Genomic DNA, 57,394 nt, shown 5'->3' with positions numbered 1-57,394 from the left:
GCTACCCGGCCGACCCCGTCGAGGCCACGCACGTGCTGCTCGACGCCCTGGTACGCGGCCGAGGACGCCGCATCGGCCTCGGTGCGGCCGACGACCGCTGGTTCACCTTCAGCGCGGGCATGGGCTGGGACGCCGACGTCGTGGCGGGCGTCGACAGGATCAGGGGCAAAGAAGCAGGTCCCGCCCTCTACACCAGGGTCGCGGTACGGTCCTACTTCTGGCCCGCGCACAGCAGGCCGGAGCTCACGCTCCGCGTGGACGACGAGGAACCGGTCACCGTGCGCAGCGCTTTCCTCTCCAACACCGACCCGTGGTCCTATCTCGGGACACGACCGATCCGGCTCAACCCAGGAGCCGCATTCGAGCGAGGCATCGGCGTTTTCGCGCCCCGCAGCCTCGACATCATCAGCGTGCTCGGCTACTTGCGGCGAGCGCTGAGCGCGTCCGGCTGCAAGCCACGGCGCGGGCTCGTGCAGCGAGACAGCGCACACACGGTCAGCGTGACCTCGGAAAAAGCGGTAAACTTGCAAGTTGACGGGGATCTAGTCGGGGAACGGACCAGCGTCGAGTTCCGGAGCGTCGGCGACGCGCTCACCGTGGTCGTGTAAGCGCCGGACATCGCCACACCCGCCCAGCTTGATCAGCACGGGCAAAGTGGCGGCTACCACTCGTCGCTCGATGATGTCCGTTCACCGCAACGCCTCGCCACCGACAAGTGCATTTTCCACCGGAATCCGCAGGTCAGAGGCACACCCTGACGAGGTGAGCTGACTCACCGATCTTGCGAAACCCCTTGCCGAAGCCAGCGGTTCGTGAAAGCATTCACAAGCACCCCAAGAACGACCGCCATTCACGACCATGGCGCGGGCTTCTCCGCGCCGCCATGAAGGAGCACAGAAATGGACTGGCGCCACCGCGCGGCCTGCCGAGACGAGGACCCTGAACTGTTCTTCCCCGTGGGAACTAGTGGTCCTGCGTTGGTGCAGGAAGCCGAGGCGAAGGCCGTGTGCCACCGCTGCACCGTCGCGTCCGACTGCCTGGCCTGGGCTCTGGCCAGCGGCCAGGATGCTGGCGTGTGGGGCGGCATGAGCGAGGACGAACGGCGCGCGCTCAAGCGCCGCCGCGCCCACATCGGCATGCGTACGGCCTGAACCGAAACTATTCGGAAAGCCTCTCGCGAGAAATCAGCGGAGAACCGGTACCGCGTAGGCGGCTACCGGTTTTTCTGCTGTCTAGGGACAATTCCGGCGACCCTTCGAATCGGCGTCACGACCGTCGCGCCAGGGGAATGCGCAGCGCGGCGACGGTGCCGTGTGGCTCCCTGCCGCGCACCGTTAAGGAGCCCCGCAGTTCGGACTCGGCGAGCGTACGCACGATTTGCAGCCCGAGCCCATCGGCCCGTTCGAGGGAAAAGTCAGCGGGTAGCCCCCTGCCGTCGTCCGAGATGGTGACGTCGAGCCAACGCGCGGATCGTGACGCTCCGATCGTGACCATGCCGGGCTGACGCGGGTCGAAGGCGTGCTCCGCGGCGTTCTGCACCAGTTCGGCGAGCACCATCACCAGCGGCGTCGCGATGTCCGCCACGACACTGCCGAAGCTGCCCTCGCGTGCCAACTTGACCGACGATTCCGCCGTGGTCACCTCGCTGAGCATCGGCAGCACCTTGTCGAGGAGCTGGTCCAGATCCACCCGCTCGTCGACCGACATCGACAGCCGTTCGTGCACCAGCGCGATCGAGGCGACCCGGCGTACCGAGTCCTCGAGGGCGTGCCGAGCGTCCTCGCTATGCGTGCGACGCGACTGGAGCCGCAGCAGCGCGGCCACCGTCTGCAGGTTGTTCTTCACCCGGTGGTGGATCTCCCGGATGGTCGCGTCCTTGCTGAGCAGCGCGCGGTCCCTGCGCTTGACCTCGGTGACATCCCTGACCAGCACCAGCGCGCCCGCGGGCACGCCAGCCGGGCGCAGCGGAAGCGCCCGGAACAGCACCACGGCGCCCGGCCGTGACTCCGCCTCGGTGCGGCTACCCGGACGTCCTTCCAGCGCGTCCAGGATGCGGTGGGATACCTCGGTAGCGTCGAACGGGTCCGCGATCAGCGAGCGGGTCAGCGGTGCGAGCCGAGTGCCGATCAGCTCCGACTCGAAACCCATCCGGTGATACGCCGACAGACCGTTCGGGCTGGCGAAGACCACGGTGCCGGACGGGTCGAGCCGGATGAAGCCGTCTCCGACGCGGGGGCTGGTGTGGACGTCGGTGAGCGACTCGGAGTTCGGGAAGGTGCCGTCAACGATCATCTGGCACAGATCAGACGCGCCCGCGAGGTAGGCGATCTCGAGTGAGCTCGGCACCCTCGGCAACGTGAGGTTGGTCTCCCTGCTCAGCACCGCGACGACCTCGTCGCCGAACGAGACCGGGATGGCCTCCCTGCGGATCGGCACGTCGCGGTTCCAGTACGGGTCCTCCTCCCGGAAGATGCGCACCTCGCGGATCGCGCGCACGAGTTGCGGGTAGTCCGCGATGGCCAACGTCGTGCCAACGACGTCTTCGGGATGCGCTGTCGCGCCGGTCGTGGGGCGCGCCTGGGCGACGCACACGAACTCGACGCTTCCCGCCTCGACGTCGTCGACGGCGCTGCTCGGCGCACCCGCTGGGGCCGGTGCGCCGCTCGTGACGCTGCCATGGCCGCCATGGGTGACCGTTCCATACCCGCCGGTGACACCACCCGCGTCGGCGTCGTTGGCGCCGGCGTCGATCGGCACCCACAGCAGGAAATCCGCGAACGAGAGGTCCGCCAGCAACTGCCACTCCGCGACCACGGTCTGCAGGTGGTCGGCCGCGTCGCCGGACAGGCTGGTGTGCTCGGCGAGCAGATCAGCGAGCGTGCTCATGCTCGCATCAAACCATCCCCGCCTCCGTCGTCAGCACAGGTGGGCCGCATGGCAGACTCGGGAGAGCACATGGTGATCAGCGGCGTTACGCCGCCGACCAGCAGCCAACCGGCAAGGAGACAGCTATGTCGAAGCGAGCCCGCAAGCGTCGCGACCGCAAGAAGAAGGGCGCGAACCACGGCAAGAAGCCCAACACGTAACGGGCGTTCGCGCGGGGCCTCCCGCTGCCGATCGCCACCGCCGCCGTCACCCGCGTCGGCGAGCCATGGGCGACACTGGGGGCCGCGGCAGGACGCGAGAGGTCCCGCGCGACGACCACCTCATCAGCGCCGTTCTTCACGTACCTCGGCGGAGAACTCGGACACCGAGTAGCCGGAACGCTCTTCGACGGTCTTGCGGATCGTCGCCTGCAGCCGCTCCTTCAGCTGGTCAGGGGCATGATCACCGCCGCACTTGCGCGCCAGCAGTTGCTTGATCTGCTCCCCGATACCGTATTCCTCGAGGCACGGCGGGCAGTCCTCAAGATGTTGCCGCAGCTCCGCCTCGTGGTCCTCGGTGCACTCCTTGTCCAGCAGCAGGTAGACCTCGGCGAGAACCTGCGTGCAGTCGGGGCCCTCGGATTCCGAGCACTCGCCCGTCATCGTGTCGTCACCTCCTGGCCCTGCCTGGTGAACCCACGATCGGCCGCGACGTCCGACAGCAGCTCACGCAGCTGCGAACGGCCCCGGTGCAGTCGCGACATCACGGTCCCGATCGGCGTCTCCATGATCTCGGCGATCTCTTTGTACGCGAAGCCCTCGACGTCGGCCAGATACACCGCCAGCCGGAAGTCCTCCGGCAGCTGCTGCAGCGCGTTCTTCACGTCCGAGTCGGGCAGCTTGTCCAGTGCCTCGATCTCGGCCGACCGCAGGCCACGCGATGTGTGGTTGGCCGCCTGCGCGAGCTGGTAGTCGGTGATCTCCTCGGTGGGCTGCTGCACCGGCTGCCGTTGCCGCTTCCGGTAGCCGTTGATGTAGGTGTTGGTCAGGATCCGATACATCCAGGCCTTGAGGTTGGTGCCCTGCTTGAACGAGGCGAAAGCACCATAGGCCTTGAGATAGGTCTCCTGCACCAAGTCCTCGGCGTCGGCTGGCTTGCGGGTCATCCGCAACGCGGCCGAGTAGAGTTGGTCGAGTAGCGGCATGGCTTCGCGCTCGAACCGCTCGGCCAACTCGGCCTGCTCGGCGTCGGTGGTCTCTGGCACACCGATCCCTTTCCGTTGCGTTTCGGTCCTCTGCCGCACGATCGGATACGTCGACGACCGTGCCGAGGGTACGCGGGATGCGGCGACCGCGCCCGGTTTCCCACCCAGCTGGATGCTCGGGGCACGGTCACGAACAGCGGTGGTTGCGGTGTAAGTCGGCACGTCGCGTCCAACGCATCCGTCACGCTCGGCATTCCCGGTGTGAGCTAGTCTCACACCTCGTGGCAGGCAAGCAGACCCCGGCGACGACCCTGCTCACCAAGCAGGGCATCGCCCACACCGTGCACGCCTATCAGCATGACCCGAAGGCCGAGTCGTACGGTCTCGAAGCGGTCGACGCGCTAGGGCTGGACGCATCTCGGGTGTTCAAGACGCTGGTCGCGGACGTGGATGGCAAGCTCACCGTCGGTGTTGTGCCGGTAACCGGCCAGCTCAACCTGAAAGCGCTGGCCGCGGCCGTCGGTGGGAAACGGGCCGCGATGGCGGATCCCGCCGCCGCCCAGCGGGCGACGGGGTACGTGCTCGGCGGCATCTCCCCACTCGGCCACCGCAGCCGCCTTCCCGTGGTGATCGACGTCTCCGCGAAGGACGCAGGCACGACAATCTACTGCTCCGCTGGGCGTCGCGGGCTTGAGGTCGAGCTCGCCCCGGAGGACCTGATCGCCGTGACGTCCGCCACAGTGGCCCCCATCGCTGGGTGAGGCCTTGTCAGCCCAGCGGCCGGAGCACCCTGGCCAGCCACTCTGTCACCGCGCGGGTGATCGCGTCGAGGTCGGCGTCGAGCGCATGGGTCCCGCGCACCACCGCGATCTCGTGGTGCTTGCCAGCCTCGGGGCAGCCGAACGGATCGGCGTCGCCCTGGACGACCAGCGTCGGCACGGTCACCGCGTCCAGCTCAGCCTGCCGCGTCTTGTGTGGCGTACGCGGCGGGCGCAGTGGAAACGCCAGGCAGAGCACCGCGACGGCCGAGCCCTCCTCAGCGGTGCGGCAGGCCACCCGCGCACCAGAGGATCGGCCGCCGAACACCATCGGCATCTCGTCGAACCAACGCCGCTCCAGGTCCTCGGCGACGGCGAGCCACGCGGCGTCGAGCTGCTTCGCGGGGGCGGGCGCACGCTTGCCCGCCACCCGGTAGGGCTGCTCGACCAGCGCGACGTGCACCCCGGACGCCTGCGCGGCACGTGTCACCGCGACTAGGTCTTTCGCATCGAACCCACCACCAGCGCCGTGGCCGAGCAGCAGCGCCGCCGAGCCCTCCTCAGCGGAATGCAGCTCGGCGCGCGCGGTCCCGACGGGGGTGTCGATGTCGATGCGTGTCATGGCACTTCGAGTTCGTCCTTGTCGAACAACGCTGGCGCGTCGAGGTCGGTAGCGTCAGTGGCGTCATCGACGCGCTCCAGCAGCTCCGGACCGTTGTTGCGGACATTGTTCACCCTGTCCGACACCGGGCGCAGCTCGAGGCTGTCGACGACGTCCAACGACGGCGGGTGCAGTAGGTCGGTGACATCCTCGACGTCGGGGTCGAGCCAGTGCGACCACTGTTCGCGCGGCAGCAGCAGCGGCATCCGATCGTGAATCTCGGTGAGGTTACCGACGGCATCCGTCGTCAGGACAGAGCAGCTCACCACCGGCGGGGCGCCCTCATCCGCATTGGGGTCGCGCCAGGTCTCCCAGATGCCGGCGAACGCGAGTGACGAGTCGTCCGTCGTTGTCATGAAGAACGGGTGCTTCTCCCCCTTCTTCGGGCCGCGCCGCCACTCGTACCAGCCGTCCGCGGGGATCAGGCAGCGATGCCGCTTCAGCGCGCGCCGAAAGGCGGGCTTGGTCGCGGCGGTCTCCGACCGAGTGTTGATCATCCGGTTGCCGATCGAGGCGTCTTTCGCCCAGAACGGGATCAACCCCCAGCGCATGACGCGCAGTAGCCGTCGCGGCGGCTCCTCCTGCTGGGTCGCGCCGTCGGCGTCCTTCGGGTGCCGAGACACCACCGACATCACCTTGCGGCTCGGCGCCACGTTGTAGTCCGGCCGCGGTTGGTGCTCCCCCGTGTCGTCGGTCGCGTCGAACTCCTTCACCAGCGTGGCAGGATCCTTCGTCGTGGCGTAGCGCCCGCACATCTCGTAGCCCTCCTCATCGCAGTCGCACCCTTATCGTGGCACGATTTGCCCGCGGACGGTGACAAACTGGGCTTTCCATGCGAGGTGAAGGCAGGGGATGCGGTGGTAGCGAAGGACTGGCGCACGCTGGACGAGTCCGACGTCCGGGTACGCCCGGGCAAGGGCTCCCGCCCCCGCAGCAAACGCAGGCCCAAGCACGCCGATGCCGTGACCGCGATGGTCACCTCCGTGGACAGGGGCCGCTGGACCTGCGCCGTCGACGGCGACCCGGCGCGCACCGTCACCGCGATGCGCGCCCGTGAGCTGGGCCGCACGCCGATCGTCGTCGGGGACAGCGTGTCGCTGGTCGGCGACACCAGCGGCAAACCGGACACCCTCGCGAGGATCGTGCGGGTCGCCGAGCGCACCAGCGTACTCCGCCGCACGGCGGACGACACCGATCCGTATGAGCGGGTCGTCGTCGCCAACGCCAAGCAGTTGCTCATCGTCACCGCGCTGGCCGACCCGCCGCCCCGGACCGGCTTCATCGACCGCTGCCTCGTCGCCTGCTACACCGGCGGGTTGCAGCCGGTGCTGTGCCTGACCAAGGCCGATCTCGCCGAGCCAGACGAGATCATCGACCGCTACGCCGACCTCGATTTGCCCACCGTCGTGACCCGCCACGACGCACCGGTCACGGAGCTCGCCGACCGGCTCACCGGGCACGTGACGGCGCTGGTCGGACACTCCGGAGTCGGCAAGTCCACCCTGGTCAACCGGCTTGTCCCCGATGCCGAGCTGCTGACGGGTGAGGTCAGCGCCATCGGCAAGGGCAAGCACACCTCGGTCACCGCGATCGCGCTGCCGTTGCCACAAGGCGGCTGGGTGATCGACACACCAGGCATCCGCTCCTTCGGTCTCGCCCACGTCACCGCGAACGACATCGTCACGTCGTTCGCGGAGTTCGCCGAGGCGGCCGAGCACTGCCCACCCGGTTGCGGCCACCTCGGCCCACCCAGCGACCCCGATTGCGCCCTGGACGCCGTTATCGGCGAGGGCGAGGCGCCAGCGGGCAGGCTGGCCTCGCTGCGGCGCCTGCTCGCCTCCCGCGCTGGCATCGACGCGGGTTAGCGCGATAACGAATCGTCAACGGGCGGCGCGACCATGAAACCTCTTCGGCCCTGCTAACGTCAGTCCCGAGGAGGGAATAGGACAAATCTACTGAGGGAGCTCCATGCGGAAATCACTGATCGCAGCCGGAACCCTCGCGTTCGCGCTTACTTTGGGCGCATGCGGCGAGGAGACGACGTCCGGCCAGGCGTCACCGGGCGAGACGTTCACCGACCCCGTCAGCCTCGTCAGCGCGGCGACGGCGAGCACGGAAGAGAAGAAGTCGGCGCACTTCACCATGGAAATGAACATGGGGATGATGTCGTCCACCGGCGAAGGGCAGGGGATCTTCGACGGTGAGAACACCAAGATGGCCATGACCATGTCCATGGACATGAGCGCCATGGGTCAGGGCAACATGGACATGGAGATGCGACTGCTCGACAACGCCATGTACATGAAGATGCCCAACATGCCCGGCATGGACAGCTCCAAACCGTGGATCAAGATGGACCTCGACCAGGCGTCCGGGGCCAGCGGCATGGACATGAGCAAGGCCATGGAGCAGAACGACCCCACCAAGGCCCTTGAGATGCTCAAGGACTCGGGTGACATCACCTCGACCGAGGAATCCGAGGTCAACGGCGTCCCCGCGACGAAGTACACCATCGACGTCGACGTCGAGAAGCTCATGTCCCAGTACGGCAACGGCATGGACCAGATGCTCGACACGAAGGACATGCAGCTCGACACGCTCCCGGTCGAGGTATGGATCAGCGACGAGCAGCTGCCGCTGAAGTTCACGATGAACATGGGCGAGCTGATGAACAAGGCGATGGAGTCAAGTGGCCAGCCGATGCCGGAGGGCATGAACTTCGACGACGCCCACGTCTCCATGACCTACAGCAAGTGGGGCGAGCCGGTCACCGTCGAGGCACCCCCTGCCTCGGAGGTCACCTCCGGCGGCCCTGGCGGTTTCCCCGGCGGTAACTGACCCGGCGGTCATCGCCTAGGAACGCACGAAGCGGGGCCTGTCACCGGACGGTGGCAGGCCCCGCTCGCTGTCTCAGCCCATGTGCGGGTACGTGTGATCGGTCGGTGCGACGAAGTTCTCCTTGACCGCCCGGGGGCTGGTCCAGCGCAGCAGGTTGAACATCGAGCCTGCCTTGTCGTTGGTGCCGGACGCCCGTGCCCCGCCGAACGGCTGCTGGCCGACGATGGAGCCGGTCGGCTTGTCATTCACGTAGAAGTTGCCCGCCGCGTACCCGAGAGCGCGGTGCGCCTGCTGGATCGCGTCCCTGTCGTCGGCGAACACCGCGCCCGTCAGCGCGTACGGCGCCGAGGAGTCGACAAGCCGCAGCATGTCGGTGTACTCGTCGTCCTCGTAGACGTAGACCGCGCAAATCGGTCCGAAGTACTCCTTCGAGAACACCTCGTGGTTCGGGTCGGAGGCGACGAGGATCGTCGGGTCGACGAAGTAGCCAACCGAGTCGTCGTAACCACCACCGACGAGGACGTCGAGCGCGGGGTCGGCGTCGACGCTGTCCAGCAGCGCCTTGTGCTTGGCGAACGCTCGCGCGTCGATCACGGCTCCGCCGAAGTGCGACAGGTCGCTGACGTCGCCATACGAGATCGTCTTGCTCACGTCCGCGAGCTCGTCACGCACGCCACCTTCCCACAGCGAACGCGGCAGGTAGGCGCGGGACACGGCGGAACACTTCTGCCCCTGGTACTCGAACGCGCCCCGCACGAGCGCGGTGACCAGCGTGTCGGCGCGCGCCGACGGATGAGCGATGACGAAGTCTTTGCCGCCGGTCTCGCCGACGATCCTCGGGTACGACTTGTAGCTGTCCAGGTGCTCGCCGATGGTGCGCCACAGCAGCTTGAACGTCGCCGTTGAGCCGGTGAAGTGCAGCCCGGCGAAGTCGGCGTCGGTCAGCGCGACCTCGCTGACGGCTTTGCCATCGCCGGTCACCATGTTGATCACGCCGGGCGGCAGACCGGCCGCTTCCAGCGCCCGCATGGTGAAGTGCGCGGCGAGCTGCTGGGTGGGCGTCGGCTTCCACACCACCGTATTGCCCATCAGCGCGGGCGCGGTGGGCAGGTTGCCCGCGATGGCGGTGAAGTTGAACGGCGTGATCGCGGTGACGAAGCCTTCCAACGAGCGGTACTCCATGCGGTTCCACGCGCCCGGAACCGAGTTCGGCTGCTCGGCGAGGATCCGACGAGCGTAGTGGACGTTGAACCGCAGGAAGTCGATCAGCTCGCACGCGGCGTCGATCTCCGCCTGCTGGATCGACTTCGACTGCCCGAGCATCGTCGCGGCGTTGATGGTGTCGCGGTACGGGCCCGCGAGCAGATCCGCGGCCCGCAGGAACACGGCCGCGCGCTCGTCGAACGGCAGCTCCCGCCACGCGGGCGCTGCCTCCTTCGCCGCGGTAGCGGCGTCCGCGACGTCACCGGGCGTTGCCTGCGCGCAATTGCCGAGGACGTGGCCGTGCTCGTGGGGTTTGACGACGCGGAACGGCTCGCCACCCGCCATGCGCTGCTCGCCAGCGATGGTCTGAGTCAGCTCGTGGGTGGCCGAGGAGAGTTCGGTCAGGGTGCGTTGCAGTGACTGCCGCTCGGCGCTGCCCGGTGCGTAGGTGTAGACCGGTTCATTGCGCGGCGCGGGCACCGATGTGATCGCGTCCATGATGGTGTTCTCCCGTGGTTCGCCTTGTGGGCGGGTCTGTGTGGGCTGGTCCTATGAGCCCCGTCACCCACCATCCTGGCACGAACCGGGCCACCGTGAGGGCCGTCCGCCGAGAGAAATCCCCGAGGGTGAAGCGTGCTCAGAGCAGCTCGAGCAGGAACGGGAGCTCCTGCGGCGCGTACCAGGCCAGCTCGTGGTCCTCGGCGTCGCCGATGGCGAACTCGGCGTCCAGATCACCCAGGTCAGCGGCGTCGACGGCCTTGGCGGCGGCGAGCACCGCGTCCTCCGCGTCAGCACCGTCGACGTGCACCGACGCGACCGCCGACATCGGGACGGATCCACCGACCCGCACCACCGCGTTGTCCAGATCGGGCCGCTGCTCGACGTCATCGAGGTCGGCGGCGACGACGACTCTGCGCGGTGTCACGCTCTCCTCGCCCTCCAGATCCGCCGCGATCAGCCGCAGCGACGCCCTGGCCGCGTCGAGCTGCGCGACATACTCCAACTCCTCGGTGGATCCGCTGGTGTAGGACTCGCGCAACGCGGGCGTCAGCGCGAACCCGGTGCCGTTGATGGGCAGGAACTCGTCCTTGGCGACCAGTTCGCGCAGCATGCCGATGGTCGCGGGTAGGTAAACCCTCATCGCGTGGTTCCCTTCAGTTCGGCGAGGGATTCGTGCAGCATCGCGGCGAAGACGTCGATGTCCGACACGGCTTTCCTGTCCCCGTTGAGTCCGAAGTAGACGCCCCCATCGTATGACGTCACGCCAATCGCGAGCGCGTGGTTGCGCACCAGCGGCATGATCGGGAACATCTCCACCATCCTGGCGTTGGCGGCGAACATCGGTATTTGCGGGCCAGGCGAGTTGGTGATCATCAGGTTGAAGATCCGGTCCGAGAAGGTGCCCGCGGTGCGCGCACCGAGCGAATGCAACGTCGGCGGGGCGAATCCGCCGACCCGCAGCAACGTTCGCGCCGCCACCGACCTGCCGGATTCGATGTGGCGTGCCATGGCGTGACTGATGTGCTGCAGGCGCATCACCGGATCGGTCTCCCCCACCGGCAGATCGACCAGGTAGGCCGCTACCTCGTTGCCGACGATACCCGCCGATGAGTAGGAGCGGGTGCTCGCGTCGGCCACCGCGAGCGGCACGAGCGCCCGCACCGTGCTGTTCGGTTCGAGCGATGCTTTCCGCGCGAGCAGCCACTCGCGCAGGGCGCCAGTGATCGCGGTGAGCACGATGTCGTTGACCGTGCCGCCGTGGGTGGCCCTGATCTGGCGGTAGTCGTCGAGCGATGTGCGCACGCCCGCGAACACCCTGCCACCGGATACCTCGACGTTGAGTGGGCCAGACGGTGCGGGTTTCAGCGCGGCCCGCATGGCGGACGCCACTCCGCCGACCGCGCCCGCGAGCTTCACGGCGGTCGCCGCGGCATCACCCGCGGCCGCTTTCGCGCTTTCCATCAGCAACGTCGGCTGCTGCACCGTCTCGGCGACGGCGTCGAACATCAGCTCGGTCTTGCTCGGTGTCTTGCCCGGCAGCCATGTCTCCTCTTCGACGGGATCGAGCTCACCCGGCGCGGGGTCGAGGACAAGCTGGCCCAGCTCGATGGTGCCGATGCCGTCGACGACCGCCTGGTGGGTCTTTGTCACCAGGGCGACGCGGTCACCGGCGAGTCCCTCGACGAAGTACGCCTCCCACAGCGGCCTGCCCTGGTCCAACGGCCGGGCGAGCAGCCGCGCGACCAGCTCGAAGAGTTGGGCGTCCGTGCCAGGCGCGGGCAGCGCGGAACGTCGGACGTGGTAGTTCAGATCGAAGTCGACGTCGTCGACCCACACCGGCCGGGCGAGATGGCCCGGTACCCGCATCACTCGTTGCCGGTAGCGCGGCAGGTAGCCGAGGCGGTGGTTGATCAGCTTGCACATCAGCTCGAAGTCGAAGCCAACCTCCGGCCGCTCGAACACCGCGACGCCACCGACGTGCATGGGCGTCGACCTGTCCTCCATGTAGAGCAAGGAAGCGTCAAGTGCGGAGAGGCGGTCCGGCATGCCGTCGATCCTGACACATCGGACCGACACCGTGGGCGCGGATAGGTAGCCGTTGCCTTCTGGTGAGCAAACGTGAGCATGCTCTTCGTTAGGCAGGTGCCGTACCAGCGGGTCTTGTAGCCGAGCATCCGCCTGATCTCCGCCAGCGCCGCGTCGGCCAGGGCACGGTTGAGGCCACGCTTGTAGGCGCCGCCCTTGGCGCGCATCCCGCACGCGTTCAGCGTCTCCACGCAGATGACCTGGTGCTGCTGCGCCAGGGTGGTGGTGGCCTTGTGCAGCACGTCGCGGCGCACGTTCGCGGCGCGGGCGTGGGTCTTGCCGATGCGGGCCTGGGTGCGCCGCCAACGCTTCGACGGCTGACGCTTGGTTCGGGTCTGCTGGTCATAGGGACCGCGCTGGCGGGCAGCCTTGCGCTGCAACGCCCGCAACCTGGACTGCGCGGCCGACAGCGCTTTCGGCGCCGCCACCCGCGCCACCTCGGTGCCGTCCGGGGCCGCGACCACCCGAACCGCGCGAGACGGTCGCGATGTTCCACAACCAGCACCGTTGCACACCCATCCGACAGGATGCGCCGCAACCTCGGCCGCTTCCCGTTCAGTCCAGAACCGACCTCGCGCACCACCTCACCCACGCTGTGGCCGTTGCAGGTGGCCCAGTCGATCAGCCGGGCCACCTGCCGATCCAGATCAGCCCGCTGATCATGCGAGGACACCCACGCATACACAACCGTCCGGCCGGTGCCATCGACTGCAGTCGCATCCACCCAGATCGTGCCCGAGCCCAACCGCCGAGCAGGTACCGGCATCCGATCCTGGCGAAACCACCGATACGCCGTCTGCGGATGCACACCATTCGCCCGCGCCCACACAGCCAACCTCACCCACCCATGCAAACACACATTCGATCACGGTTGCGCACGAAACACCGAACAGATCACAGCCCTGTTCGCGACAACGGCATCGACTAGGCTCGCGGCGTGCACGCAGAGGTCTCTCCCAAGGACCGGTTCCTGACCGTCTACGGACGGAAACCCGTACTCGAAGCGCTCAATGACACCTCACTCGACATCGACAAGGTGGTCATCGCGGACTCGGCGCGAGGCGGTTCGCTCGCCGAGATCAGGAAGGCGGCGCGGGCCCGGTCGATCCCGGTGACCACCGCGAGCGCGCACCGGGTGAAGGTGCTCGCCGGGAATGGCAAGCAGGACCAGGGCGTGCTCGCCGACGTCGTCGCGCCACACATGCGGCCACTGAGCACGGCGCTCGCCGAACACCCGCTGCCGCGACGGCTGTTGCTGCTGGACGGCATCACCACGCAGTCCAACGTCGGGATGATCCTGCGCACCGCGACGGCGGCGGGCATCGAGGGCATCGTGGTGCCGCGCAAGGGCGTCGCGTCGCTTGACCCGATCGTGGTCAAGGCGTCGGCCGGTGTCGCGTTCCGTGCCCCGGTGCTGCGCTGCGGGACCGCTCCGGACGCGGCCGCTGACCTGCTCGAAGCGGGCTATCCGCTCTACGCGCTCGGCGCACAGGCCCCGGCCAGCGTGTTCGACGCCGAACTGCCGGAGCGAGCGGCGTTCGTCCTTGGAGCGGAGACACTCGGCGTCAGCGAACAGGTGCGTGAGCTGGTGACGGAGTGGCTGTCGATACCGCTGCACGGCGGGGTGGAGTCGCTGAACGTCGCCGCGGCCGCGGCGGTGCTCTGTTTCGAGCTGGCCCGGCGCGGTTAGGCGCGGATCAGCGCCTTGCCGAGCATGAGGATGACCTGGTCCCTGGCGTCCTGTTCACCCCGGTATCTGCTTGCCACCGCGACGAGCGAGTCGAAGACGCCGCGCGCTTGCTTGTCTCCGTCGGCCAGCGCCCGCACCAGATAGCGCAGCGTGGTCCCCCGTTCTTCGGCGAGCTCGGCGAACCGGCTGGCCGTCCATTCCTCGGTGTTCGGATCCACCAGCCCGGGCAGGTACGCGAACGCCTCCTCGACGTGCCGGCGCACCCACTGGTTGATTTCGGCGCGAAGGCCAGCTTTTGTACCGAAGTGATGCTGCACGACGCCGGGTGAGACTCCCGCCGCTCTCGCGATGTCGCGGATCGACGTCGCCTCCACCCCGCGATCGGCGAACAATGTCAGCGCGGCTTCCCGGATTCGTGCGTACACGGTCAGATCGCCGCGCCGGGCACCCAGCTCGTCGAACCGGCCGAGCTCGTCGAGTCGGGTGTCTCGTTCAGAATCCGATACAGTCGCATCGTCCACGATACGATCGTATCGTTTCGCGCGCGAGAAACACACCCGGACCCGGCGCCGTCCACCCGGCCCCGGCGCCGTCGACCCGGACCCGGCGCCGTCGCCAGCACCCGCCCACCGCCGCACTCCGCCGCGACCACCCACACGGGTCATTCTCGTCCTGATCAGCCTCGGTCAGCCCTCACTGTGTACTGAAAGGTCGACCACCGAGCCGAAAGGGGGTCTCGCGCGTGCCCCAGCGGAATACCAGCCGCGCCATCGCCATCGTCCGGCCGCTCGCGCCGTATGAGCCCGCGCCATCGCCAACCGCGCCAGCCCCGCCAGCCGGTTCGCCACCGACAGCGCCACGAGACAACGGGAATCAGCTCACGCTGCCGCTATGCGGCGAGCACGCACCCGGAATGCCGGAATCGCACAGGCCAACGCCGAGCGGCGCGCACGAGCGGCCGTGCGACATCGAACTCATCCAACTCGTCACGGCCATCGTCGAGCTCGCGGCGGGCAGACGCCCGCCCCACGCGCTGCGGGACCGCCTCAGCGAGCCGCTACGACAGCGACTCCTCACCGACCCACGACCTGAGCTCGGACGGCATTTCGTGGTCAACCGGGTGCATTGCGGCAGGGACGGCGCGCACGTGTTACACGTCAACGCCACCGTGCACGAGCGAACGCACGCGATCGCGTTCGGGACGAGCAGCTGCCTGACCCCGAGGTACTGGGGCGGCTGGCAGGTCATCGAGTTCTGCCTGCTCGAGCCATCGGTGCGGCGCCGCGCGCCCCGCGCGGCCTGACGGCGCCGCCCGCCCCGAGTCTGGCTGGGCGCGAACCGTGCGAGGCGCTACCTGCGGGCGCCCTTCTTGTTGCGTTTCGCCTCCGCCCGCGCGGCGGCCCTGCGCTCCCTGCGGGAACCGCCACCAGCGCCACCCGAGGCCGCGGGCTTGGCGCCGTCACCGCTGCGCTTGACACCGCCCGTCTCGTCGGGACCGGAGAACGTCAGGCCACCTCGCGCGTCGGCACCCTTGCCGCGCAGCGCGGGGGGCACCGACTCGCCCTGCTGCGCCTCAGGCTGCGGCGGCGCGGGCCTCGCGTGCCTGCCACCACCTCGGCGCTTGCTCTCAGCTGGCACCTCGGCGGCCTGCCCCTCACCGCCCTGAGCGGGCTCCGCCTGCTCGATCTGCAGGTGGAACAGGTGTCCGACGACCTCTTCCTTCAGCGAGTCGAGCATGCCCTGGAACATGTCGAAGCCTTCACGCTGATACTCGATCAGCGGGTCACGCTGGGCGTAGGCACGCAGCGAGATGCCTTCCTTGAGGTAATCCATCTCGTAGAGGTGCTCACGCCACTTGCGGTCGAGCACGCTGAGTACGACCTTGCGCTCCAGCTCACGCATCGCGCCCTCACCGGCGAGGCCGTCGATCTCGGCCTCCCGCCGGTCGTAGGCGGCATCCGCGTCGGCAAGGAGCTCTTTGAGCAGCACTTCCTTGGTGATGTCGCGGTGTCGCTCCTCGAGGTCGTCCCAGCTGAACGAGACCGGGTAGACGTTGCGGAGGTTGGTCCAGAGCTGGTCGTGGTTCCAGTCCTCGGCGTAGCCCTCGCTGGCCGCCTCGTTGACGTAGCCAGTGATCACGTCGCGGAGCATGTGCTTGCTCTGCTCGCGCAGATCCTCGCCTTCGAGGATGCGACGGCGCTCGGAGTAGATAACCGAGCGCTGCTGGTTCATCACCTCGTCGTACTTGAGGACGTTCTTGCGCGACTCCATGTTCAGCTGTTCGACCTGGGTCTGCGCGCTGCGGATGGCCTTGGTGACGAACTTGTGCTCGATCGGCACGTCGTCCGGCAGCCGCATCGACGTCATGACCCGCTCGACGAAAGCGGCGTTGAACCGGCGCATCAGCTCGTCGCCGAGCGAGAGGTAGAACCGCGACTCGCCGGGGTCACCCTGACGACCAGAACGACCCCGCAGCTGGTTGTCGATACGGCGGGACTCGTGCCGCTCGGTGCCGAGCACGTACAGCCCGCCCGCCTCGCGGACCTCGTCGGCCTCGGCCTTGCTCGCCTCGAGCGCCTGCTCGTGCACCCTTGGGTACGCCGCCTCGTACTCCTCCGGCGTCTCAACCGGGTCGAGGCCCTGCTCCCGCAGTATCTGGTCGGCGATGATCTCCGGGTTGCCGCCAAGCACGATGTCGGTACCGCGACCGGCCATGTTCGTCGCGACCGTGACCGCGCCCTTGCGACCGGCACGAGCGATGATCAACGCTTCCTTGTCGTGGTACTTGGCGTTGAGCACCTCGTGCGGCACGTTGCGGCGCAGCAGCAGCTTGGACAGGTACTCCGAGCGCTCGACGCTCGTGGTGCCGACGAGTACCGGTTGACCCTTCGCGTGCCGCTCGGCGATGTCGTCAGCGACCGCCTCGAACTTCGACTCCTCGGACTTGTAGATCAAGTCCGGCTGGTCGATACGAATCATCGGCCGGTTGGTCGGAACGGGCACCACACCCAGCTTGTAGGTCTGGTGGAACTCGGCGGCTTCGGTCTCGGCGGTACCGGTCATGCCAGCGAGCTTGTCGTACTGCCGGAAGTAGTTCTGCAGCGTGATCGTGGCCAGCGTCTGGTTCTCGGCCTTGATCTCGACGCCTTCCTTGGCCTCGATCGCCTGGTGCAGCCCCTCGTTGTAGCGACGTCCGGCGAGCACACGCCCGGTGAACTCGTCGACGATCATGACCTCGCCGCCTCGGACGATGTAGTCCTTGTCCCGCTTGAACAGCTCCTTCACCTTGAGGGCGTTGTTCAGGTACCCGACGAGCGGGGTGTTGGCGACCTCGTAGAGGTTGTCGATGCCGAGCTGGTCCTCGATGAACTCGACGCCTTCCTCGGTGACACCGATGGCCCGCTTGCGCTCGTCCACCTCGTAGTGGACGTCCTTCTTCATCAGCGGCGCTAGGCGAGCGAACTCGGTGTACCAGCGTGAGGACTGGTCGGCGGGGCCGGAAATGATCAGCGGCGTCCGCGCCTCGTCGATCAGGATCGAGTCGACCTCGTCGACGATGGCGTAGTTGTGCTCACGCTGCACGCACTCGTCCAGGCTCCACGCCATGTTGTCGCGCAGGTAATCGAAGCCGAACTCGTTGTTCGTGCCGTAGGTGATGTCGGCGTGGTAGGCGGCCCTGCGCTCGTCCGGCGGCATCTGCGGCAGGATCACGCCGACCTCGATACCGAGGAAGCGATGCACCCTGCCCATCCACTCGGCGTCACGCTTGGCGAGGTAGTCGTTGACCGTGACGACGTGGACGCCCTTGCCCGAGATCGCGTTGAGGTAGCACGGCAGCACCGAAGTCAGCGTCTTGCCCTCACCGGTCTTCATCTCGGCGACCTGACCGAGATGAAGCGCGGCGCCACCCATGATCTGCACGTCGTAGTGCCGCTGGCCAAGTACTCGATACGCGGCTTCCCTGCCGACGGCGAACGCCTCGGGCAGCAGGTCGTCGAGCGACTCGCCATCCTGGTGACGATCGCGGAACTCATCGGTCTTGGCACGCAGCTCGGCGTCGGACAAGTCCTTGACACTGTCTTCGAGGGCGTTGACCGAGTCCGCGATGTACTTCAGTCGCTTGACCCGCTTTCCCTCGCCCGCGCGAAGCAGGCGGCTCAAAACCATCCGGTTCGACCTCGCTGTGTGGTGACGTGTGCTGCCGTGTGCGGTTGTGCTTGGACCGTCCTCGCGTCACGCGCTGTCCTGACGCCGGTCTCGGTGGGTGAACGTGCCGCGACCCCCATCGTAGGCAACCGGGGAAACGGCACGCACACCCGTCAACACAACGCTGCCCCGGAACCAGATAGTTCCGGGGCAGCCGTAACGACTCTGTGAATAGGACTCGCGACTGTGTCGCTTGAGACGCTGTCGCGCTCAGCCCAGCCGGATCACACCGTAGTCGAAACCCTTCCTGCGGTAGACGACGCTTGGCTTACCAGCGTCGGCGTCGTTGAAGAGGTAAAAGTCGTGTCCTACGAGCTCCATCTCGTAGAGGGCTTGATCGATCGTCATGGGTTCGGCCGAATGCTGCTTCTCGCGAACGATCCGACCCGGCTGGTACTCGACGACGCCGTCGTCCCAGCGCTGTTCCGGCACCTCGACCTCGGCGGACGTCTGCGTCTCGACCGGCGCCGGGGCGTCGAGCACCGCGGTGGGCGCCGCGGGACGGCGGCCGTTGGCCACCGGCAGTGCGCCCGTGCCATTAGCGGACGCGTTGTCCGCGGTGATGGAGGTCGCTTCCGCGACGGATTCGGGGCAACGACGTCCGTAATGCACTCGCCTGCGGTCGTGCATCCGCCGCATCCGGTTCTCCAGCTTGGCGACCGCCGCGTCGAGTGCGGCGTAGAAGTCGCCCGCTCGTGCTTCCGCTCGGATCGGGGAACCCTTGCCCTTCCCGGTGATCTCGACACGCTGGCAGTTCTTGTGTTGCCGACGGTTCGGCTCATGGAAGAGCTCGACGTCGTAGCGGATGATTTTCCTGTCGTAGCGCTCGAGACGGGCAAGCTTGTCGCTAACGTGCACCCGATAGTGCTCGGGGATCTCCACGTTGCGGCCCTTCACGACGATGTCCATACACGACCTCCCTCGCTCAACGATGTGAGCTGTGATTCCGAACTGGTCGGTACCGGGGTGAGGATCGGGGTCCCGGCGTGTGACGAAGGCACCAGGCGTGTCACACGCACCGGCACCGGAATGACATGGGCTTGTCACCTCCTTTTCGGCCGGTATTGCCCTGTTAGCGCAGCACGTTAGCCGCAGAACGCCGCTAACAACAGCCCCCGGTGCGGGGGATATCGCGGGGTGAGGGATAATGCGCCGCCACTGCGGAGGGCGACGATCATCGAGGCTGAGGCGCCGTTATTGGGCCAGCCGGGTGGCACTGAGCCCATACGGCGGAATCGCCCGGTCTCATTCCGGAATGCCGACCACATTCCCCCTGGTAGAGCGCTCGACACGCCGAGCGAATCCGACTGTGGTGATGCGGGACACAGCAGGTGCCTCATACCTTCACAACGCACACAGCGTGGTCAGGGTTCCCACCGACACCCGCCCGATCCGGGAACGGGCGAGCGAATAGACGATCACTCGACTTCACTCGGGAGGGGGATAGGTTACGGCAGCCGGGGCGACGTCAGCGCCAGCACGGCGATGACCAGGACACCACCCCTTGCCAGCGCGCGCTCGCAGGCCATCGCGGTCGCCCCGGTCGTGACGACGTCATCAAGCAGCACCGCACCGGTGCCCGCCGGGGGCAGCGCGGCGGGCACCGGCAGCACCCGGCCCGCCAGATTCGCCGCGCGCGTCGCCGGATCGAGACCGACGGCGTCCTCGGCGTCCGACGCCAGCCGCAGTGCCGGCGCGACGGTTGCTCGGATACCCAATTCCGCCGCTCGTGATGCACAGTGCCGCGCCAGCCGCGAGATATGCTGGCCGCCCCGCGCTCTCGCCGCCGCACGCCGCGACGGCGCGGGTACGAGACAGCACTCCGGCTTGTCGCCGATGACAGCGGGCAACACGGCACCGAGCGACGCGCCAAGCGTTGGCGCGAGGTCCCGACGTCCTCGTTCCTTGTAGGCGAGCACCAGCCGCCGCGGCACGCCCTGATAGCGGGCCAAGGCGTACGCGGGCGCCCCGCTAGGGCATGGCACCGGGAACGGCGACGTCAGCAGCCGCTGACAGCCAGAGCAGCATGCCGCGCCGGATACACCGCATCCGGCGCACACCGGCGGCAGCAACAAATCAAGCGCGTGATCGAGCGGTGCTGGCAGTCTCACGCCAGCAGCCTGCCAGGTGCCCCCGACAGTCTTAGCCGGGATAAAACGGCGAGCTCAGCAGGCTCTGGTCCCGCGAGCTCTGCCGCCAGACCTCGGCGAGATCAGAGGTCTGCCACAGGCCGCCGTCGTTGGCGGCGACGACCGGCCTACCTGGCGCGCCGGTCACCGCGCTCACCGGTGGCTCGAGGTTGGACGTCGTGTAGCTCTCCATGCCGAAGCCGTCCACCGGCACCCGCACGACCGGCGATATCGAGGATTCAGTGGCCACGACCAGCGCGTCCTGCGCCTGCCAGTCGACGTCGATCACGTCGGTCAACGTCTCGGGCTGCAGGATGCGTGGCGCACGCAGCCGGACACCGTCCGACGTGCGGACCACCGACGCGACGATGAGCTTGTGGTCCGCGACGATAGCGGCGCGAGTGCCGTCGCGGGACAGCCGCAGCGCCGTAATGGGACCGAAGCCCTGCAGCGCGCTGTCGTCGACCTGCTGCGCCTGCCACGTGCCGTCCAGCGTCAGGGTGACGCGGACGACCTTCTTCCTGTCGGTAACCGTCCAGACCTCGTTGCTGGGATTGTCGTCTGAGGAGGATGGCCGCCATGTCGGGCGGGTCATCCGTTTCGCGTCGAGGTCCACGATCGACAGCACGTCCTCCGTCGGGCCGACTCGCAGCCGCACACGCTTGCGCGCGTTCTCGACGACGGCGAGCCTGCCGCCGTCGACGGACTGCGCCGCGGACCGCACGTCGTAGGCGCCTGACCCCGCTGGCCCCGCGAGCGGGTCCGAGTCGTCGAGCCGCACCACCTGGTTGCCGCTCAAGGCGAGACCTGAGAGGTTCGCCGACACCGTGGCGTGTACCGGTGGGACGTCGGTGATGCGCCAATCCCTGCGGCCGGGCACGAGATCCTGGCCGTCGGAGAGCAGCCGGATCCGGTTGGTCGCCACCGCGTCGAGCGACATCACCAGCTGGAACGCCATCAACCGCCTTGTCGCGGCACTCTCACCGGCGACACCGGTCAGCGGCACCTCGAGCGCGCCATCCTCATTGACCGTTACGTTGGTGTCGAGGCTGGCTTTCTCCAGCGGGTTGCGCACCGCGGTGGCGAGCGCGTCGGACGGCCCCTGCAACAAGGTATCGACGATCCTGCCTGGCAACCCCTCGCGCGGTTGGGCGAGCACGTAGCGGGGGTCAGGCACTCGCACCGCGCTGTCCGGCGCGAAGAAGTACAGCGGAAGCTGGTAGTAGTTCTCCACGAACTGCGACTCGGTGGTGATCATCTCGGCGGGCGGATCGACGATGCGCCACTGCCGGTTGCCTGGCGTGCGCCGCAACGAGATCTCGATCTCGTACGTCCCGCCGCCTGGGATGAAAGCGTTGTCCGATCCAAGCGCGCCAATTTTGCGGCCTCGCAGCCGGATGATCGTCTCGTCCGGGTCTTCTGGCTGGCGCTCCGCGTCGACCGGCAGCGTGCTGAACTGGTCTCGCAGGATGACGAGGCTCGAGCTCGGCTGCCAGTCGTCGGCGACGTTCTTCGCCAGGTACAGCCGCGCTTCCTTGTAGTCGGTCGCGGCTTGGGCGCTGAGCACGAACTTGCGCACGGTGTCGTACGGCGACAGGTCCTGCGCTGGCCGGATGTCCTCGAGCGCGTCCCCGGTGTTCGCGGTGTCCGCGCTACCGATGACCTGCGGTTTCGTCTCCTTGGGCACGTTCGCGCAACCACTCGTGACGAGCAGTACGCAGCCAAGGACCGCCAGCACCCACCGCTTGGTCATCGGTTCACCTCCTCGCGGTCGCCGCGCGCCCGCTCCGCTTCCGGGGCCTCGGAGTCATCCGCACCGTCCGTGCCGTCAGCACCGTCCGTGCCGTCAGCACCGTCCGTGCCGTCGGTGCCGGCACCCCGGAGACCCTCCTCATGCCATTCCGCGGCCGCGGTGTGGGCATCCTCCGCATCGGCGTGGGCACGTGTGACGGCGTCGTCGGACGGCTGCCCGTCCTCACTCGGCAGCTCGGGCGGGTCAGGCGGCAGCCCGATGGGGCTCACCGTCAGGTCCGTCAGTTCGACGCCCTGTTCCCTCGGCAGCGTGAGCCGGAAACACGCACCATAGCCGTACGCGCCCCAGGCTTCGAGCTCCCCACCGTGTAGCCGCGCGTCCTCCTGGCTGATCGCGAGGCCGAGCCCGGTACCACCGGTGCGCCGGTTCCGGGAAGGGTCGGCACGCCAGAACCGGTTGAACACCAGGTCCTCTTCGCCTTGTCGCAGCCCGACACCGTAGTCGCGCACCGTGATGGCGACGGCATCGTCGTTCACACCAAGCGTCACCCTGACCGGTTGCCCCTCGCCATGGTCAACGGCGTTCGCGACCAGGTTACGCAGAATCCGCTCAACCCTGCGCGCGTCGATCTCGGCGACGGCCTCGTCCGCTGGCAGGTCAAGCTCGACCTCACTGCCCGCCGACCCGGCGAGCACCTTCACCTGCTCGCGCACCCGTTCGACGATGGCGCGCACGTCGACGACCTCGGCGGTCAGCTCCTCGACACCCGCGTCGAGCCTGCTGATCTCGAGCAGGTCGCCGAGGAGCGCCTCGAACCGATCCAGCTCGTCGGCGAGCAGCTCCGCGGAGCGGGCAAGACCGGGCGGAAACTGCTCCCGTGAGGCATGGAGCACGTCGGCGGCCATCCGCACCGTGGTCAGCGGCGTACGCAGCTCGTGTGAGACGTCTGAGGTGAACCGGCGCTGCAACTGGCCGAACTCCTCGAGCTGCCGAATCTGCGTCTGGATGCTCTCCGCCATCTCGTTGTAGGACCGCGCCAGCTTGGACAGGTCGTCCGAGCCGACAACGGCGAGGCGTTTGTCCAGGTCACCCTCCGCGAACCGGACAGCGGCGTTGGCCGCCCTGCGTACGGGCAGCACGACCTGGCGCGTGACAAGGTTGGCGATACCGGCGAGCAGCAACAGCAGCACGGCGGCGCCGGCGATGAGCGTGTTCTGCACGGTGCTGACCGTGTTCTGCTCCGTGCTGAGCGGGAACAACAGGTACAGCTGCAGCGGGCGCGCGTTGGTCGTGATCGGCGCGCCGATGATCAGATACGTGGTGCCGTCAACGGTGTGAATCTGCTCGGCTTCCCTGCCCTGCTCGACGAAGTCGCGCAGGGCGGTCGGCACGTTCCCGTAGCTGCCAACGAAGATCGACTCGTCCGGCGTCGCGGGACGACCACCACCCTGGTAAGAGCGGTCACCGCTGGCGATCACCGGCTCGAACGCACCCGCCGACGAACCCTCCAGTTCGTGCGCGGCCGGTGAGGAGCTGGTGATCTTCCTGCTCGCCTGTTCGAGACGTTCCCGCAGCGTCTCCGGATTGGCGTCGATGCCTTCCAGCTCGGATTCCGCCGTCGCGAGCACGGCACGCGTTTGCGCGATCGCCGCACGCCGTTTGGTGTCGAGCAACCGCTCGGCTATCTGGTACTGCAACAGCATGACCAGCACGAACACCACCGCCGTCGACAGCGCGAGCGTCGAGACGGTGACCTTGAACTGCAGCGAACTACGCCAGCGCTCACCGATGGCGGCTGCCGTGTTTCGCCAGAAGGTGACGACCCGGCCCGTCAACGACGTGATCGCTTCACGAAGCGAGGTAATCCGCTGTCTCACTTACGGCGGGCCCGCCTTATATCCGACGCCACGCACCGTGAGCACGACCTCGGGGTGTTCCGGGTCGCGCTCCACCTTCGAACGCAGCCGCTGTACATGCACGTTCACCAGCCTAGTGTCGGCGGCGTGGCGGTAGCCCCACACCTGCTCGAGCAGGACTTCGCGGGTGAACACCTGGCGCGGCTTGCGGGCGAGGGCGACGAGTAGATCGAACTCGAGCGGGGTCAGCGCGATCGGCTCACCGTCGCGGGTCACCTCGTGGCCGGGCACATCGATGCTCAGGTCGCCGATGCTCAGCGTCTCGGCGGGCTCGGCCTCCGTTCGGCGCAGCCGCGCGCGCACTCGCGCGACCAGTTCCTTCGGTTTGAACGGCTTGACGACGTAATCATCGGCACCGGACTCCAGCCCAAGCACGACGTCGACGGTGTCGCTCTTGGCGGTCAGCATCACGACGGGAATGCCGGACTCGGCGCGGATCGCCTTGCAGACGTCGATGCCGTTCATGCCAGGTAGCATCAGGTCGAGCAGCACCAGGTCGGGCTTGAACTCGCGAAACGCGGTCATCGCGCGCGACCCGTCCGCGACCACCGCGGTGTCGAACCCCTCACCGCGAAGCACGATCGTGAGCATTTCGGCGAGTGCGGGGTCGTCGTCCACTACGAGAACACGTGCCTTCATGCGTTCATGTTCGCACTATCGGTCAGTGTTACGCCGCGCGACCCGGCGATACGGCCGCTTTGTGTCCAAGATCAGCGACGCTTTAGCCCGATCGGAGGTATGGGGGCCGGTAACGGCGTGATCAGAACGCGGCGACCAGTGACGCCGCGTCCACCTGCCCCACGCCGTCGACGACCCGCCACGGCGAGAGCCAACCCCGGTCCGCGAGCTGCTCGTAGACTCGTCCGCAGCGGGTTTGCAGCGAGTCATCCGACTCGTAGCTGTCGCGGGCGCGCGTCGCATCAGTGGACTCTCGTGAGCGTGCCCTGTCGGCGGCGACCGCCACCGGTACCCGCAGCAGGATCTGCTCGTCAGGCACCGGGATGCCGAACCGGTCGATTTCCAGCGCACGTACCCATTCGACGATCTCGCCGTCGGCGTCCTGGTGCAGCCGCGCGGCCCCATAGGCGGCGTTGGACGCGACGTAGCGGTCGACGAGCACGACGTCGGCGCGGTCAAGGTCGGCGCGCAGCTGATCGGCCGCCGCACGCCGGTCGAGCGCGAACAGCAGGGCCATGCCGTTAACCGACTCGGTGAGATCCCCGAGCCTGCCGTGTAGCCCGTCCCGCGCGAGATCGGCGTGGATATCCTCGCCATAGCGGGGAAACGCCCTGCCGATCACGTGCGCGCCACGCGCCGTCAGCTCCTCGGTGACGGCGCGGGCGAGCGTGTTCTTACCCGCGCCGTCAAGGCCCTCGATCACGATCAGCTTGCCCACGCCGAGTCACCCTAGCGGCAGTACCGCACACCGGAATCAGCGTGGCACGGTGGCGACGGATCCCGGAGGCGGCGGCGCCACGGCGACTGGCTTGCCCCAGTCGCGGTAGTTCACGGTGAGCATCGGCAGGTCCTCGGCATCGGGGCCACGCGTCGGCAGGGCCGCGATGTTGAGTAGCCGGACGCGGCGCGGCAGGTCGTGGCGATCTAGCAGCAGGGTGACGGGCGCGGTCGTCGTTCCCTGGTCAACGAGTGTGCGCAGCGCCGTCAGCAGCGCCGCTCTCGGCTGCCCCGCCGAGCTGAGCCGGATGTGCTCGGCGAGCCGCTCGATGTCGAGCTCGATGTCGTACTGGGTGACCTTGGTATCGCCCAGCATCGCTCGCTCGCTGCTCACGATGGTGCCTGCCGCGACGAGGAGGTCGAACGTGTGCGTCGGGTCGACGATGCTCGGCGCGTGGACCATCTCGGGACCGAGGATCCGTGGTAGTGGTCGCCGCACCATCGCGGCCAGCCTGACCCACGGCATACCTCGCGCGATGGGTACCAGCCTGCCGATCGGCTGCACGAATACCGCGTCACCGACCGCGCGGAACTCGATGTTCTCCTCGCGTTGGAGCGTCCTGACCAGGATGTCGACACCTCCATCCCGGTAGGCCAGCCGCCCAGCGCCAATTGGCTTCCTCGGCGCGGCGCCAGGGTGGGGCGCACCATCCGGCCGGGGTAGCGCGTCGCCATCACCGTGGATGGCACCACCATCGCTCAGCGCGAACAGCGCCGTACCGCGCCGTTTCGCGGCATCGTCCGCCGCCCTGACCAACTCAAGGACGTCCGTGTGCGCTTCAAGACCCGGCACCGTACTGGTCGGGGTCGCCACGGCATCGCCGTCCCCTGGTTCGCAGCCGGTAAGCAGAGCCAGCAGCACGCTAACGACCAGCACCCCAGCCCGTCGCATCACCGTGGCTTTCCTCCTCCGTCCGATCAGCCTGGCATCTGGACGGTACCGACCCCGCCCTCGAGCGGTGCGCCGACGTCGAATCCCGTGAGCGGTGTGACACTCATAGCGGGCCAACTGGACGACACGATTCCCCGACCGCGTGTTTTTCCGCACGCGGCGGGCGTTTCCTACGCGTGTCGTGACGCCGAGGCGTTTACCGTGCCAAGACTCTGTGACCCGGCCGAATCATGCGGCACAGTGACAATGATTCGGTGCCCCAAGCCACCAGCGGAGGAGTTGTGTCCTGTCCTGTGACGGTGCCCGTGAGGATGTCCCATGATGACGCCGTCGTGTGCGAGGTCGTGAATGTCGCTGCCCGGTCCTGACGCCCGTGTGGTCGAACTGCGAGTCCCAGGACTCATCGGCGTCGACGGCGACGAACTACTTGACTCGGTCGCCGCGGTGACCGTCGCCGGTGACGAGACCGGCGAGATCGTCCGACCGGCCGACCGGCTGCGCAGACCGGTCGCGGGCCCGGTGCTGCACGCGCTCGGACGCGCGATCCCGCGCACCGTCGAGGGCTACCTGTGGCACAAGATGACCTCTGGCGGGGCGACCAAGGCGGCGTGGGCGCTGCTGTTTCCATTCTCATTGGCCAACGTCGCTCACGGCATGCTGCCGCCCGCGCCGGAGGGCAGCCGGGTCGCCCGCGTGCTGGTGACACTGAGCCAGGCGGTGCTGCGGGTATTCGGGCTGCTGCTGACCGCGCTGTTCGTCACCCAGGTGGGCGTGATCAGCCTCGATCTGCTCGCCGCCCAATGCCTCGCCCCCGGCACCGGCTGCCTCGCAGCCGTGCCCGACGTGGCCCGCGAAGGCGAGATCGCACGGACACTGTTCGGGATGCTACCGCCGCTGCTCGTGATCGTGGCGCTGTACCGGGTGTCGGCCGGCAGTTGGCAACGTACTGGGATACCGGTGATGACGGCGCTGTCGAGACCATCACCGGACGCCGTGCCCGGTCACTCGCTCTACCCGCACCGCAACGCGGGCGTGCTGCGAGGGCTGCACACCATGGCCGCGCTCGCCTGCGTCGCGTTGCTGCCGCTTGGCGGGGTGTTCACGCCGCCAAGCGGTACCGCTGCCTTCGTTGTCTGGCTCATCGCGCTCGGGTTCTTCGGGCTGACGGCGGTGGCCACCATGCTGCTCGACGACATCGCCGACTGGCTGCGCACACTGCTACCGTCGGTGATCGTCGCCGGGTTGCTCATCGTGGGTGTCGCGCTCGTGGTGGTGGCCGCGCTGATCGGCTCGCCGCTGACAGCGGGCGCGGCCAGCGGCACGTCCGCCACCACGCTGCCGGGTGTCGACGCGATGGCCGAGGGGTTGATCGTGCTGCTGCTCGCGGCAGCGGCGGTGTTCGGTGTGGTACTCGCGCCACTGGCGCTGCTGGCACGGCGACAGTGGCGCACGCTGCCGCACCGGCTGCGGCCATGGCTCGGCGGCTGGGTGGCCGCGCCGACGGTGGTGCTCGCCTGTCTGCTCGGCGCCGGGTTCGGCGCGGGTGCCGCGATCACGGTGCGGCAACTGCTCGGCGGGCGGGAACTGGTGCTGCCACCGAGCTACACCTTGCTCACCGTGCTGTGGGGCGCGGGCACGGTCATCGCCGCCCTGCTGTGGGCTGGCATGTATCTGGTGGCGATCCCGCTGCGTAAGCGGTTGCGCGGCATCCCGCGGATCGTGCGCATCTTGCAGACCGACGCGCGGGAACAGCGCACGGCGGCCGACGCGTGGGCCACCGCGATCATCGAGCGCAAGCACCTGCATCGGCTGGTCGCCGCGATGGTGCTGCTGCTCGGCGTGGGCGCGGTACCGCTAGTGGCGCTGAGGGTGACGGACCGGCCGCTGCCGGTGTGGCTCGAGCCGTTCGCCGGTCTCGGTGTCGTCGCGCTTGGACTGCTCGCCGCGGGACTGGTACGCACGGTGTACGCGGCGGTGCGCTACCCGCGACGCCGCAGGCACCTCGGCGCGCTGGCCGACCTGGTGTTCTTCTGGCCGAGGCGGGCGCATCCGATCGTGCCGCCGTCCTACGCGGTGAAGGTAGTGCCCGACCTGGTGGAACGGGTCCGCTATCACCTGCGGGAACCGGAGACCAGGGTGGTGCTCGCCGGCTACAGCCACGGCGGACTGCTCGCCATGATCGCGGCGGCGCGACTGTCGACGGAACTGAGCGACCAGGAGCGCGAACGTGTCGGGCTCATCACCGCGGGCACACCGGCGCAGTGGGGCTACCAGCGGGCGTTCCCCTCGCTGTTGTCCCCGGCGACCCTCGGCACGCTTTACGGGGCGCTTGACGGCCGCTGGCGCGGGCTGTGCCGGGGCACGGACTCGTTCGGCGGCGGGGTGACCACGTGGCGACACCAGGTCGTCGGCGGTCAGCTGCTCGGCATCGGTTACCTCACCGACGGCACCATCGGCCCGTTGCCCGCCGCGGTGCGAGGCAGAGCCAACAGCCTGGTGCTCGGCGGCGATCACTGGCTGGCCGACCCGGTACCGCACGTCGAGGAGTGCCGGCGCTGGGCGGCGGGCGTACTGCGCCACACCGACTATCTCGTCGACCCCGAGTGGGACCGCGCCGTCGCCATGGCCGCTGGTCTGGAGATCCCCGGAACGGCCGTGCGCCCCGCGCAGGAGCAGACGTCACTGTTCCCAGACCTGCCGCGCCCCAACGGCGGCGGGGTGCGATGAAAAAAGGCCCTTCGGTGCTGACTCGTTCGGCCGCCAGCTGGCCGCCATGAGTACCAGTGCCGCCTGAGCGATCAGAGTAGTTCGCGTTCCCGGTGCACTCGACCAAGCGCTCGGTGACGATGTCGCGACGTCGATAACGGCCTCGCGTGACGCCTGCCCAGACCATTCGCGCGTTTTCGCAGCTCAGCCGCACTAGCGGTGGCGCGACCACTGACGACTAACGCGCTCAGCGCCACTCGTCCAGACATCGTTCGTCTGTCTTATTTGGACCTGTTTCCGCTTGCTCTCGCCGTCCTAGCGTCATGACCGGCGTTCGCGAGGACGCCGAATCCCAACCCCTAGACGCGCGCCCCGGCGAAGCCCGGTGTGCGCTGACCCTGCCTAGGAGGCAACTCAGGTGAACACAACGCCACATACCAGGCGCGGAGTCTTGGTCAGAGCGGGAGCGACCACGGCGATCGCCGCTATGGTCGCGCTCGCTGGCCAGGGCACGGCGGGCGCCGAGAACACGACGCGGGAGGCGACGATTCTCGGCGCCAACAGCGAGCAAGCGATCGACGGCAGCTACATCGTCGTGTTCAAGGACGGCGTGTCGGCGAGTTCGGTCGGGACCAAGGCGAGGGCGCACGAGACCACATATGGCGCGGACGTGACCCATGAGTACGACAGCGCCATTCGTGGTTACGCCGCGACGATGTCCGAAAAGGAGGCCAAACGGGTCGCGGCGGATCCGGCCGTCGACTATGTGGAGCAGGACAGCACGGTCAGCGTGGCGACCGACCAGACCAACCCGCCGTCGTGGGGCCTGGACAGGATCGACCAGCGCGACCTGCCGCTTGACGACGTCTACAGCTACTCGACCAGCGCGTCCAATGTGGATGTCTACGTCCTCGACACCGGGATCCGCACCACGCACGACGATTTCGAGGGCCGCGCGACGTGGGGCACCAACACCACCGGTGATGGCAACGACAGCGACTGCCAGGGACACGGCACGCACGTGGCCGGCACCGTCGGCGGAGCGGCGCACGGTGTCGCCAAGGAGGTCAGCCTCACGGCCGTGAAGGTGCTCGACTGTGACGGCTATGGCTCGAACTCGGGTGTCATCGCGGGCATTGACTGGGTGACCGAGAACGCCAGCGGTCCCTCGGTGGCGAACATGAGCCTCGGCGGCGGGGCGACGACCGCCATCGACGACGCGGTGCGCAACTCCATCGAGTCCGGCATTACCTACGCCGTTGCCGCTGGAAACTCCAACGCCGACGCGTGCGACTACTCGCCAGCGCGAACACCGGAGGCGATCACGGTCGGCGCCACCAAGCCCTCCGACGAGCGGCCGACCGACTGGCCCAACGGCCAGGGCAGCAACTACGGGTCCTGCGTCGACCTCTTCGCTCCCGGCGACGAGATCACGTCGGCATGGATCGGCTCGGACAGCGACACCAACACCATCTCCGGAACCTCCATGGCATCGCCGCACGTCGCGGGTGCCGCCGCGTTGTACCTGGCCGCCAACCCGACGGCGAATCCTCAGGACGTCCATGACGCCATCGTGAACACCGCGACGCCGGACAAGGTCACCAACCCGGGCGCCGGTTCGCCGAATCTCCTGCTCTACACCGGTGACGGGGACACCACCCCGCCAGAACCGGACCCGGAGCCCGGTGAGTGCGAAACGGCCACCAACGACACCGCTGTCGCCATCCCTGACGGCGGCGCCGCGGTGACCAGCCCGATCACCATCGACGGCTGTGACCGCGCCGCGTCGTCGGCGGCCGAGATCGCCGTCGACATCGCCCACTCGTGGCGGGGTGATCTCGTGATCGACCTGATCACGCCGAGCGGTGAGGCGATCAACCTCAAGGAATCGTCCTGGTGGGACTGGTCAAGCGACGTCAAGACCACCTACACCAAGGACCTGTCGGCCTACGACGCGGACGGCGAATGGCAGCTGCGCGTGAAGGATGTGTACGCCGGCGACAGCGGCACGCTCAACAGCTGGTCGCTCACCCCATGAGCGGCTGAGCGGAGCGCGTTGAGTGACGCTCTCCCCGCACGAGACCGCGGGGAGAGCGTCACTCAACCCGTCCGGCGGTGGCTCGGAACAGCTGCGCCGGCGCGGTCGACGTCGTCGGACGGACCGACACCGCGCCATCACTAGCGGCGAGCCACGCCGACTCGCCCCGGCACAACCGCAGCTCGCGACCGGTGGCTGACTCGCGCAACACCGCGCCACCCCTGGTGCACAGCACGATCTGCGGCCCAGCGGGCAGTTCGACGTCACCGTTGTCGCCCCCCGGCCACTCCACGCGGGACAGTTCGAACTCCGGTGCGTCGGTGCGGTACACCCGCAGCCGAGGGTCGCCGTCCGGCTCGCCGCGCAGCACCGGCATCGTGCCGCGTGAGAAGTCGACCACCCGCAGCAGTTCGGGGACGTCGACGTGCTTCGGCGTCAGCCCGCCGCGAAGTATGTTGTCGGAGTTGGCCAGGATCTCCACGGCGGTACCGCGCAGGTACAGGTGCAGGTTCCCCGCGGGGAGGTACAGCGCCTCGCCCGCGCTCAGCTCGATCCGGTTGAGCAGCAGCGACGTCAACACGCCCGCGTCATGCGGGTGCTCATCGCCAAGCTGGACGACGGTGGCGCACTCGGCGGCGAACTCGCCGCCAGCCTCCGCGTGCCGTGCGCATGACTTGAGGACGTCCGGCAGCAGGTCGTCGATACGCTGCTGCGGCAGCGTGATCCAGGTGGTGAACAGCGCGCGCAGGCCGTCAGTGTCCGGCTGCCCGGCCAGCAGTTCGGTGTAGGCGGCCAGCTCCGGTGTCTCGATGGCACGCAGCAACCGGACCGTGCGGCTGGCGTCCGCGAACCCGGCGAGCACCTCGAACTCCGTGAGCGCGCACACCAGCTCCGGTTTGGCCGTCGGGTCAGGGTAGTTGCGTTCCGGCGCGTCGCGCGGGATGCCAGCGGCCTCCTCGCGCGCGTAGCCCTCCGCTGCCTGCCGCGCCGTCGGGTGGGCCTGCATGGACAGCGGCTCCTCCGCGGCGAGCACCTTGAGCAGGAACGGCAACCTGCCGTCCCAGCGCCGCGCGCAGGACGCGCCGAGCGCGCCCACCGGGTCCTCCGCGACGACGTCGCACAGGCTGCGCAGCTCACCCTCGGTGCGGCACACGCGGGAGGGGTCGCCAGGGTGGGCACCCATCCACAACTCGGCCTCCGGATGCGGTGCTGGTACGGGCTTCCCCAGCAGTTCCGCGATCGCCGTCCGCGACCCCCATGCGTACGGCCGCACCGCGTTGTGCAGTAACTCCACGTCTTCGCTCCTCGACCGGGCTCAGGACTGCACCGGAGTGAACCGGCTGGCGCCGCCGATGGTGCCCGCCCCGAGCCCGAGATACACCGCGGCTAGCTCGAAGCGCAGCGCGAGCACGGCGGCGGCGACCGGCTCGGCGGCACCAATCTCATCGGCGACGTCGATGACCTCCGCCGAGGAGAACACTCCGGTCGCGGCACGGCGCGTCGCGGTGGCGGCCGCGTCGTGCCTGACCGAGAGCAGCAGCAGCCTACGCCTGCTGACCGATGTTTCGGGATCGTCGGGGTCAGCGAAGATGTCACGTCCGCCACTTCCCGAAACGACCTCACGATAGAGCGCGCCTTTGGCGAACGCATGCCGGTACTCCGCGGCGTCGGCGACCACGGCGGCCTCCGCCGCGAGCAGGTACGCCGCGTGCTCGGCCACCGCACCAGCCACCGGGTCGAGACCCCACAGCAGCGGAGTGCGGTCGGCGAGCGAAAGCGCCAGCGATTTCGCCGGGTTGACGAACGTCTCGTGCTGCGGGTGGTCACGCTCCGCCTCGGCGTCCAGCTCGTCGGCGAGCGCGTCGATGTCGACGTCGAGCAACCCCAGCGAGGACAACGTGCGCAGGCCCGCGGTGAACACCGTCGCGAAGATCCGGTCCGGCCCGACGACGACGCGCGGCGCGACCAGCGTGCCCTTGCCCGCCACGGCGGCAGCGACCGGACCTTCATCCGGGGCGGTCAGCACCACTGCCGCGCCGTAGCGGCTGGCCCGTTCCAGCGAGCTCGCCAGCTCGTCGTCCCCCGGGTCGTCGGTGTGGGCGTAGACGACGTCGAGGGCGCCCACCCAGCTCGGCACGACGTCGGAGAGCACGACGGGTGTCGGGCACCCTGGGCCGAGCAGCGCGGCGAGCAGGCGCATCACCGGCCTGCCGACGCCGGACCGGCCGACAAGCACCACGGAACGCGGCCGATCGACGTCGAGCCGCGCGTCCAGGTCAAGCTCGGCCATCCGCTCTAGTACCGACCGCACTTGCGCGCCCGCCATCGCGGTCGCGCGCAGCACACCCGAGGTGTCGGCGTCGGCCAACCTCGCGGGGTCATCGAGCAGCGAGTCGTCAAACACCATTGGTCGCGGTAGCGGAATCGCCTGTCGGTTCGGTCGCTTCGTCGAGCAGCAGGACGGGGATACCGTCCTTGACGGGGTACTGGCGGCCGCACTCAGTGCAGGTCAACGCGTCCGCGTCGGGGTCGTCGGGGGTGCCCCGCGTCAGCGGGGCGTGGTCAGGTGACGGGCACGCGAGAATCTCAAGCAACTGCTCGTCAAGGGTGACGGCCATAGTTCCTCCCTACCACGCGGCGCCGACGCCGTGGTATCCGTCCGATGTCTGTCCGGTATCCCTCTGATTGTCCCAGGATGCGCCTCAGCCGCGAACGATCGCCAGGACTTCATCGGTCAGGGCGCGCATCGTGTCCTCGTCGCGGGCCTCGACGTTAAGCCGCAGCAGCGGCTCGGTGTTGGACGGCCGCAGGTTGAACCAGCCATCGGGCAGCTCGACCGTCAAGCCGTCGAGCTCGTCGACGACGGCACCCTGTCGGTTCTCGAAAGCGTCCTTCACCGCGAGCTGCCGCGCGACCTGGTCGTCCACCGTCGAGTTGATCTCGCCGGACGCGGCATAGCGCCGGTAGTTCGCCGTCAGCTCGGAAAGCGGGCCATCCCGCTCGCCGAGCGCGGCCAGCACATGCATCGCCGCCAGCATGCCAGTGTCGGCGCGCCAGAAGTCGCGGAAGTAGTAGTGCGCGGAGTGCTCGCCGCCAAAAATCGCATCCGTCTCGGCCATGGTGGCCTTGATGAACGAATGCCCGACGCGGGTGCGGACCGGTTTGCCACCGTGCTCGGCGACGATTTCCGGCACCGCCTTGGACGTGATCAGGTTGTGGATGATCGTCGCGCCCGGCTCCTTGGCCAGCTCACGCACCGCGACCAGCGCGGTGATCGCGCTCGGCGCCACTGGGTCGCCGTTCTCGTCGACGAGGAAGCACCGGTCGGCGTCGCCGTCGAACGCGATGCCCGCGTCAGCACCGGTCTCGCGCACCTTGGCCTGCAGGTCGACCAGGTTCGCCGGGTCGAGCGGGTTGGCCTCGTGGTTCGGGAAGCTGCCGTCCAGTTCGAAGTACATCGGCACGACGTCGATCGGCAGTCCGTCAAACACCTGTGGCACGGTGTGCCCGCCCATGCCGTTACCCGCGTCGACGACGACCTTGAGCGGCCTGCTGTTCGAAAGGTCGACCAGCTTCCGCAGGTACGCGGCGTAGTCAGCGAGGACGTCGCGTTCGGTGACCACACCACGGGCGCCCTCGAACGGCGGCACGCCCTGCTCGACGGACTCCTTGATCTCGGCGAGGCCGGAGTCCTGGCCGACGGGAGCGGCACCCGCGCGGCAGAGCTTGATGCCGTTGTACTTGGCGGGGTTGTGGCTCGCGGTGAACATCGCGCCAGGCAGATTCAGCGAGCCGGAGGCGAAGTAGAGCTGGTCGGTGCTGGCCAGCCCGATCGAGATGACGTCGACGCCCTGCGAGGTCACCCCCCGCGCGAACGCCGAGGCCAAGCCAGGCGACGACTCGCGCATGTCATGACCGATGACCACGGCCGATGCCGCCTCGCCGACGACGAGCCGCGCGAACGCGGCGCCGAACCGTTCGACGAGATCCTCGTCCAACTGCTCCCCGACGACGCCTCGGATGTCGTACGCCTTCACGATCCCCGACAGGTCACTCACGCCTTCTCCCGAATCGGACGCTCGCGGATCACGCGGCGGCCCGGACCAGCCGGGGCCGAGCGATCCGGCTCGTGCTCTCACACTTGCGCAACGCCTAGTGGCGCAGAGCCTACACAGGTCTACCGGGACGTCGATGGGGCGTCGGACAGGCGGAGCGCGAAAACTAACGATTGACCGGATCAGGCAGAACTCGCAGATGTCCCCGACGTCCGCCACCGGTCCGCTGCTCCGGCTGCGGTGGGGGCACCGGTTCGGATCGCCCTGCCTCCCGAACAGCTTCCGCCAGCGCGGTCAACTCATCCGTCGACGGCTCCTGTGAGCTGAACTCTCCCTCGTGCCGAACCACTTCCCAGCCCTTGGGCGCGGTCAGCCGCACCGCGTGCTCCTCACACAGGTCGTAGGAGTGCGGTTCCGACGCCGTCGCGAGCGGACCGACGACCGCCGTCGAATCGCTGTAGGCATAGGTCAGCGTGGCGACGGCGGGCAACAAGCACCCGGTTCGCGAACACACCCGTACGCTCGACACGGCCCCGACCATAGCGTCTCGACGGCGTCGTCACGGGGAGGCACACCGTGTCGCGGACGAGGAGATCTCACCAATGAGGACTGCTCGCAGGTCCGAATCATCGGACATTGCGACGACTGGGCGATGCTGGCCTCGGCTCGCCGGTGAGGGAGGCATCGCGCCGCCGCGCGCGTACCCTGCTCTATGTGGGCACGACACGCAGCTTCCGTTCCCGGCACCGGCGTCGCCGTGACCGGCGTGGTCGCGGCTTGCGCGGTCCGTTGCTTCCCGCCTCGCTGCCCGCCGCGTCCAGCCGGTCGGAGCAGTTCGACGCGCTGGTGGTGGAGGCACTCGAGCCGATCGAGTCTCGCTGGGCCGACGACCTCGCGATGCTCGACGTCGCGGTGGACGAGGTACCCGACGTCCGACGCGCCGACGTACGCGGACTCGGCGAGGGTGTGCTGCTCGACGGCATCGTCCCGCTGTCGCGGCTGGTCCCCGTCGGCGTCGACCGCAACGGAGTGCCGACACGCGCCCGCATCGTGCTCTACCGGCGGCCGCTCGAGGCGCGGGCGAAAGACCCCGCCGACCTCGCGGACCTCATCAACGAGGTGCTCATCGAGCAGGTCGCGACCTACCTCGGGGTAGATCCCGAGGTGATCGACGGGCCGTGAACGGCACGGCACCTCACACCCGACGACGACGCGACGGAATCGCGGTCAGCAACGTGAACAGCAAAGCGCCGACCTGCACGAGTAGGAGCAGCGTGCGCACGGTGGCCTGGTTGCTGACGACGACGTCCGCTGCCCGCGTCGGGACCTCGACGGCGACCTGATGCCCCCACGCGGGCACGATCGGTACCTGCTCGCCGTTGACGCTGGCTTCCCAGCCAGGTTCCACGTTCGCGGCCAGCACCAACAACCTGCCCGCGGGCCCGTCGGAAACGCGTACCCGGACGTCGGGCAACTCGGCATCGACCGTGGCGACACCTTCGCCGTCGACGTCGCCTGGCGGGGCCTCGCCGCTGATCGCGAGCTTGCTCAGCGACGGCGCGATCAGCGTCACTGGCCCGTTCGTGGGCAGTAGCCGCAGCACTCGCCTGCCATCGGTGAGCGGCACCGTCTCCGCGACGAGACCGTCACCCGCTGCCAGCAGCGCATCCGAGGGAACACCGTCCGGCAACACCACGAACAGCACGCCCGCGGCGCTGGCGGAGGCCAGCACGTCGCGTACGTCGTCGCCGTCCGCTTCCGCGAGCAGTGTCCGCTGCCAGCGGGCGAGGCGTTCCGGTGTGCCGTCGGGTAGGTCAAACGAGTCGTCACCCAACGCGGGCATGCCGCCACCGGAGATACGCGGCTGCTCATCGCCGCCACGCAGCACGAGCACCGTCCGGTCGCTGTCGGCCAGCTCCTCGGCGAGCGGCGCGGCGAGGCGGTGCGGTTCGGCGTCGCGTAGTGGCCCCTCTTCCGCGGTGGTCACGGCGGCGACGGCGAACACGACGAGCGCCGCGGCCCCCGCGCCGACGGCGAACCGCTTCGCGAGCACGGCTCGGTTACCGTCGCCCCCGCCGTCGACGTCCCGACGGGAGGCCCCGAGAACGATGGCGAGCAGTCCAGCCGCGACCAGCAAGAGCGGCGCGCCCGCCCAGCCAGGTCTAGCGTCACCGCCCGCCACGGGGGCGAGCGGCACCAGCCGGACCAGCGCGACACCCGCGACACCGATCAGCACAAGGCCGACGCCGGGAAGCACGCGTTGGGACGGTCGCACCACGACGGCGGCGAACGCGGCGGCGACCAGTACGCCGCCGATCGGCAGTCCACCCGCGCCACCGGGATAGAGCGACAGCAACTCCGCGACATCGACGTCGAGGCTGGGCACACGGGCACCAAAGCCGTGCAGCACCAGTGCCGGGTTGGTGACAAGGGCGACCGGCCACGGCAGGGTGAGCGCGATCGGCAACAGCACGACAAGCGCGATGCCCGCGAGTCGGCGCCCGAGCGGGACGGGAGACGACACGAACACGAACCCGCCGAGCAGCACGACCAGCACCAGCAGGTAGATCAACGGCGAGAAGGCGGCGATGACCGCGAGCCCCAGCGAGACCGTGACGGCGACCGACAGCCACCGTTGCCCGCCAGAGCGAGGTTGAAGCACCGCGACGACCCCGGCGAGTACCAGCGGGAGCAAGATGTGCACCACGACGACGTCGATCCGCCCCTGCGCGACGGCGGCCGTCGCTGGCGGCAGCAGGGCGTAGCCGGTCGCCAGCAAGGCACGCACCCAGCGGTGGACGCCCAGCCTCCCGCTCGCCGCGTACGCCCCGAGCGCCGCGAGCGGGATGTCGAGCAACAGCAGGAGCGCCACCGCCGCGGATGTTCCGCCGATCGGGTACAGCAGCGTGCCTAGCGCGCCGACGATCGCTAGCGCGGGTGAGGCGTGCGCGGACGTCCCGCCGCCCTCCGGATGCCAGCCAGCGAGGTAGCTGGACCAGACCTGGCCGAACTCGCCGACCGGCAGCAGCCGACCCCCGGCGAGGTCAAGCCCGAGCCGGTGCCCGTTGACCAGGAGCGCGAGCCCGATGAGGCCCAGCGCGAGCAACAGCGGTGGAGCGAAGAGTGTCGCCGCGAGCACCCGGGCACGGTTGACCTCGACGAACACCAGCCCGCCGTGCGCGGCGTCGCCGGGGCTCGGCCGCTCGACCTCCTGGGGGCGGTCAGCTTCGCCGACATCGGCCTCGGTGCCCGCCGTGTCCTCGACGTCTGTGGTTCCGCCACCCTCAGCCGCGATGGTCGCGTCGGCGGGAGCCGTGACACCGGGCGCCTCCTCGCGAGCACCGACGTCCGCCGAGGTGGCGGGCCGTCGCAGCCCAGCAAGCGGCACCGCGACGACGTCTTTGGGGTCGCCGCCCGCGAACGCGGCGGCCCGCAGCTCCTCGGGTGGTATCCAGGTAGCACGCGTCGTAGCCGACTCGGGCAGCCTGCCCAGCGCGGCCTCACTGGCGATCCGCCGCCGGACGAGGGCCCGAACCGCGGTCCTGATGGCGAAGCGCAGCCGCGTCGCCCTGCTGACGAACAAGCCGCGCACACCGGCACGATGCCGGTACCGGCCGGTCTGGCCGGCTCGCGCGTCGCCGGCGTCCGCACGATCGCGCGACTCCGCCCGCAGCCGCCGTCCCGGCAGCAACTGCCCACCGCGCACCATGAATCCCACGGCGGCCAGTTCGGCTCGCGCCCGCGCGAGGTCGCGCACCAGCACGAACCCGATCGACCGGAGGACGCACAGCACCACCAGCCTCGGCACACCGAGGACGAAGGCGAACGTCGAGCAGTTCACCAGCAAGGTGTGGACGCCGCCGATCCGGTCGGCGGCCAGCATCTTGGCCCGGTCCGACGCGATTCCTCGCATCGCGTCGACGCGGCGTTCCCCCCTGCGCAGTGCCCGCGCGTGCCGGATCCTGGCGCGTGGCACGCACAGCACCGTCACACCGGCGACATTGGCACGCCAGCCGAAGTCGATGTCCTCCCGTAGTAGCGGGAAGTCCTCGTCGAAGCCGCCGAGTTGGTCCCACAGCGTGCGCTTGATCAGCGCGCCGGCACTGGGCATCGCCAGCACCTCGGAGCTCTGTTCGGCCAGCTCAGCGGCGTCGATGCCCATGCCGTCGTGGCGGTGACCGGAGGCGTCCGTTGACAGCCCCGCCTCCACGATCAAACGGGAGTCGAGCCAGTCGACGGCCAGCGGGCCAAGCACGCCCGCCGATGGAGCCGCGTCGGCGGCATGCAACAGGTCCGTCAGACAGTTTGGTTCCGGGGCGCTGTCGTCGTGCAGCACCCAGAGCCAGGGTAGTCGGTCCTCGAACGTGACCCCGGCCTGCCGCACCCCCTCGGCGACGGCCGCCGCGAAGCCGGTGTCGGCAGGCATCGTCAGTGCGGCGTCGACGATCGCGCCCGGTTGACTCTGGGCATACTCGAGCAACTCTGGCGTGCGATCGGTCGATCCGGTGTCGACAGCGACCACGTACCGCGGTCTCACCGTGCTCCGGCGCAGCGCCGAGAGCACGGTCGGCAACCAGGCTTCACCGTCGTGGCAGACCACGACCGCGACCACCGGTGCGGTCTGCATAGGCAGTGTCGCCCTTTCCCGCCGCTACACGGCGCGCTTCTTCAGCTTCCTGCGCTCCCGCTCCGACAAACCGCCCCAGATACCGAAGCGCTCGTCATGCGCCAGGGCGTACTCAAGGCACTCCGACCGTACCTCGCAGCCCTGGCAAATGCGCTTGGCTTCCCGGGTCGATCCCCCCTTCTCCGGGAAGAAGGCTTCAGGATCGGTCTGGGCGCACAGTGCGCGCTCTTGCCACTCCTGCTCCTCGGTGATGTCGAAAATGTCGGCGAGAACACCGTCATCGAAGCCGATGTTCTCGGCCCAGCTCATGACCGCCCCCGTGTGATGGCCTACGTCCGCGTTCCGCACGTCCGCCTCCTTGCTTCCACGCAGTTGAAGTTGGCGAACACCACCCGCTGCCCCCTGCCGTTCTCAGCGTAGCCACAGCGAATGACATCACTGTGATTACACCCTTGTGATCCGCTCCGGTCAAGCGATGTCCCATGGTTGGGGGATAGTCGAGCGGCGAACGCGCAAGCTGACACGCCGAGCGGCAGGCGGCCCAACATATCGAATTGATGACCTTGGCGACCCTCGGTCGCGGGGCGGAAATCCGCGTACGCGAGACTGTGAGCGTGCAACGATCAGCAGTGCGGCCAAGCCCGATTTTCCTGGGAATTCTCGCGACCACCGTGGTGGGCGGCGTGCTCGCCACACTTTACCCGCCGGTCGAGTTCGGCGCAGCGGGAATCGAACGGCATCCGGTGACCACGATCGGCATCGTGCTGCTCGTGCTCGGCGGCTGGGCGTTGTCGCTGACCCTGCACGAGTTCGGTCACGCGATCGTGGCATACCGGGGTGGTGACGTCGAAGTCGCGGCCAAGGGCTACCTGACCATGGACGTCCGCCGCTACACCGATCCGGTGCTCTCGCTGGTTTTGCCACTGTTGCTGCTCGCCATCGGCGGTATCCCGCTGCCGGGCGGTGCGGTGTGGATCAACCACTGGGCACTGCGCTCGCGCCGCGTCGCCGCGGCGGTGTCGCTGGCGGGCCCGCTGTCGAACCTGACGATCGGCATCCTGCTCACGGTGACGATCGCGCTGGTCCCGAGCATGCCGATGGGGCTACTGCTCGGGCTGTCGCTGCTCGCGTTGCTGCAGATCGTGGCGTTCGTGCTCAACATCATGCCGGTGCCCGGTCTCGACGGTTACGGCGCGCTGGAGCCATACCTGTCCCCGCAGGCGCGGGAGATCGGCATGAAGGCGCGGCCGTGGGCGCCGCTGGCGCTGTTCGCCTTGCTGATCGCCTTCGAGCCGGTTCGCGCGGTGTTCTTCGGCATCTCCGACCTGCTGTTCGAGGTGAGCGGTGGCGACCCCGATCTCGCCTACACCGGGTTGTTCATCCTCCAGTTCTGGCGGTAAAACCCGATCGGATGAACCACTGGTCCGCCCGCTTCGCGACGCGGCGCAGCCCTGACCGCTCGCCGAGATAGTCACCGAGCATGCCAACGACCGGCAACATCCCGAGCCACTGGTGCCAGAACCGGCCATGCGGGCGCTTCTCCAGCTCCTCGGTGACGGCATAGAGCGAACGGCCGAGCCGCCACAGCGTGACAGCGAAGCCCTTCAGCGAGATCCGACGACCGCCCTGCTTCCCGGTGTCCTCGCCCAGCTCGGCGGTGAGTTCGGCGGTCCGGGCGTCCTCGTCGGACGGATCGTGTTCCGGGTAGTCACCAGCGGCGAGCCGGGGATCGACGTCGCGCTCGAACAGCACCCAGGCCAGCAGCCGCACCCGCTCGGCGTGCCCGGTGACACCGCGCTCGCCAGCGATCGCGCAGAGCAGCAGCCCCTGTGAGGCCGTGCCGAGGGCGTCCTGGACGGGCAACCGGTCGGCCAGCGCGCCACCGAGGCCGGGCACCGAGGTCAGTAGCGCCGTGACCCTGCCGACTCGGTTGATCCACCAGCGAGTGCGCTCGTCAGGACTCATCGTCTCCCACGCGCCGGTACCGGGCACCTTGACTGTGCTGAGGCCGTTGAGCAGCCGCCTGCGCAACCCCGGCGGAGTGTTCGCCAGCTCGGCCAGCTGTTCACCCTTGCGGGCGGCCTCCGCCGCACGCGCACGCAACCCGAGCGGATCCGCCTCCCGCAAGGCGTCGAGCACGGGAGCCGTCGCCCGCACGAATGGCCGCAGCACCGCGACGATCTGCCGATCGGTGATGACCTCGCCCACCGCTACTCCTCACGACTCAGGCGGTCGCCCCGAGAGACCGCACGATACTCAGCGGGTCGGCCTACCCGACCGCGCGATACGGGCCTGCGCGAGCACGCGCCCGAGCACTACCGCCGACGGCAGCGCGCCCGCCGCGAGCAACGCGATGGCCCGCCAGTCCTGCGGCAGCACGAGATCACCACCCGGCCCGAACAGCCCGATACCGATCACGGTAACGAACCAGAGCGTCAACGGCAGGCCGGCGAACCCGGCGGGACCGCCCATCCGGACGGCAAGCCCCGCGGTCCGCGACACCAGCCACGGTGTCGTCATGAGTGCCACGAGCACGCTCACCGGAGCGGGTGCGCCGCCGTAGTCCGGCAGGATGACGCCGTCGAACCGCAACGGCAGGAAGAACAGCTCCAGCATCGCGAGCGCGACGGAGTTGATCAGCAGCAGGGCCAGCGCGAGGCCGTCGAAGACCGATCCAGCACGGGCGGTGGTCACGACAGCCCACCGAAGAGGTCGTGCTCACATCCGGCGCTCTGGCCAGACACCAACTCGAAGTACTCGGCGTCAAGGTGGGGCAGCGCGACGCCGTTCGACAGCGCGAAGCACGGCCGAGTGCCCCTGGCGACCGTGACCTGAGTGGCGTGCGCTTCGAGCGCGCGAAGCTTGTCGTCACCGTGCTTGGCGATGTCGATCCGCGTGGTGACTCGCTCGTCCGGCACCACCGGCAGTTCGTCGTCCTCCGGCACTCGGAACGGGACGTCGTCCGTGTCGCGCAGCCGCGCCAGTTCGTCGTGCACTGGAGTGCGCGGTGCGATGGTGTGAAACACCCGCTCGACGGAGTCCGCATCGGTTACGGCCGCCATCGTGACCTCGTGCGCCCTGATGTGGTCGGGGTGGCCGTACCCACCGTACGAGTCGTAGGAGACCACCACGCGCGGCCGCAGCTCGTCCAGGACCGCGCGCACCTGCGCGGCTTGCTCGGCGACACTGCCGCCGACGAACGCCCTGGGATGCTCGGCCGACGGCGTGCCAGCCATACCGGAGTCACGCCAGCGACCGATACCGCCCAGGTAGCGATGGTGCCTGACGCCGAGCGCCGAACACGCCGCCATCAGCTCACCGTGCCGGTAGCCGCCGAGCTGATCGGCGTGAGCGGCGCCGAGCTGCGCGAGCGCGGGCGGGATGATCTCGCCCTCCTCACCGAGCGTGCACGTCACGACCGTGACGTCGTAGCCAGTCGCCGCGTAACGGGCGATGGTGCCGCCGGTGGTGAGGGTCTCGTCGTCCGGGTGTGCGTGCACCAACAGCAACGAGTGCCGTGAGCGTTCGTCAGGCATGCACCCGCCCAACAGTGTTGTCGACGATCACCTCGCCACCGTAGCGGACCACCACCCGGCACGGTGCCGACGTGTGCCGCTTCGCACGCGCGGACATCGTCAACCGTGCCTACGCGGGCGCTCCGGACTAGAGCAGGGACTCGCTTGACGCGAAGTGGCACGCGGCGGGATGCCCCTGGCCACGGTCGACGAGCTCCGGCTCCTGCTCGATACACAGCTTCTGGTCCGACTCGCTGAGCTGGTTGGCGAACTTCGGGCACCGTGTCCTGAAGCGGCACCCGCTCGGCGGGCTGCCTGGGCTCGGCACGTCTCCCGTGATCACGATGCGCTGCCTCGAACGCTCCTTGTGTGGGTCGGGTATCGGGATGGCCGAGATCAGAGCCTGCGTGTACGGGTGCGCGGGCGCCTCGAACAACCGCTCGGTAGGGGCGAACTCCACGATCTTACCGAGATACATCACCGCGATGCGGTCAGCGACGTGCCGCACGACGGACAGGTCATGCGAGACGAACAGGTACGACAACCCCAGCTCTGCTTGCAGGTCTTCGAGCAGGTTCAGCACACCGGCCTGGATCGACACGTCCAGCGCCGACACCGGCTCGTCGAGCACGAGCAGCCTCGGTTCGAGGGCGAGCGCCCGCGCGATACCGATGCGCTGGCGCTGGCCGCCGGAGAACTCGTGCGGGAACCGGTTACCGTGCTCCGGCCGCAGCCCGACCGTGTGCAGCAGCTGCCGCACCCGATCCGCGTCATAGACGCCGTGGATACGCAGCGGCTCCGCCACGATCTCGTTGACCGGCATCCTCGGGTCGAGTGACGCGTACGGGTCCTGGAACACGATCTGCATGTTCCGGCGCGCCCGCTGCATCTGCTTGCGCGACAGGGAACTGATGCTGGTGCCGTCGAAGTAGACCTCCCCTGACGTGGCGGGGTGCAGGTTCATCAGCAGCCGAGCCGTGGTTGACTTCCCACAGCCGGACTCACCGACAAGCCCCAGCGTCTCGTGCTCGTAGATGTCGAACGAGACGTCGCACACGGCGTGAATCTCGCCCACCCTGCGCCGCAGCAACCCGCCGCCGCGCACGGGAAAGTGCTTGACGAGGTTGCGAGCGGACAGCACCGGCTCGCCCGTGGTCGTCGCCGCGGAGACCGCGGCGGCTTCGCTGGTCGTCATCGGCTACCCTCCCCAGCGCTCGACCCGAGCGCGGCATCAGTGGCTTCCGTCGAACGGAAGATCTCGTCCGGTGTGTGTCCCTCGACGTCGGCGCTGAAGTAGCACGCCGCGAAGTGCGTCGCTGTCGCGCCCTGTGCCAGCGGCGGTTCCTCGACATCGCATTCCGGGGCCGCCATCGGACACCGAGGGCTGAACGGACATCCGGGCGGCATGTTCACCGCGGAGGGTGGTGATCCGCTGATGGGCGTCAGTCGTTCCGTGCGCACGTCCAGCCGAGGCAAGCTGCCGAGCAAACCCAGCGTGTACGGCATCCGGGGGCGGTAGAAGACCTCGTCGGCGGTGCCCGCTTCCACCACCTTTCCGGCGTACATCACCTGGACCCGGTCGGCCTGGCCCGCGATCACACCGAGGTCGTGAGTGATCAGCATCATCGCCGCCCCGGTCTCGGCCTGCGCGTCGGCGAGCGCCTCCAAGATCTGGGCCTGCACCGTCACGTCGAGGGCCGTGGTCGGCTCGTCGGCGATGATGATGTCCGGGCGGTTGGCCATGGCGATCGCGATGACGATCCGCTGCCGCATACCACCTGACAGCTCGTGCGGGTAGGCCTTGGCGCGCTGCCCAGGGTTCGGGATGTGCACGATCTCGAGCAGTTCGACCGCCCGCTTCATCGCGGCGTCCTTGCTGATGTTCTCGTGCGCGAGGATCGCCTCCGCGATCTGGTAACCGATGGGGTAGACCGGGTTCAGCGACGTCATCGGATCCTGGAAGACCATGGAGATCCGCTTGCCCCTGATGGTCGACAGTTCCTTGTCGCTGGCGCCAACCAGGTTTCTGCCGTCATAGTGGATCCCGCCAGACACGCGCGCCGTGTCCGGGAGCAGGCCCATCACGGCCATCGAGGTCACGGACTTACCGGACCCCGACTCGCCCACGATGCCGAGCACCTCGCCACGGCGCAGCTCGAGGCTGACACCGCGGACGGCTCGCACGAGACCGTCGTCAGTCGGGAACTCGACGTGGAGGTCGTCCACCTCGAGCACGATTCCACCAGGATCGCTGCGTGGAGTTGTCGTGGTCATTCACGCACCTTCGTCTGCTTGGGGTCGAACGCGTCGCGCAGGCCGTCCCCGATGAAGTTGATCGTCAACGCGATGATGATGATGAAAAGGCCGGGGAAGTAGAACAGCCACGGGCGGGTCGACACCGCCGTCTGCGCGTTGCTGACGAGCAGCCCGAGCGACGTGTCTGGCGGCCGGACGCCGAAGCCGAGGAAGGACAGCGCCGTCTCGATGAGGATGGCGATCGCCACCAGGATCGTGGCGTTGACGATCACCGCGCCAAGCGAGTTCGGGACGAGGTGCCGCAGAATGATCCTCATATCGCTGGCACCAAGCGCCTTCGACGCTTCGATGAACTCCTTCTCCCGCAGTGACAGCACGACACCCCGGGCGACACGGGCGACATAGGCCCAGTACAGCCCGGCGATGACCACCGCGATCAACCACCACGAGCCCCCGACGTTGTGACCAAGCACGGCCGCGACGGCCAACAACGGCAGCGTCAGCACGAGGTCCGCGATGCGCATCATCACGGTATCCAGCCAGCCGCGGTAGTAGCCCGCGATGGAGCCCCACACCGTCCCGACGACGGTGGAGAACAAGGCCACGAGTACGGCGACCCCCAGCGAGAGCTGGGTGCCGCGCAGTACCTGCGCGAACGAGTCGTGACCGACCGCGTCGGTGCCGAATGGGTGCTCCCATGACGGTGGCACCGACTCGTCGGCGGTGATGTCGACGTAGCTGTACTTCCACAGCGCGCCGCCCACGAACGCGAGCAGGACGACACCGAGGAGCACGAACAGGCTGGCTACGGCCAACTTGTGCTGGAAGAAGCGACGCAGGATCATCTGCGTCTGGCTGCGCTCGGGAACCGTGAACTCGCGCTCGGGCTGCCCCGCGGGGCTTGTCTCGCTCGGCTGTCCCGTCAACGGGCTGCTCTGCTGGGTCTCAGTCGCATCAGGCATAGCGGATCCTCGGGTCGAGTACGCCGTACAGGAGGTCAGCGGCCAGGTTGAACAGGATGATGAACGTGGCCGACACCAGCAGCCACGCCTGTACCGCGTAGACGTCACTGTTGCTGATGGCATCGAGGAGGAACGTGCCGGCTCCCTGCCACTGGAACACCTTCTCGGTGACAACCGCGCCCGAGATGATCGCGCCGAGGTCGAGAGCGGTCACCGTTGTGAGCGGGATCAGCGCGGTGCGCAGTGCGTGCTTTCGCATCACCGTGCCGCGCCGAAGGCCCTTGGCGCGTGCGAGCCGCACGTAGTCGCTGTTGAGGACCTCGAGCATGGACGCCCGCTGGAAGCGGCTCCAGGCAGCGAACGACAACAACGCCAGTGAGATGGTCGGTAAGACCATGTGCCCGAGTATGTCGGTGAACTCGGCCCACGTTCCCCCTGTCACATATACGGAACTGTCGCCGATGGTGAAAAGCACCTGACTGCCGACCGCGTTGTTGAAGCTGATTCCCGCCTGCTTGAGCAGGATGGCGAACCAGAACGACGGCAGCGAGAGAAATAGGAAACCGAGGAACGTCGAGGTGTAGTCGACTCCGGAATACTGCCTCACCGCGCTGATGACACCCACGATGATCGCGAGGATCAGCGCGACGAGCATGGCGAGGCCGATGAGTCGGAACGTCACGAGGAACCGGTCGACGACCTCGGCGCCGATGTCCATTCGTGACTGCACCGACGGCCCGAAGTCACCGCGGAACAGGCCGAGCAGCCAGTTCCAGTAACGCTCGAGCAACGGCTGGTCGAGGTTGAGCCGCTGCCGCTCCAGCTCGATCGTGCGTTCGGGCGGTGGCGGGTTCTTGGCGCGCAGTTCGCTGATCGGGCTCTTCGACAGCGCGGTGATCACGAACACGACGAACGTGGACGCGATCAGAATCGGCACCGAGATCAGCACCCGGCGCAAGGCATAGGCAAGCATGGAGATCATCCTGCTTCGGATTCAGGGACCGCAGCGACCGCTCGTGGCGAGCCGCTGACGCTTATCGTACGTCGGTCGGACGGGGATGCCGGAAAACCGGCCCGCTCGCTCAGGTGGGGCCACCAGCGTAGTGGTGGCCCCACCCAAGGTCACGGTCGCTCAGCCGTGGTTACTCCTGACGGAGGCCCCACTCGGCCACGTTGTAGAGCGGGCCGTCGAGCGTCGAGTTGTTGCGCACGTTCGCGACGTTGTTGTGCGTCGCGATGAACGTGGGCTTCTGGTACAGCGGCAGAACGTAGGCGTCCTCGGACATGATCTTGTCCGCCTCGTTCAGCTTCTCGGTCGCCACGGACGCGTCAGTCTCCGACGCGGCTTCCCGGAGCAGCTTGTCGACCTCGTCGTTCTTGTACCCGCCGAAGTTGCTCCCCGAGTCGCTGGTCCACAGCTGCACCGCACCGCTGTACGGGAACGGCGAGCTCACCCAGGCGAACACGATGATGTCGTAGTCACCCTCGACCAGGGTGCCACCCAGGTCATCGGTCGGCTCGACATTGACCGTGACGCCAAGCTCCTTGGCGGCCTGCGCGAACAGCTCGCACTCGTTCTGCCGGATCTCGTTGCCGGTGGTGTACCGGATACGCATCTCAGGCACGGTCTCGCCGTCCGGCGTGGTCAGCTTGCCGCCCGAGAGCTCGTAACCGGCGTCGGTGAGGATCTGCTTCGCGGCTTCGACGTCACCACTGCCGTGGCCGAACTCGCTGACGACATCCTCGTAGCCGTCCTGGCCAGGCACGAAGTTGTGGCTGTTGAGCGGCTCAACCTTGTCGGTGAACTGGCCCACCGTCTTGTCGATGATGCCCTGGCGGTCCACCGCGGTGAACAGCGCGTCGCGCAGCGGCTCATCCGAGAGGAACTCGTTCTTCAGGTTGAAGTCGAAGTGCTCCCAGGTCAGACCCATCCCGATGTGGGAGGACACGCCCTGCATGGCGTCGATCTGTTCGACGAAGTCCACCTGCGGCTGCGGGTAGATGACCTGCACCTCGTTGTTCTGCAGCGCCGTCGGCTGTTCGGACGCCTCGGTGATGACCCGGAAGATCAGCCGGTCCAGGTTGGGCGCCTCTCCCCAGTACTGCTCATTCGGGGTGAGGGTGACCGACTCGTTGTCCTGGAAGTTCTCGATCTGGTACGGACCGCCGGAGTACTCCGGCACGTTCTCACCGAACCACTTGAACGACTCCCCCAGCCCCTTGGGGGAGTCGGTGCCACCGTTCTCCTCGGCGATGTGGGCCGGATACATCGGCCCTGTCGAGCTCCACAGCACCTTCCAGTCGGTGAACGGCTCCTCGAAGGTCACCGTCACGGTCTTGCCGTCTTCGCTACCTTCGACCGACTCGACCTGGTCATAACCCGACGTCGATGCCGGCGTGCAGTCCGGGCAGTCCTCGCCGTTCTGCACCTTCCAGTTGTAGATGAAGTCGTCCGCGGTGATCGGGGTACCGTCCGACCACTGCGCGTCCGGCTGGATCTCGTACTCGATGACCTGTGGGTCCTCACTGGTCTGTTCCGCGGAGACCAGCAGGTCCTCGTTCATCGTGACGGTGAAGTCGGGCTGGGTGTAGAACGTGTAAGGCAACACGCCCTTGAGCACGAAAGCCGACTCAAGCACGTTGCCCTCGCTGGAGATGATGTTCCAGTTCGGGACATTCTTCTCGATGGCGAACGACAGCTCGCCACCGTCCTGCAACTGGTCGGCGGGAACCGAGTTGCACTCGTTCGGGTTGGCCTCGCAGTCGGCGTAGATGTTGTCCACCTCAGCCGTGCCGGCGCCGTCACCGCCGTCACCACCGCAGGCGCTCAGGATCAACGCTGAGCCCATCAACAATGCCGCAGCGGAGATTGTTCGAGATCTCCTCATTTCGAGTGTGCCCTCCTAAAGCACTCCGGACTTGCGCCCGAGTGACTCCGGTATTGGTCATCGGAGCTTGTGCCATGCCAATAAGAACATGGCTCGCTGACGCAGCACCGTAGAAAGGAAACCATACGACGTCACCGGTTGGCCTCCGATCGTGACCAAAGGGTGACGTGCCCATTTACGCCAGTGGCGAGTTTGGTTACCTCAACACTCTCACAGCAGGTCACAACCGGATCAGGGAAAGGTTGCGACTCCGCCGAATGGTTCACACACATCAGCGTCGCCCGAGCTGTCGATGCGCTCGCGAAAAGGCCCGAGAACCGAACAACGACGACATTTCGAAACGCTGGCAAAAGATGGCAGCACTGTTACTCGCGCCAGAGAGTGAAGTCGCGCTTACTCCCCGGTACGGATCCAGTTGACAGCGTCGCCAAATGGTCCGGCGAACCCATCCCCCGGCGTCACGCCGGCTACCTCGTCGCCGACGGCGAGGGTGTCGGCGAGCTGGAAAAGCGGAACGGTGACGTCGGCGCGCCACAGCGTCGCCTCCACCTCGGACCGGACGTCGTCAAGGCCGCGCTCGCCGGTCAGCACGGCGCGGCCGAGCCGAGCCAGCCGCTCGTGACAGAACCCGGCGATGTTTCCCGGCTCGACGGCACCGTCATCGCTGGTGTCGGTGCCGTCGCCGCTGTCACCCTCGCCGTTCACCGCACCATCGCGGCCATCGGGGTCATCACCGCCATCGACCGAGCCGGCGGTGCCCTCGGTGCCGGCACCGCCTTCCCTGCAGGCGAAGCGGGAGGCGAAAGTCGACGCGGGATCGGCTCCGATCGCGCGTGGCGCGACCACGACGTCGATGCCGACGCCGCCAGCGAGCGCATCGGCGTCCGGATCGGCCGGGTCAGCGCCGAACAGCTCCCGTGGCTTCGGCGTGGCCACCTTGGCCTCGATGCCCGCCGCGGTGAGCTGACGCTCGAGCTCGCGGGCCATGGCCAAGTAGGGCTCCCGGTCGCCGGGCGAGGCCACCACCAGCCGCAACTCATCCCCACTCTGGTCTCGCCACACCCCAGCCGAGCGCTGGTACCCCGCCTGCCGCAGCAACCGCCACGCGCGCTCCGGGTGGGACTCGTTTTCGTCGTCGGGGATCGTGGGCTGGTACCCGCTCGCTGATGGCGCCCCGAGTTGCGCGTTCGCGCGCAACCGACCGGACGGCCCGCCTTCCGTGCCCACCGCGATAAGCCGCTTCCGGTCGATCAGCGCGGCGATCGCCGCACGCGCGGTGTCGTCGGAGAGAACGTCGCTCGTGGGACGCAGCAGCACCTCGGCCACCGCGGGCCGGGGCACCGTGTAGAGCGTGATCGCGTCGCCGAGTCGCCGCAGCGCCGCGCGGTCCTGCCCGCTGGTTCTTGTCAGCGCGAACTGGTTGTTGCCGTCGCGCAGGGCGGCGATGATGCCTTGCTTGTCCGAACGGCGCAGCACCAGCTGGTCGACGGCGGCGGGCTTCTCCCAATAGCGCTCATTGCGTTCCAGCAAGATCTCGCCTCGGGCGGTGTCGATCGACTTGATGGCGAACGGCCCACCATACGCGGGAAAGCTCGTCGCGAGGGCGTTCTGCCAGCCGCCGGGCACGTCCTTGAGCAGATGCGCGGGCAGCAGGTCGTTGAAAAGGCCACGCCAGCCGGGATAGCGGTCCGCGAACGTCACCTCGACCCGCTTGCCGCCGTCGCGGGAGGCGATGTCGGTGATCAGTCGGTACCCGGCGGGGTCGATGGTGCCCGCCTGGCCGCGCATCGCCTCCGCGAGGTAAATGAAGTCCTCCGCCGCGATGGGCGCGCCGTCCGACCAGGAGGCGTCCGGCCGAATGACATAGCTGACCGTGAACGGGTCGGTCGATGTGACCGTTGCCGAACGCATCACGGTCTCGTCCAGTTCGAGGCCGTTGTCGCCCGGTACGAACACCGACGGCAGCAACAGCCGCGAGAGCGCGCGCGTCACCGGCGACAGGTCGGCCACGGTGTGCGGGTTGTACCCGCCAGCGATCTCGTCGACACCGATGACGATCTGATCCGGCCCCGGCTCCGGTGTCTCAGCGACGGTGGTTGGCTGGGGACCAGGCACCGGCGGTGGATCGGTGCACGCGGTAGCGAGCAGAACGGTGGCGCAGCTGAGCGCGAGTAGCGTGCTCGTGCGGCCACTCGCCATGGCGGCGCCCACCTCCCGGTCGTTGTCGCGTCCCCTCGACACTCCCCCACAGCACCAGGGCGCGGTAGCGCGTTACCCCGGCGTTATCGGCATAGTGCCAGAACCAGGGACGGTTCGTCCGCCATTTCGCGTACCGTCAGCGCGCCCTAGCGAGCACCGTCGCGCGCCTTGGCTCTGGACCGTTCCCTGGCGCGTGTGGTGCTGTCCAGCGTCACCTTGCGCACCCGCACCGCCTTAGGCGTGACCTCGACGCACTCGTCCGAGGCACAGAACTCCAGGGCCTCTTCCAGCCCGAGCCTACGCGGCCGAGCCAACCTTTCCAGCTCATCACCCGTCGATGAGCGGATGTTGGTGAGCTTCTTCTCCTTGGTGATGTTGACGTCGAGGTCCTCGGCCCTCGGGTTCTCCCCGACGACCATGCCCTCGTAGACGTCGCTGCCAGGCTCGACGAAGAACGTGCCACGGTCGGCGAGCTGGAGCAGCGCGTAGGTGGTGACCGGTCCCTTGCGGTCGGCCACCAGCGAGCCGCTGTGCCGGGTGCGGATCTCGCCAGCCCACGGGAAGTAGCCCTCGAACAAGTGATTCGCGATGCCGGTGCCGCGCGTCTCGGTGAGGAAGTCGGCGCGGAACCCGATCAGGCCCCGCGACGGCAGCACGAACTCCAGGGTGATCCGGCCGGTGCCGTGCCCACCCATGTGCTCCATCTTGCCCTTGCGGGAGGCGAGCAGCTGGGTGACCGCACCGAGGTGTTCCTCAGGGACGTCGACCGTCAACCGCTCGAACGGCTCGTGCAGCGAGCCGTCGATGACACGGGTGACGACCTCCGGCTTACCGACGGTCAGCTCGAAGCCCTCCCGGCGCATCTGTTCGACAAGCACCGCGAGCGCCAGCTCGCCACGGCCCTGCACCTCCCAGGCGTCCGGTCGTTCGGTCGGCAGCACCCGCATGCTGACGTTGCCGATGAGCTCCTGGTCCAGGCGGGCCTTGACCAGCCGGGCGGTGAGCTTGTCGCCGCCGCCGAGCCCGGCGAGTGGCGAGGTGTTGACGCCGATGGTCATCGAGATGGCGGGCTCGTCCACGGTGATGCGCGGCAGCGCCTCGGGAGCGTCCGGGTCGGCGAGGGTATCGCCGATCGTGATGTCGCTGATGCCCGCGATGGCGACCAGGTCGCCGGCGGCGGCCTCGGTCGCGGGCACCCGCTCCAGAGCCTGCGTGACCAGCAGCTCGGAAACGCGGACGTTGGCAACGGTGCCGTCCTCGCGCAGCCAGGCCACCGTCTGCCCCTTGCGCAGTCTGCCGGCGTGGATGCGCAGCAGCGCGATACGACCGAGGAAGCTGGAGGCGTCCAGGTTCGTGACCAGCGCACGCAGCGGCGCCTCTGGATCGGCCTTGGGCGCGGGCACGTGGCTGAACAGGATCTCGAACAGCGGGTCGAGGTTGTCGTTGTCCGGCACGCCACCGTCGGCGGGCTGGTTCAGGCTGGCTTTACCGTCGCGGGCGCAGGCGTAGATGACCGGCAGGTCCAGAATCGCGTCCTCGTCGGCGTCCTCGACGTCGGAGGCCAGGTCAAGCAGCAGGTCGTGAGTCTCATCGACGACCTCGGAGATCCGCGCGTCCGGCCGGTCGACCTTGTTGACCACGAGCATGACGGGCAGCCCCGCTTCCAGGGTCTTGCGCAGCACGAACCGCGTCTGCGGCAGCGGGCCCTCGCTGGCGTCGACCAGCAGCAACACACCGTCGACCATCGCGAGACCGCGCTCGACCTCGCCGCCGAAGTCGGCGTGACCAGGGGTGTCGATGACGTTGATGGTGACGGGACCGTCCTGGGTGTTGCGGCGGATGGCCGTGTTCTTCGCCAGGATCGTGATGCCCTTTTCCCGCTCCAGCTCACCGGAGTCCATCACCCGCTCGCCGGGGTCGCCGTGGTCGCTGAACGCGCCCGACTGGCGCAGCATGGCATCGACCAGCGTGGTCTTGCCGTGATCGACGTGCGCCACGATGGCGACGTTGCGCAGGTCGGTTCGCGTCGGGGCGGTTGTGCTCGCAGCGGGCACGGCTGAGCTCCTCATCGGAAGGGTTCGATGGAGACCACCGCGCTGTGACGGCTGGTCGCGGGATCGCACCAGCTGCGAGTGGTCAGAGTCCAGGATACCCGGCCGCTTGATGTGACCAGCCACACACGACGGCGAACCGCAGGTGAGCCCCTTGTGCCTGGTTGGCGGCGCGTCTCGCGCGGACGCCCGCGGCGGCTACCGCGAGTGCGCTCGGCACGGCGATGTGCCCGCCGTCGAGTGGCTCGGTTACTCCTGGTTGACCAGGGCTTCGTTAAGCCAGTTGAGTTCCTTCGCCGTCCGCGTGGCCGCGAACTCGATCACCTCGTAATGCACCATGTGCTTGTAGGCGAACGGGTCCGTCGCCAAGATCGCGTCGAGCTTGCCGCGCAGCATCGAGCGCGCGATGATCACGCCGCCCACGCGGGGTTCTCGACGGCCTGACATCAGGAAGTCGCCGGCTTCGTAGTGCTTGGCGAGCCACTCCGCGTGGTCCGGCAGTACGAAGTCGATCTCCTCTAACGGCGCGGTGTAGGTGCTCAAGACAACGTACATACCTCAACGGTAAGCCCGTTGTCGCAGCGTGACACCTGTTAACCGCCCGGTCGGCGCTGGTTCGTCCGAGGGACATTGAGCCCGTCGCCGCCACCGTCACTGGCGAGCAGAGCGTGCAACCGCGGCAGCAGCACCCTGTCGCCTGGCAGCCAGTCGACATCGTCCAGCGCGTCGCTGGTGATCCAGCGCAGCGCCGCGTGCTCCCGCGCGACCGGCTCCCGCGCTGGGTCGGTCAGGGCAGCGGCGTAGATGCGGAGCACGCTGCCACCAGGAAGGTTCGCGTCACCGACGTGGTGTCCGATGTGGACGTCGACGTCGAGCTCCTCGCGGCATTCCCTGCGCAGCGCGTCCGGCTCGGCCTCGCCCGGTTCGACCTGCCCGCCTGGCAGCTCCCAGTACCCCGCGAGCTGGTGCGGGTAGGAACGCTGCGCGGCCAGCAGCGCGCCGCTTCGCACGATCGCCGCGCCGACCACCACTTTCGCCACGGCTGGGAGCGTATCGATGCGCTCCGACCGGCCACGCTCCTGCCTCGCCGACTTACCCCACGCGCCACGTGACTTGGAACCGCGCGCCGCCATCCGGCGAGTCCGCCACGGCGACCGTGCCGCCCCTGCGCCGCACGAGCTCCGCCACCAACGCCAGCCCGAGCCCCGAACCGCCGGAGTCGCGGGCGCGGTCGTCGGCAACCCGATAGAACCGATCGAACACGCGACGTCGATGCTCCGGCGCGATGCCGGGGCCATCGTCGTCGACCACCACCCGCGCCGCCGACCACGTCGCCAGCACCGTGACGACGACCCGTGCGCGGGCGTAGCGGCAGGCGTTGCGCAGCAGGTTGTCCAACACCAACTCGACCTCGGCGTGCGCGGCCGACGCCCACACCTCCGGCGCGGCGGCCTCGACCCGCACCAGCTCACGCCCGCCGCGCCAGCCCTCCGGCACCTCGGCTGGCAGCCGCGCGACGGCGGCGTGAGCCTCGCTGACCAGGTCAACGTCGGTGGCGGGCGGCAGCTCGCCCGCGTCGGAGCGCGCCAGGGCGAGCAGACCGTCCAGCAGCGCGGACAGCCGTTCGGACTCCGCGAGGACGTCGCCGAGGACGTCCTGGCTCAGCTCGGGATCGGGGTTGGTGACCGCGACCTCGGACTGCACCCGAATCGACGCGACCGGCGAGCGCAGCTCGTGCGCCGCGTCGCCGGTGAAGCGCAACAATCGCTCGCGGGCCTCCCGCTGGCGCGCCAGCAGCAGGTTGAACTCGGCGGCCAGCGCGCGCAGCTCGTCGTCGGCGGTGGGCAGCGGGAGGCGTTCATCGTCGCCGAGGCGGCGCACCTGCCGACCCATGTTGCCCACCGGGCGCAGCGCGGAGCGCACCGCGAACGAGATCGCGACCGCGGCGACGACCGCCGCGACCAGCGCGACGACGAGCAGCCACCGCGCGCCGTCGTGCACCGCGGCGGCGAAGCCGACCAACCCGGCTCCGGCGACGACGAGGCGCTGCGAGCCGTCCGGTGCGGTGGCGACGGTGCCGTGCCAACGCATCGGCGGGTCGCCGTCGACGCGCGCCGGCAGCCCCGCCTTCAGCGTCCGCACGGTCTCCCTGCCCAGCGCGGGATCGACCCTGCCATCGACGGGCGCGCCAGCCGTGTCGAGCACCCGCACCAGTACGCCGTTCGGGGTGTCCACCGGCTGACCGGCACGGACGTCGACCACGGCGTCGGCAAGCACCTCGGACAGCTCGGCGTCCACCGACTCGGTGAGCAGTGGTTCCAGCAGCCTGCCCGCGAGCAGCGCGAGCCCGAGCAGGCACGCCAACGTCACCACGGACGCCAAGGTCGTGATGCGAAACGTCAGCGACCTGCGCCGCCACACCGCGCCGAGCGAGGCCATCAGCCGGACGCGACCTGGTACCCGTGTCCGCGCACCGTCCGCACCACGTCGCCGGCGCCAACGGCGTCCAGCTTGCGCCGCAGGTACCCGATATAGACCTCGACGACGTTGCGGGTCGCCGCCCGTTCATCGCCCCACACCTCGGCGAGCAGGTCATCCTTGGTCAGCACCGTGCCAGCGCCGCGCGCCAGCACCTCGAGCAGCGCGTACTCGCGCGGGCTCAGCGGCACCGTCGCGCCGTCGAAGCGCACCTCGCGCGCCGAGCGGTCGATCTCCAGCCCGCCGAGCCGCACCACGCCGCGTGCCCGGTCGCCGCCGGTCCTGCGCAGCACCGCTCGCAGCTGCGCGCGCAACACCACGAACGAGAACGGCTTGACCAGGTAGCCGTCCGCGCCGAGGTCGAGACCGTCCGCCTGGTCGATCTCGCCGTCCTTGGCCGACACCAGGATCACCGGTGTCCGCACACCTTCCTCGCGCAGTCGCTGCAACACCCGGTAGCCGGACAGTCCCGGCAGCATGATGTCGAGCAGCAGCGCGTCGAACGTCCCAGTCCGCGCGAGCCGCAGCGCGCTCGGGCCGTCGCTGGCCGTGACGACGTCCATCCCCTCGGCGCGCAGGCCCCTGTCCAGCGCCTTACGCACCCCCACCTCGTCGTCCACGACGAGCACTCGTGTTTTCACGCGACTCAGCATGCCTGATTCCTGCCGGTTCGGGAGACCAGTCCTCAGCGTGTTCTCAGCGACGTCTCACGTCTCAGGGTGGTCTCAGCAAGCGGGTCGCACCGTGGAACTCGACACGACCAGCACACTGGTCACGAGAACAGGGAGAGCGCATGCAACCAAAAACGAAGGGGATCGCCGTGGCTGCCACCGGCACCACGGCCGGGCTGGTCGGCCTGCTGGTCATGGCCCTGCCCGCGGACGCAGATCAGGAGCCGGAGCTGCCTGAGGTCAGCGCGACCGAGCTAGTCGAGCAGGCCCTGTCCGCCGAGGCGCCCGCGTTCGAGGGCACGGTCGCGATGAACAACGAACTCGGGCTGCCCGCGCTGCCAGGGCTCGGACTGGCGAACGCCGAATCCGCCCGGATCTTCCACGGCGACGACGGCGCCCGCATCTCGGTGCAACGCGGCTCGACGGAGTTCACCGCGGTCGCCGGCCCGGACGGCGCGTGGACGTACGACTCGGCGAGCAACACCGCCACCAGGTACCCCGGGATCGATCCCACGCGGGACATGCCCAAGCACGGCGGGGTGAGCGACCCTGCCCGCGCCGCGTCCGAGATCATCGACCTGCTCTCGGACAGCAGTGTGATCACCATCGACGGCACCGCCCGCGTCGCCGACCGCGACGTCTACGAGCTGGTGCTGACGCCGAAGCCGTCCGAGCGCACGCTGCTGCGCGAGGTCACGGTGGCGATCGACGCGGCAACGAAGCTGCCCCTGCGGTTCGAGGTGATGCCGAACGGGTCGCCGGAGCCGGTGGTGAGCGTGGGATTCACTGAGT

At 68.5% G+C, this 57,394-nt stretch carries 52 protein-coding genes and 1 pseudogene (2 of these 53 only partly in view); 13 read left to right on the top strand and 40 right to left on the bottom strand.

Translation table 11 applies throughout. The features are described 5' to 3' along the window. Both ACFQGD_RS10215 and ACFQGD_RS10210 read left to right on the top strand, forming a co-directional pair. Window positions 1–608, top strand: the 3' portion of a protein-coding gene (locus ACFQGD_RS10215) for a diacylglycerol/lipid kinase family protein (RefSeq protein ID WP_345405558.1). 319 nt of this gene lie to the left of the window's left edge; the window shows 608 of its 927 coding nt (coding positions 320–927); its start codon lies beyond the left edge, outside the window; the stop codon is at window positions 606–608. A 291-nt stretch (window positions 609–899) separates the two neighbouring features. After that, window positions 900–1,151 (top strand): WhiB family transcriptional regulator, encoded by a 252-nt coding sequence (locus ACFQGD_RS10210; RefSeq protein WP_034270132.1) that lies wholly within the window; start codon window positions 900–902, stop codon window positions 1,149–1,151. Between the two features lie 115 nt (window positions 1,152–1,266). Here the strand turns inward: ACFQGD_RS10210 and ACFQGD_RS10205 are convergent, their stop codons facing one another. After that, a complete protein-coding gene (locus ACFQGD_RS10205; RefSeq protein WP_345405553.1) occupies window positions 1,267–2,886 on the bottom strand; it encodes a sensor histidine kinase in 1,620 nt (539 codons plus the stop codon). A 125-nt stretch (window positions 2,887–3,011) separates the two neighbouring features. Here ACFQGD_RS10205 and ACFQGD_RS10200 point away from each other — a divergent pair, with 125 nt between their 5' ends. Then, a complete protein-coding gene (locus tag ACFQGD_RS10200) occupies window positions 3,012–3,086 on the top strand; it encodes a 50S ribosomal protein bL37 (RefSeq protein ID WP_390183696.1) in 75 nt (24 codons plus the stop codon). A gap of 123 nt (window positions 3,087–3,209) precedes the next feature. Here the strand turns inward: ACFQGD_RS10200 and rsrA are convergent, their stop codons facing one another. Continuing rightward, window positions 3,210–3,527: a mycothiol system anti-sigma-R factor gene (rsrA, locus tag ACFQGD_RS10195; RefSeq protein WP_345405550.1), complete on the bottom strand. Its 318-nt coding sequence runs from the start codon at window positions 3,525–3,527 to the stop codon at window positions 3,210–3,212. After that, the gene (locus ACFQGD_RS10190; RefSeq protein WP_390183693.1) at window positions 3,524–4,129 is read right to left on the bottom strand and encodes a sigma-70 family RNA polymerase sigma factor; all 606 of its coding nucleotides are present in this window, start codon (window positions 4,127–4,129) and stop codon (window positions 3,524–3,526) included. Before ACFQGD_RS10190 ends, rsrA begins: the two co-directional genes overlap by 4 nt. Window positions 4,130–4,350: 221 nt before the next feature. Between ACFQGD_RS10190 and ybaK the strand changes: the two genes are divergently transcribed. Further along, window positions 4,351–4,830, top strand: a complete 480-nt coding sequence (gene ybaK, locus ACFQGD_RS10185; protein ID WP_345405547.1) for a Cys-tRNA(Pro) deacylase — start codon at window positions 4,351–4,353, stop codon at window positions 4,828–4,830. A gap of 7 nt (window positions 4,831–4,837) precedes the next feature. Here ybaK and ACFQGD_RS10180 read toward each other — a convergent pair whose 3' ends face one another. Continuing rightward, window positions 4,838–5,449, bottom strand: a complete 612-nt coding sequence (locus tag ACFQGD_RS10180; RefSeq protein WP_345405544.1) for an alpha/beta hydrolase family protein — start codon at window positions 5,447–5,449, stop codon at window positions 4,838–4,840. After that, on the bottom strand, window positions 5,446–6,243 hold the full coding sequence (locus tag ACFQGD_RS10175) for an SOS response-associated peptidase (RefSeq protein ID WP_345405541.1): 798 nt from the start codon (window positions 6,241–6,243) through the stop codon (window positions 5,446–5,448). The genes ACFQGD_RS10180 and ACFQGD_RS10175 overlap by 4 nt, the downstream gene beginning before the upstream one ends. Before the next feature lie 102 nt (window positions 6,244–6,345). Here ACFQGD_RS10175 and rsgA point away from each other — a divergent pair, with 102 nt between their 5' ends. Next, window positions 6,346–7,353: a ribosome small subunit-dependent GTPase A gene (rsgA, locus tag ACFQGD_RS10170; protein ID WP_345405658.1), complete on the top strand. Its 1,008-nt coding sequence runs from the start codon at window positions 6,346–6,348 to the stop codon at window positions 7,351–7,353. A 103-nt stretch (window positions 7,354–7,456) separates the two neighbouring features. Further along, window positions 7,457–8,326 (top strand): SCO4651 family lipoprotein, encoded by an 870-nt coding sequence (locus ACFQGD_RS10165; protein WP_345405538.1) that lies wholly within the window; start codon window positions 7,457–7,459, stop codon window positions 8,324–8,326. A gap of 72 nt (window positions 8,327–8,398) precedes the next feature. Here the strand turns inward: ACFQGD_RS10165 and pruA are convergent, their stop codons facing one another. The 5 genes and pseudogenes from pruA to ACFQGD_RS10140 form a co-directional block, all read right to left on the bottom strand. After that, window positions 8,399–10,027 (bottom strand): L-glutamate gamma-semialdehyde dehydrogenase, encoded by a 1,629-nt coding sequence (pruA, locus tag ACFQGD_RS10160; protein WP_345405535.1) that lies wholly within the window; start codon window positions 10,025–10,027, stop codon window positions 8,399–8,401. Window positions 10,028–10,166: 139 nt separating this feature from the next. Then, window positions 10,167–10,670, bottom strand: a complete 504-nt coding sequence (locus ACFQGD_RS10155) for a DUF6912 family protein (protein ID WP_345405532.1) — start codon at window positions 10,668–10,670, stop codon at window positions 10,167–10,169. After that, window positions 10,667–12,034, bottom strand: a complete 1,368-nt coding sequence (locus ACFQGD_RS10150) for a WS/DGAT/MGAT family O-acyltransferase (protein ID WP_345405529.1) — start codon at window positions 12,032–12,034, stop codon at window positions 10,667–10,669. The genes ACFQGD_RS10155 and ACFQGD_RS10150 overlap by 4 nt, the downstream gene beginning before the upstream one ends. After that, a complete protein-coding gene (locus ACFQGD_RS10145) occupies window positions 11,953–12,543 on the bottom strand; it encodes a transposase (protein ID WP_345405526.1) in 591 nt (196 codons plus the stop codon). Before ACFQGD_RS10145 ends, ACFQGD_RS10150 begins: the two co-directional genes overlap by 82 nt. Before the next feature lie 35 nt (window positions 12,544–12,578). Beyond that, window positions 12,579–12,956, bottom strand: a pseudogene (locus ACFQGD_RS10140) (IS607 family transposase); the annotation flags it as partial. A 96-nt stretch (window positions 12,957–13,052) separates the two neighbouring features. On the opposite strand from ACFQGD_RS10140, the gene ACFQGD_RS10135 reads away from it, so the two are divergent. Next, the gene (locus ACFQGD_RS10135) at window positions 13,053–13,805 is read left to right on the top strand and encodes a TrmH family RNA methyltransferase (RefSeq protein WP_345405523.1); all 753 of its coding nucleotides are present in this window, start codon (window positions 13,053–13,055) and stop codon (window positions 13,803–13,805) included. Here ACFQGD_RS10135 and ACFQGD_RS10130 read toward each other — a convergent pair. After that, entirely contained in the window at window positions 13,802–14,326 is a 525-nt protein-coding gene (locus ACFQGD_RS10130) for a helix-turn-helix domain-containing protein (RefSeq protein WP_345405518.1), read from the bottom strand. The two genes, ACFQGD_RS10135 and ACFQGD_RS10130, sit on opposite strands and share 4 nt — an antisense overlap. A 221-nt stretch (window positions 14,327–14,547) precedes the next feature. On the opposite strand from ACFQGD_RS10130, the gene ACFQGD_RS10125 reads away from it, so the two are divergent. After that, on the top strand, window positions 14,548–15,108 hold the full coding sequence (locus tag ACFQGD_RS10125) for an Rv3235 family protein (RefSeq protein WP_345405515.1): 561 nt from the start codon (window positions 14,548–14,550) through the stop codon (window positions 15,106–15,108). A 47-nt stretch (window positions 15,109–15,155) separates the two neighbouring features. Here ACFQGD_RS10125 and secA read toward each other — a convergent pair whose 3' ends face one another. From secA to ACFQGD_RS10085, 8 genes are all read right to left on the bottom strand, one after another. Beyond that, on the bottom strand, window positions 15,156–17,972 hold the full coding sequence (gene secA / locus ACFQGD_RS10120) for a preprotein translocase subunit SecA (RefSeq protein ID WP_345405512.1): 2,817 nt from the start codon (window positions 17,970–17,972) through the stop codon (window positions 15,156–15,158). A gap of 249 nt (window positions 17,973–18,221) precedes the next feature. After that, window positions 18,222–18,920: a ribosome hibernation-promoting factor, HPF/YfiA family gene (hpf, locus tag ACFQGD_RS10115; protein WP_345405509.1), complete on the bottom strand. Its 699-nt coding sequence runs from the start codon at window positions 18,918–18,920 to the stop codon at window positions 18,222–18,224. Between the two features lie 539 nt (window positions 18,921–19,459). Next, window positions 19,460–20,122, bottom strand: coding sequence for a ComF family protein (locus tag ACFQGD_RS10110; protein ID WP_345405506.1), 663 nt, complete (start codon window positions 20,120–20,122; stop codon window positions 19,460–19,462). A 31-nt stretch (window positions 20,123–20,153) separates the two neighbouring features. Next, window positions 20,154–21,893, bottom strand: coding sequence for an LpqB family beta-propeller domain-containing protein (locus ACFQGD_RS10105; protein ID WP_345405503.1), 1,740 nt, complete (start codon window positions 21,891–21,893; stop codon window positions 20,154–20,156). Then, a complete protein-coding gene (mtrB, locus tag ACFQGD_RS10100) occupies window positions 21,890–23,770 on the bottom strand; it encodes an MtrAB system histidine kinase MtrB (RefSeq protein ID WP_390183694.1) in 1,881 nt (626 codons plus the stop codon). The genes ACFQGD_RS10105 and mtrB overlap by 4 nt, the downstream gene beginning before the upstream one ends. Then, complete coding sequence (gene mtrA / locus ACFQGD_RS10095; protein WP_345405500.1) at window positions 23,771–24,448, bottom strand: MtrAB system response regulator MtrA; 678 nt, start codon at window positions 24,446–24,448, stop codon at window positions 23,771–23,773. It abuts the gene before it with no gap. 121 nt (window positions 24,449–24,569) lie between these two features. After that, window positions 24,570–25,205, bottom strand: coding sequence for a dTMP kinase (locus ACFQGD_RS10090; RefSeq protein ID WP_345405497.1), 636 nt, complete (start codon window positions 25,203–25,205; stop codon window positions 24,570–24,572). A 36-nt stretch (window positions 25,206–25,241) separates the two neighbouring features. Further along, window positions 25,242–26,159 carry a hypothetical protein gene (locus tag ACFQGD_RS10085; RefSeq protein ID WP_345405494.1) on the bottom strand — a complete coding sequence of 306 codons (918 nt, stop codon included), beginning with the start codon at window positions 26,157–26,159 and terminating at the stop codon, window positions 25,242–25,244. Window positions 26,160–26,504: 345 nt separating this feature from the next. On the opposite strand from ACFQGD_RS10085, the gene ACFQGD_RS10080 reads away from it, so the two are divergent. Both ACFQGD_RS10080 and ACFQGD_RS10075 read left to right on the top strand, forming a co-directional pair. Further along, window positions 26,505–28,883 (top strand): hypothetical protein, encoded by a 2,379-nt coding sequence (locus tag ACFQGD_RS10080; RefSeq protein WP_345405491.1) that lies wholly within the window; start codon window positions 26,505–26,507, stop codon window positions 28,881–28,883. Between the two features lie 466 nt (window positions 28,884–29,349). Further along, the gene (locus tag ACFQGD_RS10075; RefSeq protein ID WP_345405652.1) at window positions 29,350–30,900 is read left to right on the top strand and encodes a S8 family peptidase; all 1,551 of its coding nucleotides are present in this window, start codon (window positions 29,350–29,352) and stop codon (window positions 30,898–30,900) included. Window positions 30,901–30,958: 58 nt separating this feature from the next. Here the strand turns inward: ACFQGD_RS10075 and manA are convergent, their stop codons facing one another. The 5 genes from manA to ACFQGD_RS10050 all read right to left on the bottom strand — a co-directional run bounded on the left by manA (window position 30,959) and on the right by ACFQGD_RS10050 (window position 35,484). Next, the gene (gene manA, locus ACFQGD_RS10070; RefSeq protein ID WP_345405488.1) at window positions 30,959–32,194 is read right to left on the bottom strand and encodes a mannose-6-phosphate isomerase, class I; all 1,236 of its coding nucleotides are present in this window, start codon (window positions 32,192–32,194) and stop codon (window positions 30,959–30,961) included. Between the two features lie 21 nt (window positions 32,195–32,215). Next, window positions 32,216–33,307, bottom strand: coding sequence for a hypothetical protein (locus ACFQGD_RS10065; protein ID WP_345405485.1), 1,092 nt, complete (start codon window positions 33,305–33,307; stop codon window positions 32,216–32,218). Then, window positions 33,297–33,518, bottom strand: a complete 222-nt coding sequence (locus ACFQGD_RS10060) for a Trm112 family protein (protein WP_345405482.1) — start codon at window positions 33,516–33,518, stop codon at window positions 33,297–33,299. Before ACFQGD_RS10060 ends, ACFQGD_RS10065 begins: the two co-directional genes overlap by 11 nt. Before the next feature lie 84 nt (window positions 33,519–33,602). Then, entirely contained in the window at window positions 33,603–34,958 is a 1,356-nt protein-coding gene (locus ACFQGD_RS10055; protein ID WP_345405479.1) for a phosphomannomutase/phosphoglucomutase, read from the bottom strand. 163 nt (window positions 34,959–35,121) lie between these two features. Continuing rightward, window positions 35,122–35,484 carry a DUF3499 domain-containing protein gene (locus ACFQGD_RS10050; RefSeq protein WP_345405476.1) on the bottom strand — a complete coding sequence of 121 codons (363 nt, stop codon included), beginning with the start codon at window positions 35,482–35,484 and terminating at the stop codon, window positions 35,122–35,124. 185 nt (window positions 35,485–35,669) lie between these two features. Here ACFQGD_RS10050 and ACFQGD_RS10045 point away from each other — a divergent pair, with 185 nt between their 5' ends. Then, the gene (locus tag ACFQGD_RS10045; protein WP_345405473.1) at window positions 35,670–36,137 is read left to right on the top strand and encodes a metallopeptidase family protein; all 468 of its coding nucleotides are present in this window, start codon (window positions 35,670–35,672) and stop codon (window positions 36,135–36,137) included. A 13-nt stretch (window positions 36,138–36,150) separates the two neighbouring features. Here ACFQGD_RS10045 and ACFQGD_RS10040 read toward each other — a convergent pair whose 3' ends face one another. Further along, window positions 36,151–39,582, bottom strand: coding sequence for a glycosyltransferase (locus tag ACFQGD_RS10040; RefSeq protein ID WP_345405470.1), 3,432 nt, complete (start codon window positions 39,580–39,582; stop codon window positions 36,151–36,153). A gap of 24 nt (window positions 39,583–39,606) precedes the next feature. Next, entirely contained in the window at window positions 39,607–39,891 is a 285-nt protein-coding gene (locus tag ACFQGD_RS10035; protein ID WP_345405649.1) for a WhiB family transcriptional regulator, read from the bottom strand. Window positions 39,892–40,196: 305 nt separating this feature from the next. On the opposite strand from ACFQGD_RS10035, the gene ACFQGD_RS10030 reads away from it, so the two are divergent. Beyond that, window positions 40,197–40,982, top strand: coding sequence for a site-2 protease family protein (locus ACFQGD_RS10030; protein ID WP_345405467.1), 786 nt, complete (start codon window positions 40,197–40,199; stop codon window positions 40,980–40,982). On the opposite strand, the gene ACFQGD_RS10025 is transcribed toward ACFQGD_RS10030, so the two are convergent. From ACFQGD_RS10025 to ACFQGD_RS09960, 14 genes are all read right to left on the bottom strand, one after another. Then, window positions 40,960–41,790, bottom strand: coding sequence for a hypothetical protein (locus ACFQGD_RS10025; protein WP_345405464.1), 831 nt, complete (start codon window positions 41,788–41,790; stop codon window positions 40,960–40,962). The genes ACFQGD_RS10030 and ACFQGD_RS10025 overlap by 23 nt on opposite strands. 48 nt (window positions 41,791–41,838) lie before the next feature. Next, window positions 41,839–42,276: a hypothetical protein gene (locus ACFQGD_RS10020; protein WP_345405461.1), complete on the bottom strand. Its 438-nt coding sequence runs from the start codon at window positions 42,274–42,276 to the stop codon at window positions 41,839–41,841. Next, a complete protein-coding gene (gene mshB / locus ACFQGD_RS10015) occupies window positions 42,273–43,118 on the bottom strand; it encodes an N-acetyl-1-D-myo-inositol-2-amino-2-deoxy-alpha-D-glucopyranoside deacetylase (protein ID WP_345405458.1) in 846 nt (281 codons plus the stop codon). The genes ACFQGD_RS10020 and mshB overlap by 4 nt, the downstream gene beginning before the upstream one ends. 127 nt (window positions 43,119–43,245) lie before the next feature. Continuing rightward, on the bottom strand, window positions 43,246–44,292 hold the full coding sequence (locus tag ACFQGD_RS10010; RefSeq protein WP_345405455.1) for an ABC transporter ATP-binding protein: 1,047 nt from the start codon (window positions 44,290–44,292) through the stop codon (window positions 43,246–43,248). Further along, entirely contained in the window at window positions 44,289–45,371 is a 1,083-nt protein-coding gene (locus ACFQGD_RS10005; RefSeq protein WP_345405453.1) for an ABC transporter ATP-binding protein, read from the bottom strand. The genes ACFQGD_RS10010 and ACFQGD_RS10005 overlap by 4 nt, the downstream gene beginning before the upstream one ends. Further along, on the bottom strand, window positions 45,368–46,315 hold the full coding sequence (locus tag ACFQGD_RS10000; RefSeq protein WP_345405451.1) for an ABC transporter permease: 948 nt from the start codon (window positions 46,313–46,315) through the stop codon (window positions 45,368–45,370). The genes ACFQGD_RS10005 and ACFQGD_RS10000 overlap by 4 nt, the downstream gene beginning before the upstream one ends. Further along, on the bottom strand, window positions 46,308–47,288 hold the full coding sequence (locus ACFQGD_RS09995; RefSeq protein ID WP_345405449.1) for an ABC transporter permease: 981 nt from the start codon (window positions 47,286–47,288) through the stop codon (window positions 46,308–46,310). The genes ACFQGD_RS10000 and ACFQGD_RS09995 overlap by 8 nt, the downstream gene beginning before the upstream one ends. Before the next feature lie 169 nt (window positions 47,289–47,457). Then, window positions 47,458–49,164, bottom strand: a complete 1,707-nt coding sequence (locus tag ACFQGD_RS09990) for an ABC transporter family substrate-binding protein (RefSeq protein WP_345405447.1) — start codon at window positions 49,162–49,164, stop codon at window positions 47,458–47,460. A gap of 432 nt (window positions 49,165–49,596) precedes the next feature. Continuing rightward, complete coding sequence (locus ACFQGD_RS09985) at window positions 49,597–51,444, bottom strand: ABC transporter family substrate-binding protein (RefSeq protein ID WP_390221034.1); 1,848 nt, start codon at window positions 51,442–51,444, stop codon at window positions 49,597–49,599. Window positions 51,445–51,548: 104 nt separating this feature from the next. After that, the gene (gene typA, locus ACFQGD_RS09980; protein ID WP_345405441.1) at window positions 51,549–53,471 is read right to left on the bottom strand and encodes a translational GTPase TypA; all 1,923 of its coding nucleotides are present in this window, start codon (window positions 53,469–53,471) and stop codon (window positions 51,549–51,551) included. Window positions 53,472–53,702: 231 nt separating this feature from the next. Further along, on the bottom strand, window positions 53,703–54,008 hold the full coding sequence (locus tag ACFQGD_RS09975) for a YciI family protein (RefSeq protein WP_345405438.1): 306 nt from the start codon (window positions 54,006–54,008) through the stop codon (window positions 53,703–53,705). Between the two features lie 38 nt (window positions 54,009–54,046). Then, window positions 54,047–54,484, bottom strand: a complete 438-nt coding sequence (locus tag ACFQGD_RS09970; RefSeq protein WP_390183697.1) for a (deoxy)nucleoside triphosphate pyrophosphohydrolase — start codon at window positions 54,482–54,484, stop codon at window positions 54,047–54,049. Between the two features lie 61 nt (window positions 54,485–54,545). Continuing rightward, on the bottom strand, window positions 54,546–55,892 hold the full coding sequence (locus ACFQGD_RS09965) for a sensor histidine kinase (protein WP_345405432.1): 1,347 nt from the start codon (window positions 55,890–55,892) through the stop codon (window positions 54,546–54,548). Continuing rightward, complete coding sequence (locus tag ACFQGD_RS09960) at window positions 55,892–56,584, bottom strand: response regulator transcription factor (RefSeq protein WP_345405429.1); 693 nt, start codon at window positions 56,582–56,584, stop codon at window positions 55,892–55,894. Before ACFQGD_RS09960 ends, ACFQGD_RS09965 begins: the two co-directional genes overlap by 1 nt. A 140-nt stretch (window positions 56,585–56,724) precedes the next feature. On the opposite strand from ACFQGD_RS09960, the gene ACFQGD_RS09955 reads away from it, so the two are divergent. After that, window positions 56,725–57,394 carry the 5' portion of a LolA family protein gene (locus tag ACFQGD_RS09955; RefSeq protein ID WP_345405426.1) on the top strand. It continues 431 nt past the right edge of the window, so 670 of the gene's 1,101 nt are visible here — the first part of the coding sequence; it begins with the start codon at window positions 56,725–56,727; the stop codon falls past the right edge of the window.

Source organism: Haloechinothrix salitolerans (genome assembly GCF_042662605.1).
GTDB lineage: Bacteria > Actinomycetota > Actinomycetes > Mycobacteriales > Pseudonocardiaceae > Haloechinothrix_A > Haloechinothrix_A salitolerans.
This window is presented reverse-complemented; position numbering and strand designations above follow the sequence as displayed.

Excerpts from the sequence above, each read along its gene's own strand:
- ACFQGD_RS10210 (WP_034270132.1), top strand. The coding sequence starts at position 900 with ATGGACTGGCGCCACCGCGCGGCCTGCCGAGACGAGGACCCTGAACTG.
- ACFQGD_RS10205 (WP_345405553.1), bottom strand. The coding sequence starts at position 2,886 with ATGAGCACGCTCGCTGATCTGCTCGCCGAGCACACCAGCCTGTCCGGC.
- rsrA (WP_345405550.1), bottom strand. The coding sequence starts at position 3,527 with ATGACGGGCGAGTGCTCGGAATCCGAGGGCCCCGACTGCACGCAGGTT.
- ACFQGD_RS10180 (WP_345405544.1), bottom strand. The coding sequence starts at position 5,449 with ATGACACGCATCGACATCGACACCCCCGTCGGGACCGCGCGCGCCGAG.
- ACFQGD_RS10175 (WP_345405541.1), bottom strand. The coding sequence starts at position 6,243 with ATGTGCGGGCGCTACGCCACGACGAAGGATCCTGCCACGCTGGTGAAG.
- ACFQGD_RS10165 (WP_345405538.1), top strand. The coding sequence starts at position 7,457 with ATGCGGAAATCACTGATCGCAGCCGGAACCCTCGCGTTCGCGCTTACT.
- pruA (WP_345405535.1), bottom strand. The coding sequence starts at position 10,027 with ATGGACGCGATCACATCGGTGCCCGCGCCGCGCAATGAACCGGTCTAC.
- ACFQGD_RS10155 (WP_345405532.1), bottom strand. The coding sequence starts at position 10,670 with ATGAGGGTTTACCTACCCGCGACCATCGGCATGCTGCGCGAACTGGTC.
- ACFQGD_RS10150 (WP_345405529.1), bottom strand. The coding sequence starts at position 12,034 with ATGGAGGACAGGTCGACGCCCATGCACGTCGGTGGCGTCGCGGTGTTC.
- secA (WP_345405512.1), bottom strand. The coding sequence starts at position 17,972 with ATGGTTTTGAGCCGCCTGCTTCGCGCGGGCGAGGGAAAGCGGGTCAAG.
- hpf (WP_345405509.1), bottom strand. The coding sequence starts at position 18,920 with ATGGACATCGTCGTGAAGGGCCGCAACGTGGAGATCCCCGAGCACTAT.
- ACFQGD_RS10105 (WP_345405503.1), bottom strand. The coding sequence starts at position 21,893 with ATGACCAAGCGGTGGGTGCTGGCGGTCCTTGGCTGCGTACTGCTCGTC.
- mtrA (WP_345405500.1), bottom strand. The coding sequence starts at position 24,448 with ATGAAGGCACGTGTTCTCGTAGTGGACGACGACCCCGCACTCGCCGAA.
- ACFQGD_RS10080 (WP_345405491.1), top strand. The coding sequence starts at position 26,505 with ATGTCGCTGCCCGGTCCTGACGCCCGTGTGGTCGAACTGCGAGTCCCA.
- ACFQGD_RS10075 (WP_345405652.1), top strand. The coding sequence starts at position 29,350 with ATGGTCGCGCTCGCTGGCCAGGGCACGGCGGGCGCCGAGAACACGACG.
- ACFQGD_RS10065 (WP_345405485.1), bottom strand. The coding sequence starts at position 33,307 with ATGGTGTTTGACGACTCGCTGCTCGATGACCCCGCGAGGTTGGCCGAC.
- ACFQGD_RS10060 (WP_345405482.1), bottom strand. The coding sequence starts at position 33,518 with ATGGCCGTCACCCTTGACGAGCAGTTGCTTGAGATTCTCGCGTGCCCG.
- ACFQGD_RS10040 (WP_345405470.1), bottom strand. The coding sequence starts at position 39,582 with ATGCAGACCGCACCGGTGGTCGCGGTCGTGGTCTGCCACGACGGTGAA.
- ACFQGD_RS10035 (WP_345405649.1), bottom strand. The coding sequence starts at position 39,891 with ATGAGCTGGGCCGAGAACATCGGCTTCGATGACGGTGTTCTCGCCGAC.
- mshB (WP_345405458.1), bottom strand. The coding sequence starts at position 43,118 with ATGCCTGACGAACGCTCACGGCACTCGTTGCTGTTGGTGCACGCACAC.
- ACFQGD_RS10010 (WP_345405455.1), bottom strand. The coding sequence starts at position 44,292 with ATGACGACCAGCGAAGCCGCCGCGGTCTCCGCGGCGACGACCACGGGC.
- ACFQGD_RS10005 (WP_345405453.1), bottom strand. The coding sequence starts at position 45,371 with ATGACCACGACAACTCCACGCAGCGATCCTGGTGGAATCGTGCTCGAG.
- ACFQGD_RS10000 (WP_345405451.1), bottom strand. The coding sequence starts at position 46,315 with ATGCCTGATGCGACTGAGACCCAGCAGAGCAGCCCGTTGACGGGACAG.
- ACFQGD_RS09995 (WP_345405449.1), bottom strand. The coding sequence starts at position 47,288 with ATGCTTGCCTATGCCTTGCGCCGGGTGCTGATCTCGGTGCCGATTCTG.
- ACFQGD_RS09990 (WP_345405447.1), bottom strand. The coding sequence starts at position 49,164 with ATGGGCTCAGCGTTGATCCTGAGCGCCTGCGGTGGTGACGGCGGTGAC.
- typA (WP_345405441.1), bottom strand. The coding sequence starts at position 53,471 with ATGAGGAGCTCAGCCGTGCCCGCTGCGAGCACAACCGCCCCGACGCGA.
- ACFQGD_RS09975 (WP_345405438.1), bottom strand. The coding sequence starts at position 54,008 with ATGTACGTTGTCTTGAGCACCTACACCGCGCCGTTAGAGGAGATCGAC.
- ACFQGD_RS09965 (WP_345405432.1), bottom strand. The coding sequence starts at position 55,892 with ATGGCCTCGCTCGGCGCGGTGTGGCGGCGCAGGTCGCTGACGTTTCGC.
- ACFQGD_RS09960 (WP_345405429.1), bottom strand. The coding sequence starts at position 56,584 with ATGCTGAGTCGCGTGAAAACACGAGTGCTCGTCGTGGACGACGAGGTG.